At 60.2% G+C, this 56,407-nt stretch carries 55 protein-coding genes, 1 tRNA gene and 1 riboswitch (2 of these 57 running past the window's edge); of the genes, 19 read left to right on the top strand and 37 right to left on the bottom strand.

What is annotated here, in order from left to right:
- Window positions 1–1,020, top strand: the 3' portion of a protein-coding gene (gene uhpB, locus ACM3N8_RS10605) for a signal transduction histidine-protein kinase/phosphatase UhpB (protein WP_290017476.1). It extends 501 nt beyond the left edge of the window; only the last 1,020 of its 1,521 coding nucleotides appear in the window; the start codon falls outside the window, past its left edge; it ends in the stop codon at window positions 1,018–1,020.
- 24 nt (window positions 1,021–1,044) lie between these two features.
- Window positions 1,045–2,388 (top strand): MFS transporter, encoded by a 1,344-nt coding sequence (locus ACM3N8_RS10600; RefSeq protein ID WP_290017478.1) that lies wholly within the window; start codon window positions 1,045–1,047, stop codon window positions 2,386–2,388.
- A gap of 4 nt (window positions 2,389–2,392) precedes the next feature.
- Here the strand turns inward: ACM3N8_RS10600 and ACM3N8_RS10595 are convergent, their stop codons facing one another.
- On the bottom strand, window positions 2,393–3,526 hold the full coding sequence (locus ACM3N8_RS10595) for a sensor domain-containing diguanylate cyclase (protein WP_290017479.1): 1,134 nt from the start codon (window positions 3,524–3,526) through the stop codon (window positions 2,393–2,395).
- A gap of 499 nt (window positions 3,527–4,025) precedes the next feature.
- On the opposite strand from ACM3N8_RS10595, the gene ACM3N8_RS10590 reads away from it, so the two are divergent.
- From ACM3N8_RS10590 to ACM3N8_RS10575, 4 genes are all read left to right on the top strand, one after another.
- Window positions 4,026–4,814 (top strand): transporter substrate-binding domain-containing protein, encoded by a 789-nt coding sequence (locus ACM3N8_RS10590; RefSeq protein WP_042870751.1) that lies wholly within the window; start codon window positions 4,026–4,028, stop codon window positions 4,812–4,814.
- Window positions 4,815–4,908: 94 nt separating this feature from the next.
- Window positions 4,909–5,868 carry an amino acid ABC transporter permease gene (locus ACM3N8_RS10585; RefSeq protein ID WP_290017481.1) on the top strand — a complete coding sequence of 320 codons (960 nt, stop codon included), beginning with the start codon at window positions 4,909–4,911 and terminating at the stop codon, window positions 5,866–5,868.
- Window positions 5,852–5,974, top strand: a complete 123-nt coding sequence (locus ACM3N8_RS10580; protein ID WP_276325069.1) for a hypothetical protein — start codon at window positions 5,852–5,854, stop codon at window positions 5,972–5,974. Before ACM3N8_RS10585 ends, ACM3N8_RS10580 begins: the two co-directional genes overlap by 17 nt.
- Window positions 5,958–6,701 carry an amino acid ABC transporter ATP-binding protein gene (locus tag ACM3N8_RS10575; RefSeq protein ID WP_042870747.1) on the top strand — a complete coding sequence of 248 codons (744 nt, stop codon included), beginning with the start codon at window positions 5,958–5,960 and terminating at the stop codon, window positions 6,699–6,701. Before ACM3N8_RS10580 ends, ACM3N8_RS10575 begins: the two co-directional genes overlap by 17 nt.
- A gap of 76 nt (window positions 6,702–6,777) precedes the next feature.
- On the opposite strand, the gene ACM3N8_RS10570 is transcribed toward ACM3N8_RS10575, so the two are convergent.
- A complete protein-coding gene (locus ACM3N8_RS10570) occupies window positions 6,778–7,239 on the bottom strand; it encodes a DUF2059 domain-containing protein (protein ID WP_290017482.1) in 462 nt (153 codons plus the stop codon).
- 143 nt (window positions 7,240–7,382) lie between these two features.
- Here ACM3N8_RS10570 and ACM3N8_RS10565 point away from each other — a divergent pair, with 143 nt between their 5' ends.
- Window positions 7,383–8,222: a sterol desaturase family protein gene (locus ACM3N8_RS10565; protein ID WP_290017483.1), complete on the top strand. Its 840-nt coding sequence runs from the start codon at window positions 7,383–7,385 to the stop codon at window positions 8,220–8,222.
- Window positions 8,223–8,298: 76 nt separating this feature from the next.
- Here the strand turns inward: ACM3N8_RS10565 and ACM3N8_RS10560 are convergent, their stop codons facing one another.
- From ACM3N8_RS10560 to ACM3N8_RS10510, 11 genes are all read right to left on the bottom strand, one after another.
- The gene (locus ACM3N8_RS10560) at window positions 8,299–9,699 is read right to left on the bottom strand and encodes a basic amino acid/polyamine antiporter (protein ID WP_290017485.1); all 1,401 of its coding nucleotides are present in this window, start codon (window positions 9,697–9,699) and stop codon (window positions 8,299–8,301) included.
- Window positions 9,700–9,708: 9 nt separating this feature from the next.
- Entirely contained in the window at window positions 9,709–10,611 is a 903-nt protein-coding gene (locus ACM3N8_RS10555; protein WP_290017486.1) for a homocysteine S-methyltransferase family protein, read from the bottom strand.
- Window positions 10,612–10,909: 298 nt separating this feature from the next.
- A complete protein-coding gene (locus ACM3N8_RS10550) occupies window positions 10,910–11,449 on the bottom strand; it encodes a hypothetical protein (protein ID WP_043556641.1) in 540 nt (179 codons plus the stop codon).
- Between the two features lie 18 nt (window positions 11,450–11,467).
- A complete protein-coding gene (locus ACM3N8_RS10545) occupies window positions 11,468–12,787 on the bottom strand; it encodes a hemolysin family protein (RefSeq protein ID WP_241326262.1) in 1,320 nt (439 codons plus the stop codon).
- Window positions 12,788–12,979: 192 nt separating this feature from the next.
- Window positions 12,980–13,690, bottom strand: coding sequence for a phosphate signaling complex protein PhoU (gene phoU / locus ACM3N8_RS10540; RefSeq protein ID WP_042036494.1), 711 nt, complete (start codon window positions 13,688–13,690; stop codon window positions 12,980–12,982).
- A gap of 183 nt (window positions 13,691–13,873) precedes the next feature.
- Window positions 13,874–14,692, bottom strand: a complete 819-nt coding sequence (pstB, locus tag ACM3N8_RS10535) for a phosphate ABC transporter ATP-binding protein PstB (protein WP_043137469.1) — start codon at window positions 14,690–14,692, stop codon at window positions 13,874–13,876.
- A gap of 191 nt (window positions 14,693–14,883) precedes the next feature.
- Complete coding sequence (gene pstA, locus ACM3N8_RS10530; protein ID WP_098983526.1) at window positions 14,884–16,533, bottom strand: phosphate ABC transporter permease PstA; 1,650 nt, start codon at window positions 16,531–16,533, stop codon at window positions 14,884–14,886.
- Between the two features lie 50 nt (window positions 16,534–16,583).
- Window positions 16,584–18,821 (bottom strand): ABC transporter permease subunit, encoded by a 2,238-nt coding sequence (locus ACM3N8_RS10525; protein ID WP_043556646.1) that lies wholly within the window; start codon window positions 18,819–18,821, stop codon window positions 16,584–16,586.
- A gap of 203 nt (window positions 18,822–19,024) precedes the next feature.
- Complete coding sequence (gene tadA / locus ACM3N8_RS10520) at window positions 19,025–19,564, bottom strand: tRNA adenosine(34) deaminase TadA (protein WP_290017496.1); 540 nt, start codon at window positions 19,562–19,564, stop codon at window positions 19,025–19,027.
- Window positions 19,561–19,752, bottom strand: coding sequence for a hypothetical protein (locus tag ACM3N8_RS10515; RefSeq protein ID WP_290017972.1), 192 nt, complete (start codon window positions 19,750–19,752; stop codon window positions 19,561–19,563). Before ACM3N8_RS10515 ends, tadA begins: the two co-directional genes overlap by 4 nt.
- Before the next feature lie 150 nt (window positions 19,753–19,902).
- A complete protein-coding gene (locus ACM3N8_RS10510) occupies window positions 19,903–20,142 on the bottom strand; it encodes a hypothetical protein (protein WP_416016064.1) in 240 nt (79 codons plus the stop codon).
- Between the two features lie 273 nt (window positions 20,143–20,415).
- Between ACM3N8_RS10510 and ACM3N8_RS10505 the strand changes: the two genes are divergently transcribed.
- The 4 genes from ACM3N8_RS10505 to aceA all read left to right on the top strand — a co-directional run bounded on the left by ACM3N8_RS10505 (window position 20,416) and on the right by aceA (window position 24,597).
- Window positions 20,416–20,492, top strand: a tRNA-Pro gene (locus tag ACM3N8_RS10505).
- 258 nt (window positions 20,493–20,750) lie between these two features.
- A complete protein-coding gene (locus ACM3N8_RS10500) occupies window positions 20,751–20,885 on the top strand; it encodes a hypothetical protein (protein ID WP_280136099.1) in 135 nt (44 codons plus the stop codon).
- A gap of 715 nt (window positions 20,886–21,600) precedes the next feature.
- Complete coding sequence (gene aceB, locus ACM3N8_RS10495) at window positions 21,601–23,208, top strand: malate synthase A (protein WP_098983521.1); 1,608 nt, start codon at window positions 21,601–21,603, stop codon at window positions 23,206–23,208.
- 75 nt (window positions 23,209–23,283) lie between these two features.
- Window positions 23,284–24,597, top strand: coding sequence for an isocitrate lyase (gene aceA, locus ACM3N8_RS10490; RefSeq protein WP_098983519.1), 1,314 nt, complete (start codon window positions 23,284–23,286; stop codon window positions 24,595–24,597).
- Between the two features lie 107 nt (window positions 24,598–24,704).
- Here aceA and hda read toward each other — a convergent pair whose 3' ends face one another.
- From hda to upp, 3 genes are all read right to left on the bottom strand, one after another.
- Entirely contained in the window at window positions 24,705–25,406 is a 702-nt protein-coding gene (hda, locus tag ACM3N8_RS10485) for a DnaA inactivator Hda (protein WP_416016063.1), read from the bottom strand.
- A gap of 103 nt (window positions 25,407–25,509) precedes the next feature.
- Entirely contained in the window at window positions 25,510–26,529 is a 1,020-nt protein-coding gene (locus ACM3N8_RS10480) for a DUF2066 domain-containing protein (RefSeq protein ID WP_290017499.1), read from the bottom strand.
- 144 nt (window positions 26,530–26,673) lie between these two features.
- Window positions 26,674–27,300 carry a uracil phosphoribosyltransferase gene (upp, locus tag ACM3N8_RS10475; RefSeq protein ID WP_043137488.1) on the bottom strand — a complete coding sequence of 209 codons (627 nt, stop codon included), beginning with the start codon at window positions 27,298–27,300 and terminating at the stop codon, window positions 26,674–26,676.
- 175 nt (window positions 27,301–27,475) lie between these two features.
- On the opposite strand from upp, the gene purM reads away from it, so the two are divergent.
- Window positions 27,476–28,513 (top strand): phosphoribosylformylglycinamidine cyclo-ligase, encoded by a 1,038-nt coding sequence (gene purM / locus ACM3N8_RS10470; protein WP_043137490.1) that lies wholly within the window; start codon window positions 27,476–27,478, stop codon window positions 28,511–28,513.
- A 5-nt stretch (window positions 28,514–28,518) separates the two neighbouring features.
- Complete coding sequence (gene purN / locus ACM3N8_RS10465) at window positions 28,519–29,157, top strand: phosphoribosylglycinamide formyltransferase (protein WP_241279914.1); 639 nt, start codon at window positions 28,519–28,521, stop codon at window positions 29,155–29,157.
- A gap of 85 nt (window positions 29,158–29,242) precedes the next feature.
- Here purN and ACM3N8_RS10460 read toward each other — a convergent pair whose 3' ends face one another.
- The 5 genes from ACM3N8_RS10460 to ACM3N8_RS10440 form a co-directional block, all read right to left on the bottom strand.
- The gene (locus tag ACM3N8_RS10460; protein WP_353851967.1) at window positions 29,243–30,004 is read right to left on the bottom strand and encodes a Nif3-like dinuclear metal center hexameric protein; all 762 of its coding nucleotides are present in this window, start codon (window positions 30,002–30,004) and stop codon (window positions 29,243–29,245) included.
- 187 nt (window positions 30,005–30,191) lie between these two features.
- Entirely contained in the window at window positions 30,192–31,535 is a 1,344-nt protein-coding gene (locus ACM3N8_RS10455; protein ID WP_290017501.1) for a sigma-54-dependent transcriptional regulator, read from the bottom strand.
- A complete protein-coding gene (locus ACM3N8_RS10450) occupies window positions 31,532–32,566 on the bottom strand; it encodes a sensor histidine kinase (protein ID WP_043137499.1) in 1,035 nt (344 codons plus the stop codon). The genes ACM3N8_RS10455 and ACM3N8_RS10450 overlap by 4 nt, the downstream gene beginning before the upstream one ends.
- A 106-nt stretch (window positions 32,567–32,672) precedes the next feature.
- A complete protein-coding gene (locus ACM3N8_RS10445) occupies window positions 32,673–34,094 on the bottom strand; it encodes a sigma-54 dependent transcriptional regulator (protein WP_043137501.1) in 1,422 nt (473 codons plus the stop codon).
- Window positions 34,095–34,362: 268 nt separating this feature from the next.
- Window positions 34,363–35,238, bottom strand: coding sequence for a DUF2726 domain-containing protein (locus ACM3N8_RS10440; protein ID WP_043556654.1), 876 nt, complete (start codon window positions 35,236–35,238; stop codon window positions 34,363–34,365).
- Between the two features lie 192 nt (window positions 35,239–35,430).
- On the opposite strand from ACM3N8_RS10440, the gene ACM3N8_RS10435 reads away from it, so the two are divergent.
- The 3 genes from ACM3N8_RS10435 to ppx all read left to right on the top strand — a co-directional run bounded on the left by ACM3N8_RS10435 (window position 35,431) and on the right by ppx (window position 39,568).
- Complete coding sequence (locus ACM3N8_RS10435) at window positions 35,431–35,943, top strand: glycine cleavage system protein R (RefSeq protein ID WP_043137512.1); 513 nt, start codon at window positions 35,431–35,433, stop codon at window positions 35,941–35,943.
- Between the two features lie 75 nt (window positions 35,944–36,018).
- Window positions 36,019–38,088: a polyphosphate kinase 1 gene (gene ppk1, locus ACM3N8_RS10430; protein WP_043137514.1), complete on the top strand. Its 2,070-nt coding sequence runs from the start codon at window positions 36,019–36,021 to the stop codon at window positions 38,086–38,088.
- Window positions 38,078–39,568 (top strand): exopolyphosphatase, encoded by a 1,491-nt coding sequence (ppx, locus tag ACM3N8_RS10425; protein WP_098983502.1) that lies wholly within the window; start codon window positions 38,078–38,080, stop codon window positions 39,566–39,568. The genes ppk1 and ppx overlap by 11 nt, the downstream gene beginning before the upstream one ends.
- A gap of 83 nt (window positions 39,569–39,651) precedes the next feature.
- Here the strand turns inward: ppx and mgtE are convergent, their stop codons facing one another.
- The 14 genes from mgtE to ACM3N8_RS10355 all read right to left on the bottom strand — a co-directional run bounded on the left by mgtE (window position 39,652) and on the right by ACM3N8_RS10355 (window position 54,136).
- Complete coding sequence (gene mgtE, locus ACM3N8_RS10420; protein ID WP_043137519.1) at window positions 39,652–40,995, bottom strand: magnesium transporter; 1,344 nt, start codon at window positions 40,993–40,995, stop codon at window positions 39,652–39,654.
- Between the two features lie 122 nt (window positions 40,996–41,117).
- Window positions 41,118–41,287, bottom strand: a riboswitch (M-box (ykoK) riboswitch).
- Between the two features lie 222 nt (window positions 41,288–41,509).
- Entirely contained in the window at window positions 41,510–42,718 is a 1,209-nt protein-coding gene (gene flgL, locus ACM3N8_RS10415) for a flagellar hook-associated protein FlgL (protein WP_241326271.1), read from the bottom strand.
- A gap of 4 nt (window positions 42,719–42,722) precedes the next feature.
- Window positions 42,723–44,726, bottom strand: a complete 2,004-nt coding sequence (locus ACM3N8_RS10410; protein WP_043137524.1) for a FlgK family flagellar hook-associated protein — start codon at window positions 44,724–44,726, stop codon at window positions 42,723–42,725.
- A 3-nt stretch (window positions 44,727–44,729) separates the two neighbouring features.
- Window positions 44,730–45,806, bottom strand: coding sequence for a flagellar assembly peptidoglycan hydrolase FlgJ (gene flgJ, locus ACM3N8_RS10405; RefSeq protein WP_290064903.1), 1,077 nt, complete (start codon window positions 45,804–45,806; stop codon window positions 44,730–44,732).
- Window positions 45,807–45,849: 43 nt separating this feature from the next.
- Window positions 45,850–46,947 (bottom strand): flagellar basal body P-ring protein FlgI, encoded by a 1,098-nt coding sequence (locus ACM3N8_RS10400; protein WP_043137528.1) that lies wholly within the window; start codon window positions 46,945–46,947, stop codon window positions 45,850–45,852.
- An 8-nt stretch (window positions 46,948–46,955) separates the two neighbouring features.
- A complete protein-coding gene (gene flgH / locus ACM3N8_RS10395; protein WP_103471198.1) occupies window positions 46,956–47,627 on the bottom strand; it encodes a flagellar basal body L-ring protein FlgH in 672 nt (223 codons plus the stop codon).
- A 60-nt stretch (window positions 47,628–47,687) separates the two neighbouring features.
- Complete coding sequence (flgG, locus tag ACM3N8_RS10390) at window positions 47,688–48,476, bottom strand: flagellar basal-body rod protein FlgG (RefSeq protein ID WP_043137532.1); 789 nt, start codon at window positions 48,474–48,476, stop codon at window positions 47,688–47,690.
- A 14-nt stretch (window positions 48,477–48,490) separates the two neighbouring features.
- Complete coding sequence (gene flgF, locus ACM3N8_RS10385; RefSeq protein ID WP_042870552.1) at window positions 48,491–49,237, bottom strand: flagellar basal-body rod protein FlgF; 747 nt, start codon at window positions 49,235–49,237, stop codon at window positions 48,491–48,493.
- A 145-nt stretch (window positions 49,238–49,382) separates the two neighbouring features.
- Complete coding sequence (flgE, locus tag ACM3N8_RS10380) at window positions 49,383–50,744, bottom strand: flagellar hook protein FlgE (RefSeq protein WP_290017514.1); 1,362 nt, start codon at window positions 50,742–50,744, stop codon at window positions 49,383–49,385.
- Between the two features lie 10 nt (window positions 50,745–50,754).
- Entirely contained in the window at window positions 50,755–51,486 is a 732-nt protein-coding gene (locus ACM3N8_RS10375) for a flagellar hook assembly protein FlgD (RefSeq protein ID WP_290017515.1), read from the bottom strand.
- 15 nt (window positions 51,487–51,501) lie between these two features.
- Window positions 51,502–51,921, bottom strand: coding sequence for a flagellar basal body rod protein FlgC (flgC, locus tag ACM3N8_RS10370; protein ID WP_042870559.1), 420 nt, complete (start codon window positions 51,919–51,921; stop codon window positions 51,502–51,504).
- A complete protein-coding gene (gene flgB, locus ACM3N8_RS10365) occupies window positions 51,921–52,319 on the bottom strand; it encodes a flagellar basal body rod protein FlgB (RefSeq protein WP_042870562.1) in 399 nt (132 codons plus the stop codon). Before flgB ends, flgC begins: the two co-directional genes overlap by 1 nt.
- A gap of 62 nt (window positions 52,320–52,381) precedes the next feature.
- A complete protein-coding gene (locus ACM3N8_RS10360) occupies window positions 52,382–53,206 on the bottom strand; it encodes a CheR family methyltransferase (RefSeq protein WP_043137538.1) in 825 nt (274 codons plus the stop codon).
- Between the two features lie 18 nt (window positions 53,207–53,224).
- Complete coding sequence (locus ACM3N8_RS10355; RefSeq protein ID WP_043137541.1) at window positions 53,225–54,136, bottom strand: chemotaxis protein CheV; 912 nt, start codon at window positions 54,134–54,136, stop codon at window positions 53,225–53,227.
- A 222-nt stretch (window positions 54,137–54,358) separates the two neighbouring features.
- Between ACM3N8_RS10355 and flgA the strand changes: the two genes are divergently transcribed.
- The 3 genes from flgA to ACM3N8_RS10340 all read left to right on the top strand — a co-directional run bounded on the left by flgA (window position 54,359) and on the right by ACM3N8_RS10340 (window position 55,785).
- Window positions 54,359–54,964 (top strand): flagellar basal body P-ring formation chaperone FlgA, encoded by a 606-nt coding sequence (gene flgA / locus ACM3N8_RS10350; protein ID WP_290017956.1) that lies wholly within the window; start codon window positions 54,359–54,361, stop codon window positions 54,962–54,964.
- A gap of 87 nt (window positions 54,965–55,051) precedes the next feature.
- A complete protein-coding gene (flgM, locus tag ACM3N8_RS10345; protein WP_042870570.1) occupies window positions 55,052–55,372 on the top strand; it encodes a flagellar biosynthesis anti-sigma factor FlgM in 321 nt (106 codons plus the stop codon).
- Window positions 55,369–55,785, top strand: a complete 417-nt coding sequence (locus ACM3N8_RS10340; RefSeq protein WP_043137544.1) for a flagella synthesis protein FlgN — start codon at window positions 55,369–55,371, stop codon at window positions 55,783–55,785. Before flgM ends, ACM3N8_RS10340 begins: the two co-directional genes overlap by 4 nt.
- Window positions 55,786–55,850: 65 nt before the next feature.
- Here ACM3N8_RS10340 and yfcE read toward each other — a convergent pair whose 3' ends face one another.
- Entirely contained in the window at window positions 55,851–56,393 is a 543-nt protein-coding gene (gene yfcE, locus ACM3N8_RS10335; RefSeq protein WP_290017517.1) for a phosphodiesterase, read from the bottom strand.
- Between the two features lie 10 nt (window positions 56,394–56,403).
- Window positions 56,404–56,407, bottom strand: partial view of a peptide ABC transporter substrate-binding protein gene (locus ACM3N8_RS10330; protein WP_290017519.1) — the 3' portion only. The gene runs 1,634 nt beyond the window's last position; only the last 4 of its 1,638 coding nucleotides appear in the window; the start codon falls outside the window, past its right edge — the gene reads right to left on this strand; the stop codon is at window positions 56,404–56,406.

The raw sequence follows: 56,407 nt of genomic DNA, 5'->3' as shown, positions 1-56,407 counted from the left end.
TGGGTGCCGCTCGGGCCGGCGCTGGTGGATCAACCGGTGGACTGGCGCTTTCGTCATCTGGTCTGGTATCTGCTGCTGTTCGTGCTGAGCCTCTGGCTGCAGCTCGGCCTGCCGGACTCGCTGGTGCGCTTCACCCCGTTTTGCCTCGCCATTCCCATCATGGCCATGGCCTGGCGCTACGGCTGGCAGGGGGCCCTGCTCGCCACCCTGATGAACACGGTCGCCCTGATGGCGGGCCAGGCCTGGCACGAACACCCGCTGGATCTGCTGCTCTCCCTGCTGGCCCAGAGCCTGACTGGCCTGCTGCTGGGGGCCGGCATCCAGCGCCAGCGCGAGCTCAATCAGGCGCTGACCCGCCAGCTCGCCCACAACCGCCAGCTCACAGAGCGGCTGCTGGAAACCGAGGAGAGCATCCGCAAGGAGGTGGCCCGCGAGCTGCACGACGACATTGGCCAGACCATCACCGCCATCCGCACCCAGGCCGGCATAGTACGGCGTCTCGCGCCGGACAACGCCGGGGTCGGCCAGAGCAGCGCCCTCATCGAAACCCTGTCGCTCGGTATCTACGATGCGGTACGCGGCCTGCTCGGTCGCCTGCGTCCCCGCCAGCTCGACGACATGAGTCTGGAGCAGGCGGTGCGCGGCCTGCTGCGGGAGCTGGAGCTGGAGCGCCGCGGTATCGTCACCCGGCTCGAGTGGCAGCTGGCGGACGAGGGGCTCTCCGACGCCCAGCGGGTCACCCTGTTTAGGGTCTGTCAGGAGGGGCTCAACAACGTGGTCAAACACGCCAACGCCAGCTCGGTCACCATTCGCGCCCATCGCCAGGCAGAGCGCCTGCTGCTGTTGCTGGAGGATGACGGCTGCGGCCTGCCGGAGCACCGCACGCCACAGGGGTATGGCCTGCTCGGCATTCGCGAGCGGGTGCAGGCCCTCGGCGGCAGCCTGCAACTCTCCTGCATCCACGGCACCCAGCTGACCGTGGCCCTGCCCAATCGCAAACGGGAGGAGCCTCATGGCTGACCCCCTTATCCAGCGAGGCCCTGCATGCTGAGCTTCATGAGAAGCGCGCCGCCCCAGCCGCTCATCCGCGATCAGGCCGAGATCGATGCCAGCTACCGTCACTGGCGCCTCCACATTCTGCTGACCATGTACCTGGGCTATGCGGTCTTCTACTTCACCCGCAAGAGCTTCAACTTCGCCATGCCGGACATGCTGGCGGACGGCATGCTGGACAAGTCCGACATCGGCATGCTGTGGACCCTGTTCTACATCACCTACGGCTGCTCCAAGTTCTTCTCAGGCATCATCAGCGACCGCGCCAACCCCCGCTACTTCATGGGGCTGGGGCTGATGGCCACCGGCGTCATCAACATCTTGTTCGGCCTATCCTCGTCGCTGTGGCTGTTTGCGGCACTCTGGGTCGCCAACGCCTTCTTCCAGGGCTGGGGCTGGCCACCCTGCTCCAAGCTGCTCACCAGCTGGTATTCGCGCACCGAGCGCGGCTTCTGGTGGTCGGCCTGGAACACGGCCCACAACGTGGGCGGGGCCCTGATCCCGCTCATCGTCAGCACCCTAGCCCTGCAACACGGCTGGCGCTACGGCATGATAGTGCCCGGCATCATCGCCATTCTGACCGGCTTGTTCCTCTGCTGGCGGCTGCGGGACACCCCGAGTGCCATGGGGCTGCCCACGGTCGGCGAGTGGCGCCAGGATGCGCTGGAGATCGCCCAGCAGACCCAGGATGCGGGCCTCTCTCCTCGCCAGATACTGCGCAAATACGTGCTCGGCAACCCCTATATCTGGCTGCTGGCCTGCTGCTACGTGCTGGTCTACGTGGTGCGCACCGCCATCAACGACTGGGGCAATCTCTACATGACGGAGCAGCGCGGCTTCAACCTGATGAGCGCCAACTCGGCCATTTCGATGTTCGAGGTGGGGGGCTTTATCGGCGCCCTGGTGGCGGGCTGGGGATCGGACAAGCTGTTCAACGGCAACCGGGGGCCCATGAACCTCATCTTCGCGGTGGGGATACTGCTGGCGGTGGGGTCGCTCTGGCTGATGCCCTTCTTCAGCTATGTGATGCAGGCGGCCTGCTTCTTCACCATCGGCTTCTTCGTGTTCGGCCCCCAGATGCTGATCGGCATGGCGGCGGCCGAGTGCTCCCACAAAAACTCGGCGGGGGCCGCCACCGGCTTCGTCGGCCTGTTCGCCTACATGGGGGCGGCGCTGTCGGGTTATCCGCTGGCCAAGGTGATGGAGATCTGGCACTGGAACGGCTTCTTCGTGGTGATCTCGGTGGCGGCCGGGGTCTCGGCCCTGTTGCTGCTCCCCTTCCTCAAGGCCCAGGCGCCGCGCACCCAGTCCCCGGAAGCTGAGTTGGCGCCTTGAGGCGTCAGGCCAGGCGGCAGATCCGGTTCTTGCCCTCCCGCTTGGCCTGATAGAGGGCGCCGTCAGCCTGGCTGAACAGGGTGTCGAAATGCCAGCCGTGCTGGCAGCGCGCCAGCCCCATGCTGACCGTGATGCCGATGCCGTCCAGCTCCAGCGCCGCCAGATCCTGCAATATCTGCTCGCAGCGCGCCTGCTGGGCTTGCTCATCCTCCTGCGGCAGCAGCACAACAAACTCCTCGCCGCCAAAGCGGCTGGCCACCAGCTCGGGCCGTCCGCCCAGGTAGGCACCGACGGCCGCCAGCACCCTGTCCCCCGCCTCGTGGCCGTGGCGATCGTTGATCTGCTTGAAGTCATCCAGATCCAGCACCGCCAGGGCGCCAAACTCGCTCACCCGCCGCGCCGCCATCCGCTCCATAAAACCGCGCCGGTTCAGCAGACCGGTCAGGGAGTCGTGGCTGGCCTGCTGGCGCAGCGCCAGCGCCCGGTACTGGGTACAGAGCAGCAGCACCCCGAAGGTGGAGAGGTAACTGCCCATCAGCATGGAGAGAAAGGGCAGCACATTGACGCCGCTCTGATCCATCAGCACCCGGGCATCCCCCTGCAGCAGAAACCCCATCCGCATCAGGTTGAAGCCGTATAGCAGGATATTGACCACGGTGAACACCAGCACGGCGGGCAGGTAGGCGGGATAGCCGTGCCGCCAGATGAGCAGCACTATCACGGCCCCCAGCACCATGTAGCTCAGGCAGGCCAGCAATACCCGGGGCGCCATCTGTTCGTTGAACAAGATGCTCCAGCTCAGGATCAGCACATAGATCAGCATGAACAGGGCGGTGGCACGCCAGCTGAGGGGCGTACCGAAGAAGCGCTGCAGCGCCAGCGGCATCAGGGCGAGGCAGACGGTGATCAGCAGGTTGGCCAGCCAGATCCCCGCCAGATTGGGCATGAAGGCCTGCAGAGTGAACAGACTCTGGGCCGCCAGGGCGCACAGACTCGACCACCACCAGAGTCCGAGTCCGGGGATCTCCCTGTGGGTCGACCATATGATGGAGAGGGTGATAAAACCGAGGCTGTAGCCACCCAGGGCCATGATCATCAGGGTGAATACATCCAGCTTGAGCAGTATTGAGGCGTCCATACCCGTGCCACTAAACGAAGGTAACTGAGTATATTTGAAGCGCAAAACAAGACCCAGTGGCGTCTGAGTAAATCCTCAATAAAAGTTCACCTGTTGCATAAAATTCCGCTAAAAATGCCCCATAAGAATCCCTATCCTGCGACCCACCGCAAGGTGAGTAACGTTTGGCACTGCTGATGAGAGGGCTCGGTGTAACAAAGTGTCCCGCGGGCATTTTGGACTTGAACCCGCTCCATTAGATAGATATGTTGTTTTCGTGTGATTTTATGAGTGCAGTCACGGGGAAAAAGCGCCACTAACCTATTGAGTCATCTGGCACAATCGGAATTTGGTACATTTTTCACTCAGCACACAGAAAATGGAATCTCATATGGGGCTTTTGCCTCAACCAAGACAATAATCCTGTCTTGCCTGTTGCCGGATGCAGCAGTCTCTTGTGCCACGGAGTCGCACGGGAGCAGGTTCAAGGCTGAACACAACATCGACAGAGACGTCACTTATGATCAAAAAACTCATTCTATCTACCTTGCTGTTTTGCGGGCTGGCCAGTGCCGCGCCTAGTTCCACTCTGGACGCCGTGCTGGAGCGCGGTGTGCTGCGGGTCGGCTTCGACGCCGGCTATCAACCCTTCGAAATGACCAACAAACAGGGCCAGTACATAGGTTTCGATGTGGATCTTGCCAAGATGGTCGCCAAGGAGATGGGCGTGAAGGTCGAGTTCGTCAACACAGCCTGGGATGGCATTATTCCGGCGCTGCTGACCGACAAGTTCGACGTCATCATGGGCGGCATGACAGTCACCCCTCAGCGCAACCTGCGCGTCAACTTTGCCGATCCCTACATAGTCGTGGGCCAGACCATAGTGCTGCGCAAGGAGAAGGTTGGCGAGATCAAGTCCTTCAGCGATCTCAACGATCCCAAGTACAAGATCGCGGTCAAGCTCGGCACCACGGGCGAGCAGGCGGTCAAGCGTCTGATCCCCAAAGCCACCCTGCTGCAGTTTGAAACCCAGGATGACGCCAAGCTGGAAGTGATCAATGGCAAGGTCGATGCCTTCGTCTATGACCTGCCCTACAACGCCATCTTCGCCTCCCAGAACACAGGCGCCGTGGTGCACCTGGACAAGCCGTTCACCTTCGAACCCCTGGCCTGGGCCATCCGCAAGGGCGACCAGGACACCCTCAACTGGTTCAACAACTACCTGCGCCAGATCAAGGGTGATGGCAGCTACGACCGCCTCTACAAGAAGTGGTTCGAATCCAACGCCTGGCTGAATCAGCTCAAGTAACCTCGCAAGGGGCGGCCTGCCGCCCCTTCACGCAGATCCCCACACAATAAATAACTACAACGAGGTTGCGACAGTGCACAACCCAACAAGACAGATGGAAAAACAACCCAATAAGCTGCTCTGGCACGGCGTCTTCCTGCTGATGCTGCTGGCTGCCGTATTCGGCATCTATAAAGCGGTTCAGTCCGTGGATTACACCTGGCGCTGGGAGCGGATCCCCCAATACATCGCCTATCAGGCGGAGCAGAACAACCTGGCCGAATTTGACGGCACAGTGGTCGCCGGTACCACCAGCGCCGAACAGGGCAAGCTGTTCCTGCAAAACGATCTCGACCCCAATCAACGCCAGGCCATCGCCAGCACAGGGGTGAAGGTCGCCGAAGGGGACACCATCTTCCGGGGCGATACCCTGGATACCGAACTCACCTGGACCGCGGGCCCCATCGCCTGGGGCGTCTGGGTCACGATCAAGCTCTCTCTGGTGGCGGGCGTGTTCGCCATCCTGCTCGGCACCCTGGCAGGCCTGGCCCGCCTCTCCCCCAACCCGGCCCTGCGCAATCTGGCTGTCACCTATGTGGAGCTCATTCGCGGCACGCCGCTGCTGGTGCAGATCTTCATCGTCTACTTCTTCATCGGCACAGTGCTGAACCTGGACAGGTTCACCGCCGGGGTCGCGGCGCTGGCCGTCTTTACCGGCGCCTATGTGGCCGAAATCGTGCGCGCCGGCATCAGCTCCATTCACAAGGGGCAGATGGAGGCCGGTCGCAGCCTGGGGCTCACCTCGGCCCAGACCATGCGTTACGTCATACTGCCCCAGGCGTTCAAGCGGGTGCTGCCGCCGCTGGCGGGCCAGTTCATCAACCTCATCAAGGACTCCTCCCTGGTGTCTGTCATCTCCATCACGGACCTCACCAAGGCGGGGCGCGAGGTGGTCAGCTCCACCTTCAGCCCGTTCGAGGTGTGGTTCACCGTAGCCCTGCTCTATCTGGTGTTGACCGGCACCCTCTCTTTCCTGGTACGTCGTCTGGAGGTGAAATATGCGCGCAGCAACTGATCCCATTATCAAGGCTCAACAGGAGTCGAGAAGTGCTGCCATCACAGGCACGCCCCGCGCCTTCCCGGTACGTCGTCTGGAGGTGAAACATGCGCGCAGCAACTGATCCCATCATCAAGGCGACAGGTGTCGAGAAATTCTATGGCACCGAGGTGCACGCCCTGAAAAACGTCAGCACCCAGGTGGCCGAAGGGGAAGTGGTAGTGATAGTGGGCCCGAGCGGCTCGGGCAAATCCACCTTCCTGCGCACCCTCAACCAGCTGGAGACCATCAACGACGGCAACATAGTGGTCGATGGCATCAGCCTGACCGAACCGGGGGACGTCAACAAACTGCGGGAAGAGGTAGGCATGGTGTTCCAGTCCTTCAACCTCTTCCCCCACCTGAACGTGCTGGACAACATCTGCCTGGCCCCGCAGAAAGTACGCGGGCTGTCGCGCAACGATGCACGGGACAGGGCCAAGGCCCTGCTGCTGAAAGTGGGATTGTCGAACAAGGCCGAGAGCTATCCCTCCCAGCTCTCCGGCGGCCAGCAACAGCGGGTGGCCATCGCCCGGGCACTCGCCATGCAGCCGCGCATCATGCTGTTCGATGAGCCCACCAGTGCGCTCGACCCCGAGATGGTGGGCGAGGTGCTGGACGTGATGAAGGGGCTGGCCCGCGAGGGCATGACCATGGTGGTGGTGACCCACGAGATGGGTTTCGCCCGCGAGGTGGCGGATCGGGTGCTCTTCATGGAAAACGGTGAGCTGCTGGTGGATGAGAAGCCGACCGACTTCTTTGACAATCCCCCCTCCCCGCGCCTGCGCCAGTTCCTGAGTCAGGTGCTCTGACGCTGACAGCCGTAGAAAACAGAAGAGGGAGCCCATGGCTCCCTCTTCACGCTGATACAGACTCAACCCGCCGCGTCTATTTTGCCGCTTGACGTTTTGCTTCATCCAGCATGGTTTGCAGTGCCGGCATGTTGCGCTCGGCCAGGGATTTGCCCACCAGCGAGCTCTCCTGAAAGATGGCCGGCATGGTATCCAGGGATTTTTTCCCGACCGGACTCTGATAGAAGGCAATCAGCTCCTTGAGCTCGGTGTCGGTGAAATGCTTGCGATAGATGGCGGCCACCTCGGTACTCATGGCCGGCCAGGAGAGATAACGGCCAAACCAGGCCTCCAGTACATCGCGGTGCTTGGCCAATTCCGGTGCATGTTCGCCCGCCCCCCGAATGATCAGCGGTATCATCTGTGCCTGCATCTGGGCCTGCAACTGCTCCACTTGCTGCTCGCTGTTGATCAGGCTGACCAGATCCTGAGCAGGATCGGCCCACACACAGCCACTCCACAACAAGGCGATGACAACCCCCCTTTTCACCAATTGCATAACCACCTCAGTAACCATATAAAAACAACAGGTTACATTGAATTTAAATTCAGGCCAGTCACCAGATGGCGGTGCAATATGTTAATGAAATTTTAAATCCATTCGGTATGCTGGAACCCAACTGGTCAAACCGGATGCCCGACATGGATGTGCAACTGCTGCTGCTTTATCTCTCCCCTATCTTTCTGGCCTTTATCGGCTGGGAGATGCTCTACCTGCGCAAGCACGGGGCGGCCTTTCCCACCGCCACCTACCAGTGGCGAGACTTGTTCGCCAACGCCACCCTGGCCCTGATGCATCAGGGGGGCGATGCACTGACGGCCATCGCCATCGCCTACCTGTATGACGCCCTCTGGGGCTGGCGCCTGTTCGACATAGAGCTCAATCTCTGGAGCATCTTGCTGCTCTTTTTGTTGCAGGATCTCTGTTACTGGCTGTTCCACTTCGCCAGCCACCATGTGCGCTGGCTGTGGGCCTCCCACGTGGTGCATCACAGCTCGGAGCGGCTCAACCTCTCCACCGCCTTTCGCCAGAGTCTGATGTACCCTGTCTCGGGCATGTGGCTGTTCTGGATCCCCATGATCCTCATCGGCTTCCCGCCCCAGGCCGTGGTGGCGACCGTGCTGCTCAGCCTGGGTTTTCAGTTCTTCGTTCACACCCAGGTGGTGGGCAAGCTGGGCTGGCTTGAGTGGGTCTTCAATACCCCCTCCCACCACAGGGTGCACCACGCCAGCAATGCCAAATACATAGACCGCAACTTCGCCGGCGTGCTCATTATCTGGGATCGGCTGTTTGGCACCTTCGTGGAAGAGGATCCCGCCGAGCCCTGCCGTTTCGGCATCACCAAGCCCATCCGCAGCTTCAATCCGCTCACCCTCACCTTCCACGAGTGGCGCGACATGCTGCGCGAGGCCCGTGGCCTCCCCTGGCAGCAGAAACTCGGCGTGCTGTTTGGCAAACCGGCTGGCCCCGGCAGCGTCTGAATCAGAATCTTTCCGCAGAGTAAAAAAAGAGAGCGCCACCAGGTCGCTCTCTTTCATTGCCAGTCACAGACCCGGATCAGACATGGGCAAATGACCAGAGTGCGGGAAGCAGGCTCACCAGGGTTATCCCGGCTAGCAGTCGCTCGCGGCCACTGAGTCGTTCGGCGCCAGCCAGCTGACGGCGGCTGTAGAGAAACAGCAGCAGGCCCGGCCCGTACAGCAGCAAGGAGAGCAGCAGGTATTCCACCCCGGCGGCATAGAGCAGCCAGAGGCCGTAGCCGCTCGACACCAGCGCTACAGTCCGCATCAGGCCGTTGCCCTCACCACTCAAAGAGAGTTTGAGCAGGAAGAGGCCGATCAGCAGGTAGGGCACCAGGATCATGGAGGTGGAGATGAGCAGCAGGCTGGTATACCCCTTGCCGAGCAGCCACACCAGCAGCAGGCAGCCCTGCACCGTCAGGCTGGTGAGCCACAGCGACGCTATGGGAGTGCCGTTGCGATTCTGGCGCCGGAAGATGGCCGGAAAGGCGCCGTGGCGCGCCGCACTGAAGGGCACCTCGGCCGAGAACAGGGTCCAGCTCACGTAAGAGGCGAGCACAGAGACGATGAGGCCGACGCTTATCAGCAGCTTGCCCCAGGAACCTGTCATCTGGGCCATCAGCCCCGCCATGGAGGGGTTGGGCAGGGCCGCGAGCTCAGGGCGGCTCAATATCCCCAGCGCCAGCACAGAGATGAGCACATAGAGCAGCAGCGCCAGCAGCACCCCCAGCACTGTGGCCGTGCCCACATCTCGCTTGTTTCTCGCACGGGCCGACAGGACGGCCGCCCCTTCGATGCCGGTGAAGACCCAGAGGGTGATGAGCATGGTGTTGCGCACCTGCTCGGGGACCGGCACAGCCAGCGTGCTGCCCCCCTGATCCGCCGCGAAGGTCACAGGGTCGAACCAGTAGCAGGCGAACAGGATGAACAGCAGCAGCGGCAGGCTCTTGGCCAGGGTTGCCACCAGATTGAACAGGGCGGCCTGCTGCACGCCACGGGCCACCAGCAGGTGCACGGCCCAGAGGATGCAGGATTCGCCGATGAAGGCCGCCAGGGTGTTGCCCTCGCCAAACCAGATTTCGGTTGGCGTATCGACGAAGCTGCCAAGGGCGGCGAAGGCGATCACCAGATAGCCCACCACGCCTATGGTGGCGCACAGCCAGTAACCCCAGGCGGAGAAGAAGCCCACCAGATCGCCAAAGCCGGCGCGGGCATAGCTATAGATGCCACCATCGAGATCCGGTCTGAGCCGCGACAGATAGAGGAAACTCGCGGCCAGCGCCAAGATGCCCACCCCGGTCACACCCCAGCCGATCAACACGGCGCGGGCACCGGCCACCTCGGCCATGTTCTGGGGCAGGCTGAAGATGCCCGCCCCCACCATGGAGCTGAACACCAGGGCGGTGAGGGACCAGAGGCCTATTTTGCTCTCTTTCATGTGATCTCCTTAGCGCAGCCGGCTGGCCAGTGCCTGAATATGCTCTGGGCCTATGCCGCAGCATCCCCCGATGAGAGAGGCCCCGACGGTGCGCCAGCGCTCGGCCCAGCCGAGGTAATCCAGCGGCCCCAGATCGGCGCGGATCTCGTCCAGCCCGTCGTTGGCGGTCGCCTCTTTTGGCTGGGGCGGGAAGGCATTGGCGTAAGCGCCGAGGCGAATATCCCCTCGACCCAGCGCCTGCAACCTGTCACCGGCCACCGTCAGCGCGGCCTCAATCACCTCGGGCTGGCAACAGTTGAACAGGATGGCATCCACCCCGACCGTGACCAGCGCCGTGACGGCATCGACCACCCGCTCGCCGGAGCGCAGGGTCGGCTCGCAGCCCGGCGCCTCGTCCTCCAGGGTGAAGGAGACCCAGAACGGCTTGCCATCCGCCGGCAACAGCGCCTTGAGCGCCAGCGGCTCGGCAATCAGGCTCATGGTTTCGGCCAGCCAGATGTCTACATGAGGCGTCAGCGCCCGGATAAGCGGCGTCGCCAGCTCGCCCACTCTGTCCGCCTCGAACAAGTCGGCGCGGTAGGAGCCAAACAGCGGCGGCAAGGATCCCGCCACCTGCACGGCACCGCCCTGTTCATCGGCCACCTCGCGGGCCAGCTGGCCAGCCAGCGCCGCCAGCGCTTCCCCCTCGGCGGCAAAACGCTCGGCACCGATATGAAACGGCACCAGCGCATAGCTGTTGGTGGTGATGACACGGGCACCGCTCGCCACATAGGCCTGATGCACTTCGCGCACCGTCTTTGGCGCCTCCATCAGCGCCAGCGCCGACCACTCGGGCTGGCGAAATGGCGCGCCCCGCCGTGCCAGCTCACGCCCCATGCCACCGTCCAGTACCCACAATGCCTGTGTTTCCATCTGTCCTGTCTCTTTGTTGTTGTGTTTGTCTGCATGTTTCATCTGTGGCTGTTCTCCTGGCTGGCGTGGCTGTGCGTCGCCTTGCCCATTCAGGGTGAACCGCCAAAGCGGCCATAAAAACATATAGATGTTTAGACGGCCAAAACAAGATAGAACAAAGCCGAGCCGACGGCAATCGGTATCACAGGGCATCAGCAGACAGCAGAGACGGGAAAACAGCGAAAGCGGCAGAAGGCAGAAGGCAGAAAAGCGTGAGGCCACCCTAGGGTGGCCTCATGGCAACAGGATGACTGGTGGCTTAACGCCCTGCCAGCACCCGTTTTATCTGCTTGGTCCAGTCGGAAACCCGACCCTGCTGGGGCAGACCACGCCAGATCTGCTCCCACTGAGCCGGGCTCAGTGGACGACCCAGTCGACGCTGCACCCCGGCATAAAGGTAGTCATGGGCCGTGGTGGCAGCATGGGCGGAGGTGAGGAACTTGGAGACAGGATCGGTCAGCCGCACATCCCGCATGCCGAGCAGCGGATAGTCATTGTGCACCGCCGCCAGCATGGTCTCGCGCATGGCCGACTCTATGTAGCCGCGGGCAAACAGGGCGGTCACCGACTCGAGGGACCCCTGATCCGGGCCGTGATACTCTTCATCGAACACAGGGCTCGGCTCTGCCACGCCACTTTGCACCACGGCATCGGGATCCGGCTGCGGCACCACCACCGCCTTGGGAGCGGCAGGCTTGGCAACGGCAGTGGCCTTGCGGGGTGTGCTCTGGCTGCAAGCGCCCAGCGCGAGGGCGAGCGCCACACAGGCCAGCGCACGGGAATGAGACTGCATCTTCATGACTCCTTGATAGCTCCTTTACGATTCCTGAGCAGGCTTCTCGGCCACCACGGGTTCGACCCGGGTGACCAGCAGCTGGTCGATCTTGTAGCTGTCGATGTCGACCACTTCGAACTTGTAACCCGCGTATTTCACCGAGTCGGTGCGCTTGGGGATCTTGCGCAGCATGAACATGATGAAACCGGCTATGGTCTCGTAGTTCTGGCTATCCGGAAACTCTTCGATGTCGAAGGCCCGCATCACGTCCGAGATGGGGGTCACTCCATCCACCAGCCAGGAGTTTTCGTCCCGCTGCACTATCTGCTCTTCCACCACGTGGGTGGCCCACTCGCCCATGACGGTACTCATCAGGTCGTTCATGGTGACTATCCCCACCACCAGGGCGTATTCATTCATCACCACGGCGAAATCGCCCCTGTGGTTCTTGAAGTACTCCATCGCCTCGTAGAGGTTGAGAGTGTCGGGAATGATGATGACGTTCTGCACCAGGGAGCCGCTGTTGAGGTCTATGCTCTGGCCGCTGATGACACGGATCAACAGCTCTTTCGCATCGACGAAGCCCTTGATGCTGTCGAGGTTGTGGTCGCACACCAGAAACTTGTTGTGCGGGTGTTCGGCGATCTTGGCCTTGATGCTCTCCTCGCCCTCTTGCAGGGTGAAGTAGATGAGGCTCTCGCGGGCCGTCATGGCGGAGGTGACACCGAGGGACTGCAACTCGAACACGTTCTCGATGAGCTGATGCTCTTCACGCTGGATGACGCCGGCCTCGGCGCCTGCATCCATCACCGCATAGATGTCGTCAGAGGTGATCTCGTCGTTGCGTATCATGGAGACCCGCAGCAGACGGAACAACGCATTCGCCATGCCATTGAAGAACCACACCAGCGGCATCAGCAGGGTCACGCACAGCAGCATGGGGCGTACCACCACCACGGCGATCCGCTCCGGCATGGTCATGGCCAGGCGCTTGGGCATCAGGTCGGCGATCAGGATGAACATGCCGGTGACGAACACGAAGGAGGCGGCGGAACTTATCTGGCTGAGCCAGGGGCCTTGATAGAAGCCGGAGATGAACACCTTGATGGCAGGATTCAGGGCAGACTCACCCAGGATACCGCCCAGGATGGCGACGGTATTGAGGCCAATTTGCACCACGGTAAAGAAATTACCCGGCTGGGCCTGCAGCGCCAGCACCTTGGCGGCATGGCGGTTTCCCTCATCGGCCATCACCTGCAACTTGATCTTGCGGGAGGCGGCAAGGGATATCTCGGAAAGAGAGAAGAACACGCTGCCGGCAACCAGCAACATCAGAAAAAATAAACTATCGGCAAAACTCATGATTAACCTATTGCTACACCCGTCTTAGCACAAGACGGCAAACTGGGCCTGGGAGACCAGACCGTGAGTCCATCCGAGACTCACACAGGGGGCATATTCTAGCAGAAAAGCGCCTGTTGGGTGGCGATATCTTACTCTGGCACCCAGTGCAACAAAAAAGGCGCCCAAAGCGCCTTTTTATTCATTTTTCGGTCAGTGCTTGCCGAGCAGCTCATTGAGCTCGTCCGCCTTGGTGTGGCGCACGTCCTTGCCTTTGACGTAATAGACGATGTACTCGCAGATGTGCTGGCAACGATCGCCGACCCGCTCTATGGCCCGCGCCGCCCACAGCACGTTCAACACCTGGGGTATGGTGCGCGGATCTTCCATCATGTAGGTCATCAGCTCGCGAATGATGGACTCGTACTCCCTGTCCACCTTGTCATCTTCCTTGTAGACGGCGATGGCCGCCTCCAGATCCATGCGGGCAAAGGCGTCTAGCACGTCGTGCAGCATCTTGATGGTACGCCGGCCCATGTTCTCGAGCGATACCAGCGGCGGTTGCGGCTTGTTGGCGTTGTCGGTCAGCATGCGGGCAATCTTGTCCGCCACGTCGCCGATGCGCTCCAAGTCCGTGATGGTCTTGATGATGGCCATCACCAGCCGCAGGTCGGACGCGGTGGGCTGACGCTTGGCGATGATGCGGGTGCACTCCTCATCGATCGCCACTTCCATGGCGTTGACCTTGTGATCGTTCGCCACTATCTTGCGCGCCGCATCCAGATCCTGATCGTGGATGGCCGCGATGGCGTCGGTCAGTTGCTGCTCCACCAGGCCGCCCATCACCAGCACCTGATTGCGCACGCTCTCAAGTTCGGCATTGAACTGACCGGAGATGTGTTTATTGAGGTTCATATTGTCCATACAAATAATCCTTATGCTCCGAGTATGCCCTAGCCGTTGAACTGACCGGTAATCTGTTTCTTGATGCTCATCTTGCTCATACCAATAACCCTTATTGCACCAAGCATGCCCTAGCCGTTGAACTGACCGGTAATCTGTTTCTTGCTGTTCATATCTATCACCCCTGCTCTGCCACTCACACTATTAGCCGTAACGACCGGTGATGTAGTCCTCGGTCTTCTTCTTGGCCGGGGTGGTGAAGATGGTGTTGGTGTTCGAGTACTCGATGAGCTCGCCCATGTACATGAAAGCGGTCTGATCCGAGACCCGCGCCGCCTGCTGCATGTTGTGGGTGACGATGACCACGGTGAACTGGCTCTTGAGCTCGTTGATCAGCTCCTCGATGGTGAGGGTCGAAATCGGGTCGAGCGCCGAGGTCGGTTCATCCAGCAGCAGCACTTCCGGCTCGATGGCGATGGCCCGGGCGATCACCAGACGCTGCTGCTGACCACCGGAGAGGCCGAACGCATTGTCGTGCAGGCGATCCTTCACCTCGTCCCACAGCGCCGCGCCGCGCAGTGAGCGCTCGGCCGCCTCATCCAGGGTGCGCCTGTCGTTGATCCCCTGCAGGCGCAGGCCGTAGACCACGTTCTCATAGATGGACTTGGGGAAGGGGTTGGGGCGCTGGAACACCATGCCCACCTGGCGACGCAGGGCGGAGACATCCACCCCCTTGTCGTAGATGTTGTGGCCGTGCAGCTGGATCTCCCCCTCGATGCGGCAGATCTCCACCAGATCGTTCATCCGGTTGATGCAGCGCAGCAGGGTCGATTTACCGCAACCAGACGGGCCGATAAAGGCCGTCACCTGCCCCTTGGGGATCTTCATGTTGACGTTGAACAGCGCCTGCTTGTTGCCGTAGTACAGGTTGAGATCCTTGACCTCCAGCGCGGTCTGCTCCGGGCTCAGGTTGAGCAGATCCAGCGCAGTGTGCTGGGTGGAAGCTGTCGTTACGTTGATCATCTGTTACCTCAAATCAGTCGATGGCGGCGGGCATCTTGATGTGCCAGCGGCCGGAACACTTGACTGGCAAGGGGGGCAGCCGCCCGTCCCTTGCCTCAATATCAGTCTGGGGTGGCTGGATTAATGTTCCAGCGACCGGAATTTTTCACGCAGGTGGTTACGAATGCCTGTGATGCCCGTCAGGTTCATCATCAATGCTCCAAAGAACGGAACTTCTCGCGTAAATGGTTACGAATGCCGATGGCCGTCAGGTTGAGACCGACGATCACCGTCACCAGCAGGAAGGAGGTGGCATACACCAGTGGCCGCGCCGCCTCGACGTTGGGGCTCTGGAAGCCCACATCGTATATGTGGAAGCCCAGGTGCATGAACTTGCGCTCCACGTGCAGGTACGGGAAGTTGCCATCCATCGGCAGGGTCGGCGCCAGCTTCACCACCCCCACCAGCATCAGCGGCGCCACTTCACCGGCGGCGCGGGCGATCGCCAGGATAAGACCTGTCATGATGGCCGGGCTCGCCATGGGCAGCACGATGCGCCACAGGGTCTCTGCCTGGGTGGCGCCGAGCGCCAGCGAACCCTGGCGAATGGTGCTCGGGATCCGGGCCAGCCCCTCTTCGGTGGAGACGATCACCACAGGCAGGGTCAGGATGGCCAGGGTCAGCGCCGACCAGATGACGCCGGGGGAGCCAAAGGTCGGGCTCGGCAGCGCTTCCGGGTAGAACAGCTGATCCAGCGAGCCGCCGAGGGTGTAGACGAAGAAGCCCAGACCGAACACGCCGTACACGATGGAGGGCACACCCGCCAGGTTGATCACGGCGATGCGGATGATCTTGGTCAGGCTGTTCTTGCCCGCGTACTCGTGCAGGTAGACAGCCGCCACCACGCCGAGCGGCGTGACTATGATAGCCATCAGGAACACCATGAAGACGGTGCCGAAGATGGCCGGGAATACGCCGCCCTCGGTGTTGGCCTCGCGGGGATCGTCGGAGACGAACTTGCCGATCTGGTGGAACCAGTAGCCCACCTTGGCCAGCAGGCTCATGTCGTTGGGCCACACCACGTCCAGCACCTTGGACATGGGCATGACCACCAGCTCGCCACGCATGTCCTTGACCGTGATGGAGTCTCTGTCCGCCTGGGCACGCAGGGAGAAGAGCTGCTTCTCCAGCACCTGATAGTTGTCATTGAGGGCCTGACGCTGCTCGGCCAGCTGGGTTTTAAGCTGATCGGTCAGCTTGTCGTCCAGCTCGGCCTTGCGCTCTTTCAGGCGCAGCCGTTCCAGCTGATAGTTGATGCTGCCTATGTCCCCTTTTTGCAGATCGTCAGCCTGTTCGGAGAGATCGTTGGCACGGGCCAGCACCCGTTGCAGCGCGGGATGCAGATCCTGGCTCAGCTCGCGGCCGTCCTCCTTGACCCCGACTATGTAGCCGTAGAAGTTGCCGTTGGTGGCACGCTCCACCATGGCCAACTCGGTCGGCAGGCTCTGGGACTTGATGTCGGTCTCCAGCACCCAGCGAAAATCGAGGTCGACGAACTCGCGGTTGCCGGTCTTGACCAGGTAGCGGGTCAGCAGCTCGCGCTCCTCCCCCTCCAGCGGCAAGCCTGCGGCGCGCAGCCGCTCCACCGGCACCAGTTCACGGTCGTTGATTTCGCCGATCAGCACGCTCTTGTTGCCGTTTGCATCTTCGAGCTGCCACTCATAGATGGGGTGAGGCCAGAAGTAGACCAGACCGCGCCAGCCGATCAGCAGCAGCAGACCCAGTACCGCGACCAGACTCAGGCTGACGGCACCGCCGGTCATCCAGATCCAGGGGGCCCCTGATTTAAACCACTTACCCATTATCGATTCCTTGTTCATATACAGAACGCCGCTTTTGATGGAACGGCTCATTACAGAGAGCTGTATTTTTCACGCAACCGCTGACGAATGAACTCGGCCAGGGTGTTGAACATAAAGGTGAACACAAACAGGACGAAGGCCGCGAGGAACAACACCCGATAGTGAGAGCTGCCCACTTCCGATTCCGGCATCTCCACCGCGATATTGGCGGCCAGGGTGCGCAATCCCTGGAACATGGAGAAGTCCATGATGGGGGTGTTGCCGGTGGCCATCAGCACTATCATGGTCTCGCCAACGGCGCGGCCAAGGCCCATCATCACCGCCGAGAAGATGCCCGGGCTGGCGGTGAGGATCACCACCCGGCTCAGGGTCTGCCAGGGGGTCGCCCCCAGCGCCAGCGAGCCCTGGGTGAGATGCTTGGGCACGGAGAAGACAGCGTCCTCGGCGATAGAGAAGATGGTGGGGATGACGGCGAAGCCCATGGCGATACCGACCACCAGGGAGTTGCGCTGGTCAAACTTGATACCCATCTCGTGGGTCAGCCAGATGCGCGAGTCGCCGTGCATGAAGGCGTTCTCGATGAGCGGGCTCACCGCGAAGGCGCCCCAGCCGATCAGCAGCAGCACGGGAATCAGCAGGATGGCGTGCCAGCCCTCAGGCAACCACGACCGGCCACGTTCCGGCAGGTAGTTCCACACCAGCGCGGTCAGCAGCATCCCCATCGGCAGCAGGATCAGCAGCAGGATCACCCCGGGCAGCGCCCCCTCTATGATGGGAGCGAGCCAGAGACCCGCCAGGAAGCCCAGGATAACGGTCGGCAGTGCCGCCATGATCTCGACCGTCGGCTTGACGTATTTGCGCAGCCCGGCCGACATGAAGTAGGCGGTGTAGATGGCGCCGGCAACGCCGAGCGGCACCGCAAACATCATGGCGTAGAAGGAGGCTTTCAGGGTGCCGAACACCAGCGGCACCAGGCTCAGCTTGGCTTCGAAGTCATTGCTGGCGGAGGTGGATTGCCACACATACTGGGGCTCAGGGTAGCCTTCGTACCACACCTCCTGCCACAGGGCAGACCAGGTCACCTCGGGGTGCTCATTCTCCACCGCGAACAGTTTGAAGCCATCCCCCTGCTGCATCAGCAGCACGTTGTGGCGTGGCGAGATGGCCAGGGCCGACAGGGCGCCGCCCTCGACCTTCTCGCTCAGCAGCTTGGTCTCGCCGGTGGCGTGGAAGAAGCTGACGGTGCCATCCTTGCCTGCGCTGATGAAGCCCTTGCGAAAGTGCTCCGGGGTCAGCAAGTCGACCGGGCCATCGCCCTTGAAGTCACGAATGGGGGTGAACTGGCGTTTGCCGTCCTTGGCCACTTCGAACCACTGGGAGATGACGCCGTTGTCATTGCCCACCAGCAGGGAGGAAGCACCGGAGAGCAGCTCGACCCGGGTCACGTTGGCGTTGGGGGCATTGATCTCCATGACGTTGCGCAGGGAGATGTCATTGAGGTTGTGAATGTCGTAGACGGAGAGACGGTTGCCCTCACGCACGAACAGGATGCGCAGATTGGGGGTCAGCAACAGCTGATCCACATGGCGCGGCAGGGAAGGGATGCTGTAGTTCTGGGCGCTCCACTCCACCTCGCCGGAGAGGAAGTTCTCCTCGCCGCTCATGACCGTCATCACGCCGCGGCCATCCTCGGTCACGGCGGCGGTGGCCATCTTCTCCTTGGTCGCCTCGAACACCATCAGCTGCAACGCTTTCCCTTGCGGATCTATCACCACGGGCGCTTCGCCGAAGGGATATTGCAGGCTGGGTTCTATGACCCGCACATCGTTGGGATAGGAGACCTTGAAGTAGGGCTGCATCACCAGCGCCTTGCCATCGGCAAAACCGTAGGCGATGAGCTTCTGACCCGGTGCCGGCGGCGCGACCGTGGTGATGTCACCCGCGACCTGGGCCTGACCCAGCGCCTGACCCACCTTGACCTTGCCATCCCCCTGGACGGCGAAGAAGTTGACCAGCCCCTTGTCGCTGAAGCGGTAGCCAATCTCGTTCTGCTCCTCCATCCCGAGCCAGGCGGTCTTGCCCGCAACGGGCAGCGTGAACGACGCGGTCGGCTCCATCGTGGCGCCATTGAAGATGGGTTTCACCACATAGAGCAGGTAGAAGAAAATGAGCAACAGGGCCACCAGCACCAGGGCACCACCCGTGGTGACCCCGTACTTGGCCAACTTATCCTTGATACGGCGCTTTCTACTGCCCGCCATACCCAAGTTTATCGATTCCGATGACATGCAAGACCTCAATGTGAGCTAGGCTTGGCGGCATTATATGGCGGTTGCATGACAGTTTTGTTACATCGAGGCCCTCGGTGAAGAGGTTATTTTGGGAGGCATTCAGGCAGGACGTTGTCGGCAAGCAGCAGAGCCAACCATCTGTTTTATATGAAGATATATGAAGGCATCAAACGAGGGGGCTAGGCGGCCCCCCCTTGGTGTCAGACGGCGGAGCCGCCGCTTTGTTGCAGCGCCTGTCTGGCTGCCTTTTTCTCGGCGCGGCGACGCTTGAAGAAGGCCGACAGCTGGGCCGAGCAGGCTTCCGCCAGCACACCGCCGGTCAACTCGACCCTGTGGTTATGGCGCGGGTCCTGCAATATCTCGAACACGGACCCCGCCGCCCCTGTCTTGAGATCCTGCGCCCCGTACACCACCCGCTTGACCCGGCTGTGGATCAGGGCGCCGGCGCACATGCAGCAGGGCTCCAGCGTCACATAGAGGGTGGTGTCGAGCAGCCGGTAGTTTTCCAGCCGGACACCGGCGGCGCGGATCGCCATGATTTCCGCATGGGCACAGGCGTCATGGGCGCTGATGGAGCGATTCCACCCCTCACCGATCACCTCGTCCCCCAGCACCAGCACGGCACCGACCGGGATCTCGCCTATCCCCTCGGCCCTGGCGGCCAGTGCCATGGCATGGCGCATCCAGCGCTCGTCTTGCTGCGCTTGCTCAAAGGAGTCAGCATTCTCTGATGGCGTCACGCCCTTACCTCTTTATATTGCCTTTGTGCCTTGAACATTGGCGCCGTACCGACCGGGATCTCACCCGTTTCCCCCTCGGCCCTGGCAGCCAGTGCCATGGCGTGGCGCATCCAGCGCTCGTCTTGCTGCGCTTGCTCAAAGGAGTCAGCATTCTCTGATGGCGTCACGCCCTTACCTCTATTTGTCATTATATTGCCTGCGCGCCTTGAACATTGGCGCCGTGCCGACCGGGATCTCACCCGTTTCCCCCTCAGCCCTGGCGGCCAGTGCCATGGCATGGTGCATCCAGCGTTCATCCTGCTGCGCTTGCTCAAAGGAGTCAGCATTCTCTGATGGCGTCACGCCCTTACCTCTTTATATTGCCTTTGTGCCTTGAACATTGGCGCCGTGCCGACCGGGATCTCACCCGTTTCCCCCTCGGCCCTGGCAGCCAGTACCATGGCGTGGCGCATCCAGCGCTCGTCTTGCTCGCCATGCCCCAAGCACGGTGCTATTTCTGATGGTTCCAGGCCCTTGTCCTCTCTCGACAGCTTGTTCATGACGATTTGTCCTGCTTCCCGGCCTGACTGATCGCTCATCCGTCTCTTCTTTACCTGGATGCGCTTATCCCGAACCGGCCCCTGCCCGCCGGCTGATGACGACATACGCGATCACCCGGCAAGGCTGCTCGCCTGGCAGTGGATGCACGCACCGCAACACGGGGCGGCGATTATGCCAAATCTCACCTGCAGGCCCAAGCTACATCTTGGTTGCGCAATAAAGAAGCAGTCGGCATCTCCCTGATAAAAAAGGAGTTGCACCAAACGATCCATATCATTAGACTCCTTTCCGTCAGCTCAGACTGACCTCGTCGGTGTGTAGCGCAGCCAGGTAGCGCATCTGCATGGGGTGTAGAGGGTCGGAGGTTCGAATCCTCTCACACCGACCATTTTCCCCGAAAATAGCCCAGTCTCGCGACTGGGCTATTTTTTTGCCTCGTTGCCCGCTTCCCATCTTTATTCTCCTGCCAAACGCCTTGCCCACAGAGCCATCACTATCGACGGCATGTTTTTTATACAGAACCACTTGAAACCTCTGGCGAGTATCGCTAGGATACGCCACTTTTCCGCCGGCAATGGATACAGGGAGGTGGAAATCCGGGTGATGGAGTCACCAACCGGCTTGCAATCCAACGAGGCAAGCACCCATGACGCAAGCAGTTGACGCACAACCCGACCAGGCCCCCCTGCCACTACCGAACGTCGAGCTCGGTGATAACGAATACGGCACCATAGTGCGTCTTGACGTGGTCGATCTGGCGGCGCCGGACGACGATTACTGATCCCGCCCCTCAAGGGATCCCCCGCACGCAACAGGAGAGTGTGGCCGCTGAGCCGTGAATTTCGCCACCCTTTCATCCTCCCGAGGGGCCAGGAAGGCTCGCTGATACAAATAACAATAAAATGCTGAAAAACTGAACATAACCAGTTGCATTCACTACTCATCACCCTCCCCTCCCTCTGCTAGTTGTCAGGCCAAGGTGATACAAACCTACGTTATTGCTCGTCACTTTCCCCTCGCTGGTGGGGTAAATCCCATTCGGCCCCCATTCGCCATCCAAGTTTTAAACAAACGTTCACTAGCCAATGTTGGCAGGAGCTGGATATTCACTGGGATCGCCGATCTCATTTCATACAGCTGTTTTTTGAAAGCTTGGAGTTAGGTCGGGATTTGTTTTTGCATTTGTAATTTTATTACGTAATAAGTTACATCCCAAGCCGTATTCCCTCCACTGGATCACACCACCATCAGGGGTCGGAAAACAAGCGCATAACCATCTGCATAGAGCTTTTGCGCTAATCACATAAGTTCATTAAAAACATCATCTTAACCACCAGTCAAAAACAGGCGTTTTAAAAAAGTGGTTGACGAACAGGGCAATATTTCGCACCTTATGAATCGTGTTATCCCGTTGTTACGGGAAGTTTGAAAGAACAGGGATCGACTTTAGTCGTAGTTAGTAAGTTCAAAATGTAGTTCTCAAAGGAGTGAACCTTATGTCGGCACCGGCTCAGACCCACTGCAGCGCCCGCCTTCGCATCCAGGGCGAGATGCTGCCCGAATACGCGCAAATTCTGACGCCGGACGCGGTGGCTCTGGTCTCCGAACTGGTGGAACGCTTCGCGCCCCAAAGAGGGGAATTGCTGAAACAACGTGTGGCACGCCAAGCCCGCATCGATGGCGGCGAGCTGCCGGACTTCCTGCCGGAAACCGCCCACATCCGTGCCGGTGACTGGACCATTCGCGGCATCCCCGCCGATCTGCAGGACCGCCGTGTGGAGATCACCGGTCCGGTCGAGCGCAAGATGGTGATCAACGCCCTCAATGCCAACGTCAAGGTATTCATGGCGGACTTCGAGGATTCGCTGGCTCCCGCCTGGAACAAGGTGATCGAGGGGCAGATCAACCTGCGCGATGCGGTCAATGGCACCGTCTCCTACACCAGCCCCGAGGGCAAGGCCTATACCCTGAACCCGGATCCGGCCGTGCTCATCTGCCGGGTGCGTGGCCTGCATCTGCCTGAAAAACATGTGACCTTCGATGGCGCCCCCATCCCAGGCGGTCTGTTCGACTTCGCCCTCTATTTCCTGCACAACCATCAGGCGCTGCTGGCCAAGGGCTCGGGCCCCTACTTCTATGTGCCCAAGCTGCAGAGCCATCTGGAAGGGCGCTGGTGGAGCGAAGTGTTCGCCTGGACCGAAGACAAGTTCGGCCTGCCCCGCGGCACCATCAAGGCCACAGTACTGATCGAAACCCTGCCTGCGGTGTTCGAGATGGATGAGCTGCTCTATCAGATGCAGGATCACATAGTCGCACTCAACTGCGGCCGCTGGGACTACATCTTCAGCTACATCAAGACCTTGAAGAACCACCCTGATCGGGTCCTGCCGGACCGTCAGGTAGTCACCATGGACAAACCTTTCCTCTCCGCCTATTCGCGGCTGCTGATCAAGACCTGCCACAAGCGCGGCGCGCTGGCCATGGGTGGTATGGCGGCCTTCATCCCGGCCAAGGATGCGGCCGTCAACGAGCAGGTGTTTGCCAAGGTCAAGGCGGACAAGGAACGCGAAGCCCACAACGGCCACGACGGCACCTGGGTGGCCCACCCCGGCCTCGCCGACACCGCCATGGCGGTGTTCAACGCCACCATTCCCGTTGGCGCCAAGAACCAGATCGGCGTGCTGCGCGAGCAGGATGCCCCCATCACGGCCGCCGAGCTGCTGGCCCCCTGCGAGGGTGAGCGCACCGAGGCGGGCATGCGCACCAACATCCGGGTCGCCCTGCAATACCTGGAAGCCTGGATCAACGGCAACGGCTGCGTGCCCATCTATGGCCTGATGGAAGATGCGGCTACCGCCGAGATCTCCCGCACCTCCATCTGGCAGTGGATCCGCCACGGCAAGAGCCTGTCGAACGGCCAGGTGGTGACCAAGGCGCTGTTCCGCCAGATGCTGGCCGAGGAGCAGCAGGTGGTCAAACACGAACTGGGCGACGCCCGCTGGCAAGCGGGGCGCTTTGCCGAGGCGAGCGAGCTGATGGAACAGATCACCTGCGCCGACACCCTGATCGATTTTCTGACGCTGCCCGGTTACGAGCGGCTCTGAACTCCGGGCCTCCCCAGCGGAGCCCGCCAATAACAAGTCAATGGAAACGTGAAATCAATGAAAGAGGGAACTGATATGGCACTGACCCGTGAGCAACAGATCCAGGCTATCGAGAAAGACTGGGCAGAAAACCCCCGCTGGAAAGGGATCAAGCGCGGCTACAGCGCCGAAGACGTGGTGAACCTGCGCGGCAGCTTGCAGCCGGCGCACACCCTGGCTCAGCGCGGCGCCGACAAACTGTGGGAACTGATCCACGGCAGCGCCAAGAAAGGCTACGTCAACTGTCTCGGCGCCCTGACCGGCGGCCAGGCGGTGCAGCAGGCCAAGGCGGGTATAGAGGCGATCTACCTCTCCGGCTGGCAAGTGGCGGCGGACAACAACTTGTCCTCCACCATGTACCCGGATCAGTCCCTCTACCCGGCCAACTCTGTCCCGTCCGTGGTGGAGCGCATCAACAACTCGTTTGCCCGTGCCGACCAGATCCAGTGGGCCAACAAGGTGGGTCCGCAGGATGCCGGTTTCATCGACTACTTCCTGCCTATCGTGGCGGATGCCGAAGCCGGTTTCGGCGGCGTGCTGAACGCCTTCGAACTGATGAAGGGGATGATTGAAGCGGGCGCCGCCGGCGTACACTTCGAAGATCAGCTGGCCTCGGTGAAGAAATGCGGCCACATGGGCGGCAAGGTGCTGGTCCCCACCCAGGAAGCGGTACAAAAGCTGGTCGCCGCCCGTCTGGCAGCCGACGTCTGCGGCACCACTACCCTGGTGATTGCCCGTACCGACGCCAACGCGGCCGACCTGCTGACCACGGATGCAGACCCTTACGATGCCGGTTTCCTGACCGGTGAGCGCACCGCAGAAGGCTTCTACAAGGTGCAGGCGGGGATCGAGCAGGCCATCTCCCGTGGTCTGGCCTATGCCCCTTACGCCGACATGGTGTGGTGCGAAACCGCCAAGCCGGATCTGGACGAGGCGCGCAAGTTTGCCGAAGCCATCAAGGCGCAGTACCCGGACACCATACTGGCCTACAACTGCTCCCCCAGCTTCAACTGGAAGAAGAACCTGGACGATGTCACCATCGCCCGCTTCCAGCAGGAGCTGTCCGACATGGGTTACAAGTACCAGTTCATCACCCTCGCGGGCATCCACAACATGTGGTTCCACATGTACGAACTGGCCTACCAGTACGCCCGTGGCGAGGGGATGAAGCACTACGTCGAGATGGTGCAGGAGCCGGAATTTGCCGCCGCCAGCCGTGGTTACACCTTCGTGGCACACCAGCAGGAAGTGGGCACGGGTTACTTCGACAAGGTGACCACCGTCATCCAGGGTGGCCAATCGTCAGTGACAGCGCTGACAGGTTCCACCGAAGAAGATCAGTTCCACTGATAACTGCATGCGAGCCACCGAGCTCGAACAAAAACCCCGGCCAGGTGCCGGGGTTTCTTTTTACTCGCAGCTCAAGGATGCAGCGCAGACAGGCGGTCACCGTCGGCTCAGAGTTCGAGGATCTCTTTGACGAAGGGGATGGTGAGCTTGCGCTTGGCGCGAAATGAGGCGTTATCGAGCTGATTGAGGGTGGTAAGCAGGGTGCGCATGTCGCGGGAGAGTCGGTTGAGCAGGAAGCGGCCCACATCGATGGGCAATTTGAAGCCCCGCAGCTCGGCACGCAGCTGCAGGGCACTGAGCTTGCCTTCATCATCCAGCTCGTCGAGATGGAAACTCACCCCCCAGTCGAGGCGGGAGGCGAGATCCGGCAACTGCAGCCCCAGCTTGCGCGGTGCGCTGCAACCCGTGACCACCAGGGTCCCCTCACCCTTCTCCTGCCAGCGATTGTAAAAATTGAACAGGGCCCGCTCCCACAGCGCATTGCCGGCGATGGCTTCCAGACTGTCCAGACAGACCAGCGGCAGGCTTTCGAGGGCATCGAGCATACTGGGATCCAGCTGTTCGAACTGATCGAGGGAGAGATAGGCCGCCGCCGCATCGCGGGCATTGACCTCGGCGCAGGTGGCGTGCAGCAGGTGGGAGCGTCCCGATCCCTTGGCGCCCCAGAAATAGAGGAAAGGTGATCCCTGACCGATGGCCGCATTCTTGAGGGCGGTGATCAGATGAGCATTGTTGCCGGGATAAAAACTGACGAAGGTTTCATCATCCGGTAATTGTACGGCTAAAGACAGTTGGGCCGGTTGCTTCACTCGTTGGGCTTTGACTGTGACATTTGTGGCTGAGTGTATCATCGCAAAGGCAGATAGAGAACCGCCCGGACTTGGCCGGGCGGTTGGTACAAGGCAGAAATGATCAGGGCTGCGACCATTGGTAGCGCAAACCGCTGTCATTATCATCAATCTGGCGCAGCCGGCTCTCCAGTTGCAAGCCACGGATGAGCTCGGCCTTGTCCCCCTGCAATGCGAGGTTGAAGGTGACCTTGTCCCCCTCCAGCTTGCCTATCTCCACCTTGGTGACGCTAGCCATGCCCTGCAGCATCTTCTGCACCGTGATCATGCCGTCTATGCCGGACAAGCCTTCCACCACCAGGGTCTGGCTGGAGGCGACACCCGAGATGCGCGCGCCATAGTTTTGTACCAGCCAAGCCGCCAGCCCATCGGCAAACCCCTGTGCCACCTCGGCCTGGGTGCCGCTGCCACTGCCGCGGGTCAGCTCGGCCAGCTCGCCACCGGCCTTGGGTCCATAGAGGCCCCAGTCTATGCTCCACTTCTCCCCTTCCGGGGTCAGCTTGCCCAGCACCACCATCTCGGCGCCATAACGCTGGCTCGCCTTGAGGATGGGATCGGCGAAGCGGCCCCAGACATCGGTGGCATTGACCGCCATGTTGTCATCGAGATCCATCAAGGGAATGCTGACCGGCAGGCCCATGGCCTGGCTCTGGGTTCGCAGCGCGGAGGCCCAGCCATCGCTGGACTGATCCGGCAGGACGCGGCGCTCTCCCTCATTGATCACCAGCCAGATGGCCACCTGAGGCCGGGCCGGCCCAAGCAGGGCAAATTTGCTCTGGGAGATCAGGGCGTTGACCTTGGCGACGTCAAAGTCGGCCTTGAGAAACTTGACCGGCCCCACGTCCTGATAGCCGTAGTGCTGCACATAGTCGCCAGGGGCGGCCAGCGCCTTGACCACGGCCGGCTGGGTGAGGATATCCCGCTTGCCGGTCACCTTGACCAGCACATCCCCCAATGCCTGGGACTGGGCCGCCACCATGTCGCCGCTGGTGGGCGCCTTGCCCTGATAGAGATCGGTCACCTGAGCGGCCGAGACCATGAATGACAAGCTGCAGCAGAGGGCTGTCACAACACGTTTGAACATGAGAAGAGTCTCGAAATGGGAGATGGTGCTTATGGTAGCGGCAAGGCGCGTATTGCAGCAAGCTGGAGGGGGATAAACAGCGGAGCCGGCGAGGCGCCGGCTCCGATCACCCCTTCCACGTGGGAAGCGGGTCAATGCATCAACTTACTTGGTACCGAAGATCTTGTCGCCGGCATCGCCCAGACCCGGGACTATGTAGCCCTTTTCGTTCAGGCCTTTGTCGACGGAGGCGCAGTAGAGCTCTACATCGGGGTGAGCGGCTTCCAGCGCCTTGATCCCTTCCGGCGCAGCAACCAGCACCAGCACCTTGATGGACTGGCAGCCTTTCTTTTTCAGCAGGTCTATGGTGGCGATCATGGAGCCGCCGGTGGCCAGCATGGGGTCGATGACCAGTGCCAGACGCTCTTCGATGTTGCTGACGATTTTCTCGAAGTAGGGAACCGGTTGCAGGGTCTCTTCATCGCGGTAGATACCGACCACACTGACGCGGGCGCTCGGCATGTGCTCCAGCACGCCATCCATCATGCCCAGACCGGCACGCAGGATAGGCACGACTGTGACCTTCTTGCCCTTGATCTGGTCAACTTCCACTGGCCCGTTCCAGCCATCGATGGTAACCTTCTCGGTTTCGAAGTCAGAGGTCGCTTCGTAGGTCAACAAACTGCCCACTTCTTTGGCCAGTTCACGGAAACGCTTGGTGCTGATATCACCTTCACGCATCAGCCCGATCTTGTGTTTGACCAGGGGGTGTTTGACTTCAACGACTTTCATTATTATCTCCTCTAACTGCCGCAAAAAAATCGCGGAATCATACAACAAAAGCCGCCGCTTGTAGAGCTTTTCCACGCAAAAACGCGCAAACGATTTCCTTTCTGCTTTTACCCGGCCACTGTTAGAATACGCCCCGAATTTTACCCTCCACTTCTTTATATGACGGGGAATACGCGTGACTGACAAAACCTCACTGAGCTACAAGGATGCCGGCGTAGATATCGATGCCGGCAATGCACTGGTTGAACGTATCAAGGGCGTGTCAAAGCGCACTCGTCGTCCTGAAGTCCTTGGTGGTCTTGGCGGCTTTGGGGCCCTGTGTCAAATCCCTGCGGGCTACAAGGAGCCGGTACTGGTCTCCGGCACCGACGGTGTGGGCACCAAGCTGCGTCTCGCCATCGATCTGAAAAAGCACGATACCGTCGGCATCGACCTGGTGGCCATGTGCGTCAATGACCTGATAGTGCAAGGCGCCGAGCCGCTGTTCTTCCTCGACTACTACGCCACCGGCAAGCTGGATGTAGACACGGCCGCGGCCGTGGTCACCGGCATAGGTGCGGGCTGCGAGCAGTCCGGCTGTGCCCTGGTGGGCGGCGAAACCGCCGAGATGCCGGGCATGTATGAAGGGGAAGACTACGACATCGCCGGTTTCTGCGTCGGCGTGGTGGAGAAGAGCGAGATCATCGACGGCAGCAAGGTCGGTGACGGCGATGCCCTGATCGCCCTGGCTGCCAGCGGCCCCCACTCCAACGGTTTCTCCCTGGTGCGCAAGATCCTGGAAGTCTCCAAGGCAGACGTGCATCAGCCACTCGGTGACACCACTTTGGCCAACGCCCTGCTGGAGCCGACCCGCATCTATGTGAAACCCGTGCTCAAGCTCATCAAGGAGTGCGAGATCCACGCCCTGTCCCACATCACGGGCGGCGGCTTCTGGGAGAACATCCCACGCGTGCTGCCCGCCAACACCCAGGCGGTGATCGACGAGCAGAGCTGGCAGTGGCCGGCGGTGTTCAGCTGGTTGCAGCAGGCCGGCAACGTCACCCGCCACGAGATGTACCGTACCTTCAACTGCGGCGTCGGCATGATCATCGCCCTGCCTGCCTCCCAGCTGGAGAAGGCCCTGACCCTGCTCAAGGCGGAAGGCGAGAACGCCTGGCACATCGGCCATATCGCCAAGGCTGCCGATGGCGAGGAGCAGGTCATCATCCGATGAGCCCGATGACACGCATCCTGGTGCTGATCTCCGGCAGCGGCAGCAACCTGCAGGCCATTCTCGACAGTTGCGCCAGCGGCAAGATTGCCGGCGAAGTGGTTGGCGTCATCAGCAACAAGGCCGATGCCTATGGTCTGATTCGCGCCAAAGAGGCCGGAGTGGCGACCTCCATTCTGGCCCAGCAGCAATTTGCCAGCCGGGATGACTACGACCTCGCCCTGCAGGCGTTGATGGCGGACTATAAGCCGGACCTGGTGGTATTGGCCGGCTTTATGCGGATCCTGAGCGCCCCCTTGGTGCGCCACTTCGCGGGGAGGATGATCAACATCCACCCCTCGTTGCTGCCGAAATACCAGGGTTTGCACACTCACCAGCGCGCCATCGACGCCGGTGACAGTGAGCACGGTGCCAGCGTCCACTTCGTCACCGAAGAGCTGGATGGCGGCCCGGTGATCCTGCAGGCCCGCGTCCCCATCTTCGAAGGGGACGACGCGGACGAGGTGGCTGCCCGGGTGCAAGTGCAGGAGCACAGCATCTACCCGCTGGTGGTGCAGTGGTTCTGCGAGGGAAGGCTGAGAATGCAAGGTGATGCCGTCCTGCTGGACGGTGCCGCACTTGGCCCGGCGGGTTATGCCAGCGAGTAGCGGAAACACCGAGATGTGAAAAGGGAGGCCTGCGGCCTCCCTTTTTTGTCTTTTGCAGTACAGCGGCCATCGGCCGGCGCAGGACTTAAACCGGATTATCGATGTCGATAAAGGTCACCTCCAGCCCGTGCACGGTCGCCAGCCACTCTCCCAGCGCCTTGACGCCATAGCGTTCGGTGGCGTGGTGGCCGGCGGCGTAGAAGTGCATGCCCATCTCGCGGGCTGTGTGGATGGTCTGCTCGGAGGCTTCGCCCGAGATGAAGGCATCGATCCCCTGCTCCGCTGCCAGATTGATATAACTCTGGCCACCGCCGGTGCACCAGGCCACGGAGCGGATAAGCTCGGGGCCGCTGTCACCGCAATGCAGCGGCTCACGACCGAGCCGCTCTGCGATGAGCTTCGCAAAGTCGCGGCCGCTCATGGGTTCTTCCAGCTTGCCCACCATGGCGACGCTCTTGCTGTTCCAGGGCTCCAGGCCGCGGCGCACCTTGATGTCCAGCAGCTTGGCGAGCTGGGCATTGTTACCCACCTCGGGATGCACATCCAGCGGCAGATGGTAGGCAAACAGGTTGATGTCGTGGGTCAGCAGGGTCTTGAGACGGCGTTGTTTCATGCCGGTGATCTGGGCCGGTTCGCCGCTCCAGAAGTAGCCGTGGTGCACCAGGATGGCATCCGCATCGGCGGCCACGGCCGCGTCGATCAGGGCCTGGCTGGCGGTGACCCCGGTCACCACCTTGCGAATGCGCTCGCGCCCCTCCACCTGCAGGCCATTGGGGCAATAGTCTTTGATGGCGTGGGGTTCGAGCAGATGGTTCAGTAGGGTTTCGAGTTTCCGATGAGAGATCATAAGGGTCCCTTGTTGAGGCCAGGTTCCCCTGCTCTACCAATAAAAACAGGGTCCAGGCACAAAGCGCCGAGGACCCCATGATAATCGAGCCAGACCGCCAAGACCATGACAGTTCCCTGGCAGGACACGCCAGCCGCGCGGATAAAGGCACCGGGTCGCCAGGCCCCAGGCGATGCCCGCCCCGCACTCAGGCGGGCAGATCTATCCCCGCCTCCCGCATCTGGGCCAGCTTGTAGCGCAGGGTGCGCGGGCTGATGCCGAGCCGGTCGGCTACCGCCTTGCGGCTGCCGTTGCAGTCTTGCAGGGTATCGAGGATGATCTGGTGCTCCTGCTGCTTGAGCTCGCTGCCCAGATGCTCGCTGCCACTGCTGCGCTCGCTGCCGGTGAAGCGGATCTCCTCCTCGTCCACCTCTTCCAGGATGAGGTGCTCGCAGCCGATGAGCCCATCCGGGCTCAGGATCAGGGCACGCTGCACCACGTTGTCCAGCTCCCGTACGTTGCCGGGCCAGGGATGGGCCAGCAGGCGTTCGCGCGCTGCGTCTGCCAGCTGCGGCGTCGGCAACCCCTGCTGGCTGGCATGCAGCGCCAGCAGGTGCTCCGCCAGCGGCAGTATGTCGCCGGGCCGCTCCCAGAGCGAGGTCCAGCGCAGCGGGAAGACGTTGAGACGGTAGTAGAGATCCTCGCGGAACAGGCCATCCTGCACCGCCTTCTTGAGATCCCGGTTGCTGGTGGCGATGACCCGCACATCCAGCGGGATCAGCTTGCGGCTGCCGAGCCGCTCCACCTCTTTCTCCTGCAAGACCCGCAGCAGCTTGGCCTGCAACCCCAGATCCATCTCGGTGATCTCGTCGAGCAGCAAGGTGCCGCCCTGGGCCTGTTCGAACTTGCCTGGGCACCCCTGCACGGCGCCGGTGAAGGCCCCCTTCTCGTAGCCAAACAGGGTCGCCTCCAGCATGTTTTCCGGGATGGCGGCGCAGTTGATGGCGACGAAGGTCTGCTCGGCACGGCTGGAGTTGTCGTGAATGTAGCGGGCCAGCACCTCTTTCCCCGTCCCGCTCGGGCCTGTCACCATGACGGTAGCCTCGCTTCGGGCCACCCGGGTCGCCAGCTGGAACAGCTCGGCGGTCTTGGGATCCCCGTAGACCACGGCGCGCTTCTCCACCTTCTGGGCCGGTACATAACGGCTGACCTGGTTAAGCAGCACTTCGGGCGAAAACGGCTTGGCGAGGTAGTCGATGGCCCCTTCGCGCATGGCGCGCACGGCCCCGTCTATGTTGGCGTAGGCGGTCATCAAGAGCACAGGCACCTGGGGATATTGCTGGCGAATGTTGGCCAGCAGGGTCAGGCCATCCATGCCCCCCATCTGGATATCCGAGATCACCATGTCAAAGCTCTGGCGCGACAACGTCAGCAGGGCGCGCTCGCCGCTGTCCGCTTCTCGGCACTCGTAGCCGCCGAGCAACAGGGTATCCACCAGCGCCTCGCGCAGGCCATTGTCATCTTCCACGACCAGAATACGGGCCTGAGTCATGCGACACCTCCAAGCTGCACCGCTTGCTGATGCAGGGGGAACGACAGGGTAAAGCAGGTGCCTTCAGCGGGCACTGAGGCCACGCTGACCTCCCCCTGATGGGCACGTACCACGGATTGCACCACAGCCAGACCCAGGCCTGTGCCCTGGGAGCGGGTGGTGAAGAAGGGTTCGAAAATCTGGTTGAGCAGGTGAGCGGGCATCCCCTTGCCATTGTCGAGGATGCGCATCTCCACCCGGGCGCCGCTGCGCACCGCACTCACCAGCAGTGAGGTAGCCCCCGCCTGCTGGGCGTTGGCAATCAGGTTGTTGATGGCCCCCGCCAGCGCATTGCTGTTGGCGAGCAGGCAGAGATCCGGCTCGGGCGCCTCCATGTGCAGCTCACAGCCCTGCTGGTTGCAAAATGCCTCGGCACCGGCCTGCACCTCCGCCAGCAATCCCTGGACCGAGATGGGCGTCACCACCTGATTGTCACCGTTGCGGGCGAACAGCAGTATGTCGTTGATCTGTTTCTCCAGATCCTTGAGCCGATCCATCAACTTTTGCTGGAACTGGCTGCGCGACTCGGGCTTGAGGGTGCGGTTGGCCAGGTTGGCCGCATAGAGCATGGCGGCGGAGAGCGGTGTGCGGATCTGGTGTGCCAGCGAGGCGGCCATGTTGCCCAGGGCAGACAGCCGCTTCATGTGGTTGACTCTGTCCTGCAGTTTGCGGGTTTCGGTGAGATCCGTGATGAACACCAGCTGACCGGGTTGATCCGGCAGCGGCTGGGTCGAGAGCTGCACCCGACGGCCGTCGCGCAGGGAGATCTCGTGACCGTCATCCTCACGGGGCTGGAAACAGCGAGCGATGATCTGGCGCCAGGCCTGGCCTTCCAGCGGCTCCCCCAGCAGCGCCAGAGCGGCGGGGTTGGCACGGGTGATGCGCCCCTCGCCATCGAGCAGCAATACACCGGTCGGCAGCGCCTGGAAGATGGCGTAGAGCTGGCTCACCTCGTGAGACTGGAGTGGATTGTCTTGCTGCTGGGCTGTCATAAAGCTGACCTCAAACTGGCTATTGGGTCAGGTTATTCAATTTCCATGCCACTAAAATTATCACTAAAAATCAAAGCCTTGAACAAAGGCGTCAAGGCTTTGACCCTTATACTTCCTTGCTCATCCCGTATTTTTTCATCTTCTCCACCAGGGTGGTACGACGCATGCCGAGCAAGTCGGCGGCGCGGGCCACCACCCCGTCCTGGGACTCCAGGGCCTGGCGGATCAGCTCCACCTCGAGGTCGGCCAGCATCTCCTTGAGATTGACCCCCTCCTCCGGCAGCTGCATGGCACGGGAGTGGCTGGCACTGTGCTCCAGCTCGGGAGGATCCTGGAACACGGCGGCCAGCGCGTCGCGCTCGTCCATCTCGGTCAGCCGTTCATCCCTCGGCTCACACGGCAGCAGACGATAGCGGCTCGGCAGGTCGGCCACGTCGACTATCTGCTGCGGGTAGAGGATGAGCAGTCGCTCCAGCAGGTTGGAGAGCTCGCGCACGTTGCCGGGCCAGGGGTACTGCATCAGGGACTCCAGGGCCCGCTGGGTCAGGCGAATGATGCCCTGATGCTGCTCGGCATGGCGGTTGAGCAGCTCCTGCAGCAGCAGGGGAATGTCGTCGATGCGATCCCGCAGCGGCGGCGTCTCAATCGGGAAGACGTTGAGGCGGTAGTAGAGATCTTCACGAAAGCCCTGGGTGCGGATCATGGCCTCCAGATCTCTGTGGGTGGCCGCGATGATGCGCACGTCCGCCTGGATCGGCTTGCCACCCCCCACCCGATCGAACAGCCGCTCCTGCAATACCCGCAACAACTTGACCTGCATCGGCAAGGGCATGTCACCGATCTCGTCGAGGAACAGGGTGCCACCCTGGGCCAACTCGAAGCGGCCCCGGCGGGCGGCGATGGCGCCGGTGAAGGCGCCCTTCTCGTGGCCAAACAGCTCGCTTTCCAGCAATTCGGCCGGGATGGCACCGCAGTTGATGGGCACGAAGGGACCCCCGCTGCGGGGAGAGAGCTCGTGAATGGCGCGGGCCACCACCTCCTTGCCGGTCCCGGATTCCCCCAGGATCAGCACGTTGGCCTCTGTCTCCGCCACCTGGCTGATGAGACGGCGCACCTCCTGGATACCCCGCCCCTTGCCCACCAGCAGACGCAGCAGCGCCTGGCCCTTGTCGTGAGTCTGTTGACGGGGATGCAGGGAGACAAACGCCTGACAAAAGTGCAGATGGCGAGTGAGGGATTCGTAGGTGAAGGGAGCTTCGGCGACGCCGATGAAGTTGCTGTTGGGGAAATCCGCCTCTACCAGAGACAGGAAGGGTACCCGGGGAAAGCTGGTCAGCAGCTCATCCAGCGAGCGGCCGGTCAAGGTTCCCGCCAGCACCCCTTGCAGCGGGCCGGACGACTCGATGGCCACATCCAGCTCGTTCTCGACTATCTCCTGCCACGGGATCCCCATGAACGAGAGCACAGTGCCCAACTGTTGGCGCCGCTGCGCATCGGCATCAACAATCAATACTCCCATCGCCATCATATACATCCCTCTTATAATCGACGTAACTTATTGTTTTATTGTGCTTATGTGGTCTAGCCACGCACTTTATGCAGGAGGCACAAAGTGCCAAAATTCCGACGCATTGTCAAAAATTGTCGCATTTAACCTAAGTTTATCGACGCAACTGCGGAATAAGATAAATTTTGTCGCCTCTTTTTTTGATGAGAGGCGCAAACAAGCGCAAGAGACGGGACGAGCAGCCACCCGTTCCCGGCACCATGACGAGGCCGGGAACGGCGACAGGGGGTCAGTGACGGGCGTTCGTGTGAGGCGCGGCGTAGCGGCACTCGGGGAAGCGGCTGCAGGCCATGAACAGGCGGCCGGCATGAGGCCCTTTTTTGGCCTCCCGCTCGACCAGCGGGGCATCGCAGCGAGGGCAATGAGGCGCCTGGTGCGGGTGATCGTCCTCTTCGTCGTCCACCTCGGCAAACAGGTTGTCCACCAGTTCGCTGTCTGTGGCAGAGACCAGGGCACTCCTGACCGGGGTCGTGACGGTCGACATGGTCGAGGAACTGGAAGGCGAGCGGCCGCCATGACGGGTCTCTTCCGTGTCGACGCCATCCAGCAACAGGGGACTGAAGGTCGGCTCGCGACGCTCGCCCGGCATCAGATCGTCGGCCAGCGGCGCGGTCGTCTTGATCAACAGCGGCAGGATCAGATCCCGCAACTCTTCCACCTGATAGTGGCTGCTTGCCGGGATCTGCAGCAGCGGCAAACCGGCGCTGTCGAAGGCAGCCTTGAGGAAGCTGTCCCTGGCTCTGCGCTTCTGCTGGCGGTGGGAGCTGTCATCGAGTTCGATGGCGCAGATGAAGGAGAGATCGGCCGGGTGGCAGAGCAGGTAATCCAGGTGCTTGGCGCTGATCTTGTTGAACGCCTGCTGCCACTTGCTCTTGCCCATACCCGCCTCAGGGGTGAGCACATCGGCCACCCGCACCTTGGCAAACACCCGGGCCTTGTCACCGACCGCGAGATCCAGCACGCCGAGGAAGGAGCGCTCGGCCGGACTGAACAGGGTCTCCTGCACATCATAGGGCAACGGCTTGCCTTTCTTGCCTCGGGTCCAGAAGACCGCCAGCAGGAGCAGCACCAACAACACCAATCCCGATACGACAAGGGTATTCATGAGCGCACTATCCAGTTCACAAAACAAAAGAGGGGCATCACTCTACCACAGGGGCCCAGTGGCAGGCAGCGCTGAAACATGGCCCTTCCCCTCCCTTCTGCGCTTTTTCACCCTATTTACGCCGGGCGGGGCTTCATATGGCCTGTCACAGCAGGCACAATGCTACAGAAACCCAATTCCAAGGAGAGCAGGATGCAAAAGCAATTGGTCGTGACAGTGATAGGCACAGACAAACCCGGCATAGTCGAGAGTCTGGCGGATGTCATCACTCAGCAGCAGGGCAACTGGCTGGGCAGCTCCATGAGCGAGCTGGCGGGGCAATTTGCCGGCATCCTGCACGTGACAGTACCCGACGAGCACTACCGCAGCCTGTGCGAGGCGCTGGTGATGCTGCCCGGCCTCACCGTCAGTTTTGCCGAAGGCCAGCCCGGCCAGGAGCCGGAGCGTCAGGTGATGCTCAGCGTCACCGGCAACGACAGAGCCGGCATAGTCCACGAAGTGGCCAGCATATTGCGCCAGCTCAACATCAACGTGTCCGACCTCACCACGGGTTGCGAGCCGGCCCCCCACTCCGGCGCCCCGCTCTTCTACGCCCATGCCCTGGTGGCCCTGCCGCCCCAGCTCGAACTCGACGATCTGATCACTGCGCTGGAGTCTCTCTCCGACGATCTGGTGGTCGACATAGACCAGGCGTTCGCCGACTGAGCGGCTGGTCATCACACTGTCATATTTTCACGCCATTACTGCCGCGCAGACGCGACCCGACCACAGAGGCATCACATGAGCACCGACAAGCAGTATGAAGAGAAAGAGCTGAGCTGGCTCTCATTCAATGAACGGGTGTTGCAAGAGGCAATGGACAAGACGGTGCCCCTCATAGAGCGGGTCCGTTTCCTGGGGATCTTCTCCTCCAACCAGGATGAGTTCTTCAAGGTGCGGGTGTCGGACGTCAAGCGCCGCATCCTGATCAACGAGGTGCACGGCGGCGACGACGAGGCCAAGGTGCTGCTGCGCGCCATCCAGCAGAAGGTAATGGCGCTCGGCGAAGCGTTCGACAACACCTACAAGGAGCTGTTGATAGCGCTCGCCCGCCACAACATCTTCCTGGTCAACGAGAGCCAGATCTCCGAGTCGATCCAGCAGTGGCTGCGGGTCTTTTTCAGGGAGAAGGTGCTGCGCCACATCATCCCTATCCTGCTCAACAAGGAGGTCAACCCGGTCAAGTTCCTCAAGGACGAGTACACCTATCTGGCCATAGAGATGAAGAAAAATGGCCAGGTGATCCAGTACGCCCTGGTGGAAGTGCCGACCGACGATCTGCCCCGCTTCTTCCAGCTGCCGCCGGAGGGCACTCGCCGCAAGAAGCAGATCATCATTCTGGACAACGTCATCCGCTTCTGTCTCGACGAGATCTTCAAGGGCTTCTTCGACTATGACGAGATAGCCGCCTACGCGGTCAAGCTGACCCGGGATGCCGAATATGATCTCTCCGACCAGCTGGATCTCAGCCTGGTGGACAAGATGAGTGACGGCTTGAAGCAGCGCCTCACCGCCATGCCGGTGCGCTTCGTCTACGAGCGGGAGATGCCCGCCGCCATGATAAGCTTCCTGAAGCTCAAGCTGCAGATCAGCTCCTACGACGCCATCATGCCGGGTGGGCGCTATCACAACTTCAAGGATTTCATCGGCTTTCCCAACGTGGGCCGGGATTATCTGGAAAACCCCAAGCTGCCGGCCCTCGATTGCCGCGACTTTGACGGCTTCGTCAACGCCTTCGATGCCATCGCCAAGCAGGACATACTGCTCTACTACCCGTACCACAAGTTCCACCACTTCACCGAGCTGGTGCGCCAGGCGGCGTTCGATCCGGCGGTCAGCGCCATTCGCATCAACATCTACCGGGTCGCCAAGAAGTCGCGCATCATCCACTCCCTCATCGATGCCGCCAACAACGGCAAGAAGGTGACTGTAGTGGTGGAGTTGCGCGCCCGTTTCGACGAGGCGGCCAACATCGACTGGGCCAACATTCTCACCGACGCCGGGGTCAAGGTGGTGTTCGGGGTGCCGAGCCTCAAGATCCACTCCAAGCTCTGCCTCATCACTCGCCACGAACATGGCGAGGCGGTGCGCTACGCCCATATCGGCACCGGCAACTTCAACGAGAAGACGGCGAAGATCTACACCGACTTCTCCCTGCTGACCCGACACCCGGACATCACAGCCGAGGTGGAGGGGGTATTCGAATACATCGAGTACCCCTATAAACGTTACAAGTTCAACCACCTGCTGGTCTCCCCCATCAACAGCCGCCGTCAGCTCTATCGACTCATCGACAACGAGCTCTCCAACGCCAAGGCGGGCCAGCCCAGCGGCATCACCCTCAAGATCAACAACCTGGTGGACAGGGACCTCATCAACCGGCTCTATGCCGCCGGCCAGGCCGGGGTGCCGATCCAGATGATCATCCGCGGCATGTGTGCCCTGCGCCCCGGAGTGCCGGGTCTGAGCGACAACATCCAGGTGATCAGCATCATAGACCGCTTCCTCGAGCACCCGCGGGTCATGGTGTTCCACAACAAGGGCAACCCCCAGCTCTATATCTCCAGTGCCGACTGGATGAGCCGCAACATAGATGGCCGGATCGAGGTGGGGACCCCCATCTACGACGAGCGCCTCAAGCAGCGCATCCTGGATATCTTGCAGCTGCAGCTCAGCGACACCTGCAAGGCAAGGGTCATAGATGCAGACCAGCAAAACGCGTATGTGAAACGGGGCAACCGCCGCAAGATCCGTTCTCAGGTCGCGATTTACGACTACCTCAAACGCATAGAGTCAAACAATGGACAATAGCCTGTACGCCGCCGTGGATCTTGGCTCGAACAGTTTTCACATGGTGATCGCCCGCCTCAACGAGGGACGTCTGCAGATCGTCGATCGCATCAAGGAGCGGGTCCGGCTGGCGGAAGGAATGGATGCACAGCGCCGCATGTCGGTGGAAGCCATGGGCCGGGGGCTCGAGTGCCTCGCCCTGTTTGCCGAACGACTGACCAACATCAAGCCGGATCAGATCCGCATTGCCGGCACCTATACCCTGCGCCGCGCCAGCAACGCCCGCGAATTCGTGAGCGAGGCGACCAAGGTGCTGAACCATCCCATCGAGATCATCAGTGGTCAGGAAGAGGCGCGCCTCATCTATCAGGGGGTTGCCCATACCCAGCATATCGAAGGCCAGGTACTGGTGGTGGACATAGGCGGTGGCAGCACAGAGCTCATCATAGGTGAGGGGTTCGATCACAAGGCACTCACCAGCCGCAAGATGGGCTGTGTCAGTTTCACCCAGAGCTTCTTTGCCAACGGCAAGCTGAGCGAGAAGGCCTTCAACAATGCCGTACTGGAGGCCCAGCATCAGCTCGCCCCCATCATCAACCAGTATCGCAAGCTGGGTTGGCAGAGTTGCCTCGGCAGCTCCGGCTCGATCCGCACCGTGCGCGACGTGCTGCAAGGGGAAGGCTGGACCGATGGCGCCATCACGCTGGCGGGGCTGGAGCGGCTCAAGCGGGAGATGCTCGACCACAAGCGGGTCGATCAGTTGAAGCTTGCCGGCCTGACCGAGGAACGCCAGGAGGTGTTTGCCGCCGCAGTGGCCATACTGCTCGGGCTCTTTACCTCCCTGCCGATCGATCGGATGGAGTATTCGGACGGCGCCCTGCGCGAAGGGCTGCTGTACGAATTCGAGGAGCGCTTGCAGCACCACGACATTCGCGAGCGTACCGCACTGGCGCTGTCCACCCACTATCGCATCGACAAGCGTCAGGCCAACCGGGTCGAGCAGAGCGTGTTGACCCTGTTCGATGCGCTGAGCGGTCCCTGGGAGATGCCGGAGGAGCCCTACCGCGCCATCCTCGGCTGGGCGGCGCGACTGCACGAGATTGGTCTGGCCATCAACTACAGCGGCATCCATCGCCACTCCGCTTACATCTTGCAGAACACGGATCTGCCCGGCTTCAACCAGGACGATCAGGCCCTGCTGGCGGCTCTGGTGCGGTTTCAGCGCAAGGGACTCAAGCTCTCCGAGCTCCCTCCCCTGCCCAACCACGACGAGCAGACTGTGCTGCGTTGCATTCGCATCCTGCGCCTCGCCGTGGCGGCGCACCACAGGCGCCAGGACAACCTGTTGCCGGAATGGAAGGTACAGGCCGCCGAAGATCAGCTGGTGGTCACCCTGCCGATCGATTGGTGCGACGAGAACCGCCTGCTGATCCAGAACCTGGAGAAAGAGCACCGTTATTGTCAGGAGCAGGGCTGGCCACTGCTGTTTCAGCTCAGCTGATCCCGCCTGTTCGGCAGGCAGACAAGCAAAAAGGCAGCCCAGGCTGCCTTTTTGCTGTTTGACTCATCCGCGTCAGGTGCGGGTTACTGCAACTCGGGCAGCAACAACTTGGCCATCTCGAAGTAGATGATGAGGCCGGTACCGTCCACCAGGGTGGCGATGAAGGGGGCAGACACCACGGCCGGGTCAATCCGGAAGCGACGCAGCACCATGGGAATAATGGATGCCACAGTGGCGCTCCACAGCACGATGGCGATGATGGTAAAGGTCACAACCATGCCGATCTCGGGACCGACGCCCAGGCTCCAGGCCCGGATCCAGGCTGCCACTGCAATCGCCGCCGAGATGAGCAGACCGGTGGAGAGCTCCTTCTTCAAGACAGTCCCCAGGTTGCGCATGCTCACTTCGCCAACCGCCATGGCGCGCACTATGGTGGTGGTGATCTGGGTACCACTGTTACCGCCGGTACCTATGAGCAACGGGATGAAGAAGGCCAGCGCGATGGCGGCTTCCAGCTGCTCCTCGAACGCCCGCAGCACAGTACCCGTATAGGCTTCGGCCACGAACAGGATCAACAGCCAGCCGATCCGCTTGCGCCACAATTGCCAGGGGGTCGCCTGCAGATAGGGAGTATCGAGCGGCGAGGAACCACCCTGCATCTCGGCATCCTCGGTGGATTCGAGTTCCAGGATGTCGGCGGCATCATCCACATGGAAGATACCCACCAGCTTGCCCTGCTCCTCCACCGGCAAGGTCGAGATGTCGCGGTCGATCAGCAGGCGTGCCGCCAGCTCCTGATCCGCCCGGGCATTGATGCGCACCGCATCCCTGTCCATCAGCTCGCTGACCGGCAGCAGAGGATCCGCTATCAGCAAGGATTTGAGCGCGATGCTGCCGAGCAGGCGATTCTCGGTGTTGACCACATAGAGGTGCTGGAACAACTGGGCGTTGTCCCAGGCATCGTGGATCAGCTGCTTGGCACTGCCCACCGTCTCCTGATCGCCGATGGCCAAAAATTCATGGCGCATGTTGGCACCGACCGATTCGGTCGGCCAGTCGAGCAGGGAGTAGAAGGTGGACTGCACCGGCTCCGGGAAGCGGGAGAGCAGCATGGTGCGATCGCTGCTACCGAGCCGGCGCAGTATGGCCAGCATGTCGCGACGGGGCATGGCCCCTTGCAACAGGCCGACTATGCTGGCGTGCAGCCGCATCAGCAGACGTCCGGCACAATCGGCCGACAACGAGCTGAGCAGCGCCGCACCTTCGGCAATGGGCAGGGTATCGAAGATGCAGTTGAGCTCTTCCGGACGCAGGGTCAGCAGTTGATCGGCACGCTGAACCGGATCCAGATTATTCTCCAGCCAGCCCTGCAGGGCGGCCAGATCGAGCAGTTGATGACGATTGAGTAGAGTCTGTGTTTTCTTCATCACAAATGACCTCATGTGATTTCAGGCTAGGCCTGAGCGCGATCGGATATCCGGTCGCTGTCTGAAAGAAAACAGCAATTTGATTGACGAGTAATAGGCAGGAAATGACGCCGTCCGGCGTGTCATCATCCCCACGTACCAGCTTTAGCACTGTATAACGTATCCGGCATGCCGGAAGCCACTTGGGTTTACACCTTAATCCGATGAAAACTGTCCTGATCTTGGGCGTCTCTGGACGTCGTGAGATCAGTGGCCTTTGTTTATACAGGAGCCTCGCCTAACGAGATGCTGCAACAAAAAATCAGCACAACCCTCTGTTGTGCGGGCTGAATGATTATCGAATGCGCTGTGTGAGTCAACCCGACAGGGAGGGCTAAATGGCCCACTGCAACAGCTTGTTACAATTGGAGAAAAAGAGGATTTAAACGAGGATATATCAGGGCGGGGCAAACCAGATACGGATGGCCCCCCTGTTCATTGCGTCCCGAAATGCGCTGAACAGGGGTGGAAAATATCAGCGAATATAGTCAAACAGGGTCAGTTTGCTTATTTTGCTGAAGGAGAGCTGGGAGGCGCTCAAGGCCGCATCCTCTTTGGACAAGGCGGCGATGACTTCATACAAGTCCGCCTCGGAAACCTTGGCCCTGGCCTGCTGATTGAGGGTACTCAGCCCCTCGTTCGAGCCCAGTACCTGCTCCAGGCTGTTCATTCTGCCGCCAATCTCACCCAGCCCCTGATCGACATTCAGCCGGGCATTTTTCATGTGGGAGGTGGCATCCGCCACCTTCACCTGAAAGGTGTCCGGGGTGATGTTGGGATCCCGCAGCGCCGTAATGAAATCGGACATGCCATCCAGAATGTTGTTGTTCTGGGGTGGATCCAGCACAAAGTTTTGCGCGGCGCCCCCTGCGGGCAGATCCAGGGTCAGCTCCAGACCATTGAAGGGGATCTTGTTGCCTGCCACATAGTCACCGCTTTGCAGCAGGGTGCCGCCGCCATCCCGTACCTCATAGGTATCCGGTGCGCCCGCCGCCGTGGTCACCGTATATTGGTTGCTGGCCAGGGCAGGGTCATAGTTATTGCGATAAAAGCTGTCGAAGTTGCCCTGATCGGCCACTCCGACCTGAATATTGGCGCTGCCCGCACTGCTGGTCCTGCGGGTCGGCACGATTTCAAACAGATTGAAGCCGGAGTCATTGGCCGCGATTTGCACCGTCGGAGAGACCTGGATATTGCGCTGGCCCGTATCCCCCTGGAAGAGGTAATTGCCGCTGGCATCCTTGACGAAGGGCTGGGTCTTGCTCTGGTTGCCACCAAAAATGAATTCGCCCTGGGAGTTCTTGCTGTTCATCAGATCGAACATCTGCTTTTGCAAGCCTTCCAGCTCGCTGGCGATCGCCTTGCGATCATCGAACCCCACCGCCGAGTCGTTCGCCTTCTGGATCAGGGTCTGGGCACTGGTCATGGCGGTATTGAGCGCGGTCAGCACTGTCTCTTCATGGCCCAGGCTGTTCTCAAGCAGGCTGCCATTGACGCCATACTGCTTGAACAGGTCTATCTCCTTGGTCAGCGCCATCTTCTGGCTCATGCCGGAGGGGTCTTCTCCCGACGTCTTGAATTTATCGCCACTCTGCAGCTGTTCATAAGCCGTGCTCAGTCTTTCATTGGCGTTGTTCAGGGAAGAGATATTCCGGTTATAGACCATGTTGGTGGTGATACGCATGAACTTACCTCACTGATGACAACAGGGTGTCGAAGATGGTCTTGGCCGTGCTGACCACCTGGGCCGATGCCGCATAAGACTGCTGGTAGCGGATCAGGTTGGCCGCCTCTTCCTCGAGACTCACCCCGGAGACGCTCTCGAAAATACTGGTGCTCTGGGTCAGCTTGGCCTCGTTGGCCTTGAGCAGCGTCTTGGCCTGGCTGGTGTTGTTGCCCACCCCTGTCACCAGGCCGGAATAGGCCTCGTTGAAGGTCATCTTGTCATTGCTGGTGCCCGTATTGGTGCTCTTGCGCACCAGATCCTTGTTCTGCAGCTCGGCCAGTGCCAAGCCATTGGCGTTATCGGCGAAACCATCCTGATTGTAGCTCAGGGTGAAGCTGTCTTTGGGCTCCACAGTCCCGGTGATACTGAACTCGTAGCCGGGTGTCTGCTGGGGATTGGCGTAGACATTCGCCCCGGCCGGGAAGGGATTCACGATGGCCGACATCAGGTTCTGGCCCTTGCTCGAGGCCGGTGCCACTCCTATCAGAGTGGTGCCATCCGCCGCATAGACTTCGTAGTTGCCGCTGTTGTCGACCTTCACCACCTGGGGAGCCGTCGGATCCAGGGTATTGGTACCAAACCCCGAGCCCGTGCTGGTGTTGAAGATGCCGTTGAGCTTGATCTCGGCAGAGCCGAAGTTGTTCTTGCTCTTGTCCGCCTTGAGGGGCGATGCCAGCGCCAGATCCTCGGGGCGGGTGGCAAGCTGACCCAAGCCGGCGGCCGCCCGCTTGGTCGGCTGCAGCAGGATGCGATCCCCTGCCGCCGGCGTGCCGGACAGGTCAATCTCGATACCATGGCCCGGGAGCTGGAACTTGGCCGGGGGCGTGGTGCCCGTCGCCAGCGAGGTACGATTGCCATCCTTGTCCAGCGAAAACACCTCGTAACCCGTGGCGCTGCTGAACTGTACCTCGTAATCGAAGGTGGTCACTTCACTGCCCTTGCCGGGCACGAAATTGACCTTGGCGGCACCCGTACCTGTGTTCTGGTCATAAGGCAGGCCATCGCTGACGCCGAGGGAAAAGAGATCCCCCCCCAGCTCGTTATCCAGATCCATGCCCAGCCGGTTCTGCTGGTTCATGGCATCGGCCATGGCCGCGGCCAACTGCCCCAGTTCGCGCTTGGCCGGCTCCAGATCGCGGCGGGCGGAGAACAAGCCCCCCACACCGCCACCCATGGTGCTTTCGTTAATACTGGTCTTGTTGGTCCCTGCAATCAGCTGCAGCTCGGACTCGCGGGAATCAGGATTACCCGGCACGACGCTGAACTGGGCCACCCCGCCATTGAGTACCAGGGAGTGACCCGTGCTCATGTTGACCAGCATGCTGCCATTGGCCTGGGGCACAGTGCGGATCTCCATCTTCTCGGAGAGCTGGCGGATGGCTTCATCCCGCTGATCGAACAGCATCAGGTTCTCTTCCGGCGAGCCCTGGGTTCGGATGATGGCCTGATTCAGATCATTGATGCTGTTGATGAGGCCGTTCACCCGCTTGGTCTCGTCACCTATGGTGGTGTTGATGGTGTCGGTCTGCTTGTCCAGCTGGGCCGACAGGGTATGAAAGCGGTTGACCATGCCGCTGAGCTCGCTCAGGGTGGTCTTGCGGCCGGCAATGTCGGCCGGCGCTTCGTTGGCGGTGTGAAACGCCTTGAAATAGGAGGTAATGGCGGCACCGACGCTGTTGCTGGTATCCCCCAGCAGGGTATCGGTATTGGAGAGCTGCTCGTAGTGGGTGGCCGAGGCAAAATAGGCGGAGGTGTCGCGCCGCACTTCGCCCTGGGCATAGGCATTGATGACCCGCTCGGTCAGCATGTCGCCCGTGCCCAGACCGACGGAATTGGTATAGATCAGGGTACGTTCACGCACATAGCCCTGGCTATTAACGTTCACTATGTTGTTACTGGTGGTCTGCAGCAGTCGCTGCTGGGCCATCACACCCGAGGTACCAATTCCAAGCAGATCGCTTGCCATGACTTACAGCTCCATTTCGGTGTACTGGGCAATGGCATCACTGCGCAATACTTGTTTCAGTTTCCTGGCGTACTGGGGATCCGTGGCGTATCCGGCCTGTTGCAGGGCTTCGAAGTAACGATCCGGGTTGTCCACCTTGGCCAGGGCGCCCTTGTAACGGGAGCCCGAGGTCAGGAAATCGACATAGTCGTTGAAGCTCTCCTCGAACGACTCGTAAGAGCGAAACGATGCCTTCTGACGCGAGGCCACCCCTTGCTCATATTCCAGGGTGCTGACCACCGCCTTGGGACCTTCCCAACGCGGATCGGCCTTGATGCCGAACAGGTTGTGAGTCACCTGCCCTTCCCCGTCCTTGATCACCCGCTTGCCCCAGCCGCTTTCCAGCGCCGCCTGGGCCACCAGCACCGCCGGGCTCAACCCCAGCTTGTCCGCCGCCTTCTTGGCAAGCGGCATCAACCGATTGACGAACTCTTCCGGGGTTTCAAACACTTGCGCCGTCTTGTCCAGCGCCTTGGTTCCCTGTGCAGCCTGCCCCCCCTGCGCGGACCCCATGGGGGGAACCGTGCGACGGGGGCGATGCGGCACGGCCAGTGGCTGGGCATCGGCACTCATCTCTTTGTCAGCAAAATCTTTGCCAACTTTTGATGCAGAGATGAGATCGTTAGGGGCAGAGGTAGGCGCCTGGTAGGGTTTATAGACCCGTTCGGTGCGTTGCGGCATCTTGAGCACACGTCCATCATGACGAGTGAAGGTCTCGGGTGAGAGCTGCTTGGCCACCATCTCGGCCAGCCCCATGCCTCCCTTGCTGGTCATGTCAGCGACCCGCTGTTCATCCAGCATGCCCTCGTAGAACTGGGTGTAGCTGCTGTTCATGGGGTTGTCCTGGGTCAGTGCCTGGTTGGCCTGACGCATGCCCTGAAACAGGGTCTGGGTGAAGATGGACTCGAACTGGCGAGAGGCGGCCATGAGCGCATCGGCCTTGCCCTCTTTGCTCTGGCTCAGCTGGCGCAGGCGATCCAGATTCTGGATATCCTGCACCATGCCCATATTCACGCCGCTGTTGGTGTCGAACTCTGCCATTTTGCTTACCTCATTGCCGCCCGTGGCAACCCCTTGCCGCTTGTTACAATATGACCAGCTGACCTTCGATGGCGCCCGCCTGTTGCAACGCCTCCAGGATCGCCATCAGATCGCCGGGTGCCACCCCGACCTGATTCACCGCCCGCACCAGATCATCCAGGGTCGCGCCGGTATCGAGCTTGAACATGCGTCCCTGCTCCTGCTGCACGTTGATGGTGGAGTTGTTGGTGACCGCCGTCTGGCCGCCCGAGAGCGGGTTGGGCTGGGACACCTGCTGATTCTCGGCTATGGTCACCGTCAGCCCGCCGTGGCTGATGGCCGCCGGTTTGAGCCGCACCTGGCTGCCGATGACTATGGTGCCGGTACGGGAGTTGACTATGATCTTGGCGGCCTCACTGGCTGGGTCCACCTCCAGGTTCTCGATGGTAGCGAGGTAGGAGACCCGCTGCCCCGGATCCCGTGGCGCATAGACCTTGACCGAGGTCGCATCGAGTGCCTGCGCCGTGTTGGGGCCCACCAGATCGTTGACCACGTCCGCCAGCCGGCGGGCCGTAGTGAAATCGGGTCGATTGAGGTTGAAGGTGATGGTATCGCCCTGGCTGAAGGAGTTCGGCACCTCCCGCTCCACGGTCGCGCCGTTGGCGATGCGGCCCACGGTCGGCGTATTGACCACCACTTTGGAACCATCGGCCCCTTCGGCGCCCAGACCGCCTACCACCAGGCTGCCCTGCGCCACCGCATAGACACGCCCGTCCAACCCCTTCAGGAAGCTTTGCAGCAGAGTGCCGCCGCGCAGGCTCTTGGACTCGCCGATGGCCGATACCGTCACGTCTATGGTCTGGCCCGGCTTGGAGAAGGGGGGAAGATCGGCATGGATGGCCACAGGCGCCACGTCCTTGATCTTGGGCTTGATGTTGTCCGGCACCTTGATGCCGAAGTTGTTGAGCATGGTGCGAAAGGTCTGCTCGGTGAAGGCGTTGTTTTTCTCGCCGGTACCAGGCAAGCCGACGACCAGACCATAGCCGATCAACTGGTTGTTACGTACCCCTTCCACCGAGCTGATGTCCTTGATACGGGAGGCGTGGGCCACTCCCAAGGGCATCAGGCAGCAGAGCAGGGTCACAAGACGGAGTGACTTCATAACATCTCCTAGAGCGGCCACCAGGGGCCATTGAAAAAGCTGGTAAGCCACCCCTGCTCCTGACTGTTGGCCAGATCGCCGGTACCGCCGTAATGGATGCGGGCATTGGCGACCCGCTGTGACGACACGCTGTTCTCGGACGTCACATCTTCGGGGCGGATCATGCCGGTGATCCGGATATATTCGTTGCCATTGTTGAGCATGATCCACTTCTCGCCACGCACTATCAGGTTGCCGTTGGGCAGCACCTTGGCCACGCTGACCGAGATATTGCCCTGCAGGCTGTTGCTCTGATCCGCCTTGGCCTGCCCCTTGAAGGCGCTGTTCTGGCCCAGCGACGCCGACAGATCATAAGGACCTGCCGTGACCGGCACACCGCCCAGGGAGACCTGATCCAGGCTCAGCTTGTTGTCCTTGCCGCTCTGGGTATTGGCTTTCTTGGAGGCAGAAGTCGACTCAGCCAGCTCTATGGTGATGATGTCGCCCACCTTGTGCGCCTTGATGTCCGAATAGATGCCGTTGACCTGATCCGGTTGAAAAATGGCCCCGGTCGGTCTGACGGAGACAGGCTCAGATTCCCCGTACACAGGGGAGAATTCGGGGTCATCTGGCTTGGCCGTGTTGGGGGTGCTGCTGCAGCCCCCCAGCACCAACAGCCCCAGCATCCATATGGTTTTCATCATGCGCCTCCTACCGATGTGCGCGAGATCAAAAATGAGATCATGGTGTCCATCACCCGCTTAGGTACGCTGGATCAGGAAGGACATCATGCCGTCCACCGCCGAGAGAACTTTGGAGTTCATCTCGTAGACCCGCTGGGCCTGGATCAGGTTCACCAGCTCTTCGGTCACGTTGACGTTGGACGTTTCCAGCATGCCCTGCTTGATGACGCCGAGCCCGTCCGCACCGGCAGTCCCCTGAATGGGGGCACCACTGGACTGGGTTTCGACAAACATGTTTTCACCCATGGGTTGCAGGCCGGAGGCATTGACGAAGTCAGAGGTGTTGATCTGGCCCACCACCTGGGATGCCCCGTCCCCCTTGAGCTGTACGGATACCTGACCATCCTCTCCCACCGTCACACTCTGGGCGTTTTCGGGGATCTGGATTTCCGGTTGCAGCGGATAGCCGTTGCCTGGGGTGACTATAGTCCCTTCATCATTGAGGGTGAACTGACCGTTGCGGGTATAGGCTGCGCTGCCATCGGGCAACTGGATTTCGAAGTAGCCGCGGCCGCTGATCATCAGATCCAGCGAGTTGTCCGTGGTCTGCACGTTGCCCTGGCTGTGGTTCTTCTGGGTGGCAACGACCTTGGCACCGGCACCCAGCATCAAGCCGGACGGGAGCTCGGTATCCGCCGACGAGCGGCCACCGGGCTGGTTGATATTTTGGTAAAGCAGATCCTCGAAGATGGCCCGTGATTTTTTGAAACCCACGGTGCTGGCGTTCGCCAGGTTGTTCGAGGTGACCGCGATGTTGGTCTGCTGTGCATCCAAGCCGGTCTTGCTGATCCAGAGTGCAGGGTTCATTTAAAACTCCTTGATTAGCTGATACGCAGCAGCTGGGTTTGGGCTTCGTCGTTCTCTTCCGCGGTCTTCATTATTTTGACCTGGGTTTCGAACTGACGTTGCAACCGGATAAGGTTGGTCATCTCATCGACCACGTTGACGTTGCTGCCCTCGAGCGAGCCGGCGATGAGGCCGACATTGGCCGAGGCGGCCTCGGTCTGGCCATCCTTGCGACGAAACAAACCGTCCTGCCCCTTCTCCACCGCATCGGCGGCAGGCTTTACCAGTTTGATACGCTGAAAATCCTCGGGCAGGTTGGCCGCGGCGCCTTCGGGACGACCACTGATGGTGCCATCCCGATTGATCTCGATCTTTTCCATCGGCAACGGCAGCACTATGGGTTGGCCGCCGTCGTCCACGACATTGAGGCCGGTAGAGGTCTGCAGGTTGCCGGTCGCGCTCAGCTGCAGGTTGCCCATGCGGGTATAGGCTTCGCCCCCCTTGGGATCCTGCACCGCGATCCAGCCCTGACCGTCAACGGCCACGTCAAGATCCCGACCCGTGGTCATCAGCATGCCATGCTGCAGGTTCTGACCCGGCCGCTCCGTCATGGCGAACACCCGGGATGGCAGCCCTTCGCCGAACGCCTGCATGCTGCGCGCCTGCTCGAAGTCAGACTTGAAGCCTATGGTGTTGGCGTTGGCCAGGTTGTTGCCACGCACAGCCAGGCTGTTCATGTTCTCCTTGGCCCCGGACATGGCGATGTAAAGCAGGTGATCCATGGGATCCTCCGTCAAACTGATGACTCTGGAGAGAGAACTGCAATTTGAGTGCCAATACCGGCTCAGGAATACAAGGGGGGAGATAAAATAGGCGGGAAATGCCGAGAAAAAGGGCGCCGAGGCGCCCTTGTCATCATGTTATGACTTAACGGATCTGCAGTATGGTCTGCTGCAGCGAGCTGTTCACTTCCAGCGAACGGGAGTTGGCCTGGAAGTTGCGCTGCGCCGTGATCAGGTTCACCAGCTGGGAGGTCAGGTCCACGTTGGATTGCTCCAGCGAGGAGGACTTGATGGTACCGAAAGTACCCGAGTTGGGAGTACCCGGCAGGGCATCACCGGAGAGCAAGGACTGGCGCCAGGAGGTATCCCCCACTTGGGTCAACCCTTGCGAGTTGGCGAACTTGGCCATGGCGACCATGGCCACTTTCAGGGTTGTGGCGTTGCTGTAGGTGGCGGAGACGATGCCATCTGGAGTTATCTCAACCTTGGTCAGACGGCCAACTGTGGAACCATCCTGGGTCAGCTTGTACACCTCAAACGGGGAGGAGAACTGGGTCACATTGGTGAGCTTGAGCTCCACCTGCTGGGTACCGTCGGCGCCATTGGTGATGAGACCGGCTCCCGGTGTCCCCAGTGCTACGGTCTTGATGGTGGCCGGTGTAGTCGGCGTGATCATCTTGCCATCGGCATCGAAGGTGACGCGGGCAGCCAGCGGGGGGACTGCTGTAACACTCCCTGACATCGTAGTAGCGACACCACCGGCCACATCAATTGGTTTGTTACCTTCATACATGTACATGCGCCAGGCGGTCGGGCTCGCAGGCTGGGTCACGTTCGCCGGGTCCGCCTCCTTGACGAAATATTGAGTAATGACATGGGGTGAGCCCAACGAGTCATAGATGGTGACCGAGGTCGACGCAGAATAACTCTTGTCATTTTTCGGATCGAAGATGGAGGCATCAGCAGCCGCATTCCCGGCGGCCAGCGGCTTGGCATCTGACGGAAAGTTGAAGCTTGCTTCAATTGTGCTGGTCTTGGTCGGCACACCGGCCTTGTCGGGGATCTGGATAGGCTTGGTGGCGTTGATGCTCACCGCCTTCGGCGTGCCATCCACGTTGACCTCATACCCCTGCAGGTAATGGCCCTGATTGTTGACCATGTAACTGTTTTCGTTGAGTTTGAAGGCCCCAGCCCGGGTATAGGTGCGATCAAGATTGGTCAGGCCGTCAGAGGTCACGAAGAAACCGTTGCCCTGAATGGCAAGGTCCAGCGAGTTGTTGGTGAACTGCAGCGCCCCCTGATGGAACTGCTGCGCAACAGCCCCCGTGGCCACACCATTACCGACTTGCGTCTTGGCATTGACGAAGATCGAGTTCGCATACACATCGGCAAATTCGGCTCGCGACTCCTTGAAGCCGATCGAGTTGACGTTGGCAATGTTGTTGGCGGTGACGTTCAGATCTTTTTGTGCCGCGTTGACACCGCTCAAGGCATTGTTAAATGACATATCCAGCTCCTTAGATCGATGCTGTAGGCTTGGTCGTTGGTGGTGTGGTCTGGTTGGAATTGGTACCGGCAATCTCCAGGATATCCCCCAGAGAAATGGCCCCGAGTCCTTTCAATTTAACCAGGGTGGGAGAGGTGCCATTACCCAGGGTGACGCTTTCTACTCGCCCATAGGTCAAGGCCGAAATGCTCTCTGATTTGCCGGCCACTGTGCCGGTCGCTTTAATCTGGTACTTGCCCTCTTTGACGGGCTTGCCGTCCTTGTCGGTCCCATCCCAGCTGAAGGCCACGTTACCCTGATGTTCTCCCTCAAGGGAGAAGGTCTTGACAACCTGCCCTTTTTCATCTTCCACCGTGATTTTCACGTTCGACATTGTCTTGTCGCCGACGGCAGCCACTCCGGAGATCTTGCCATCTTTTTCCAGATAGCCGGTGTTGGAGGGGATCAGTACGTTCTGACCCACCAGCGCGGAGGCCTGCAGCGCCTGGCTGGAGGTCATCAAGGTATTCAGATTGCCCATCTGGGTCGACAGACTCGTGATCCCTTCCGAGGTCGACATCGATGTCATCTGGGACAGCATCTGGGCGTTGTCCACCGGCTTGAACGGATCCTGATAAGAGAGCTGCATGGTCAGCAGCTTCAGAAACGACGCCTGATCCAGCTCTTTCTTGGGCGTCGTCGTGCCAGTGGTCTGGGATGTGGTACGGCTGATGCCGTTCACATTATTGGTTGTATCTACCATCTGTGCTTACCCCTATCAGGACTTGCCAAGCTGAAGCGTCTGCTGCAGCATCTTCTTGGCAGAATCGGCAACCTGCACATTGGTCTGATAACTGCGTGAGGCGTTGATCATGTCTGCCATCTCCTCCACCATGTTGACGTTGGGCTTGAAAATAAAGCCATCCTTGTCAGCCATGGGGTGGCCCGGGTTGTACTCCTTGAGCAAGGGGGCCTCGCTCTCGACAATCCCCTTCACCTCGACCCCGACGGATGCCTGCTTGTCTGACATGGCCTGATCCAGCTGAGCGGCAAAGATTGGCCGCCTGGCATGGTAAGTATTTTCCACACTGGAACTGACGCTGTCGGCGTTGGCCATGTTGCTGGCCACCGTGTTGAGTCGAACAGACTGTGCACTCATGGCCGAGCCTGCAATGTCAAAGACCTTGAACAAACTCATTACTGTTCTCCTTTCAGCGCCTTCAGCAGGCCACTGATCTTGCTATTCATAAATTCGAGGGAGGTCTGGTACTCAAGGCTGTTGCGCAAGAACTCGCTGCGCTCCTGCTGCACGTCTACCGTGTTGCCATCACCGGTGTCGGGCTGCAGAGGATTGCGGTACTGCGTCAGGCCAGGGGCATCCGACTGCAAGGCAAAGTGCTTCTCACTGGTCGTCGCCAGACCGAACCCCTGCTGATGCTGGGCCTCTTCCAGTGCCTGTGAGAAGTTGATATCCCTGGCTTTGAAACCTGGGGTATCCGCGTTGGCAATGTTGCTGGACAACACCTCTGCACGCTTGGAGCGAACGCTCAGCGCGTATTGATGAATACCAAATGCCTTGTCGAATGAAATTGCCATAGCACACCTCCTGCTTGATAAATTATTAGCAAGAGGTGTGCCAAAGGGGATTTAGGCGGGGATTATTTGACTTTGTAGACGATGCCGGGATTGCAGCGGACCATTTCGAACCTGTCGGTCAGACCGGCCAGTGACTCGGAAGCCCCCAGCATCAGATAACCGCCGGGATTGAGACTGGCTGCGAACTGGTTGAGGATCTTGGACTTCACTTCCGGCGCAAAATAGATGAGTACGTTGCGGCAGAAGATGATATCGAACTTGCCGAGCAGGCTGTAGCTCTCCAGCAGGTTCAGCGGCCGGAAGGTGGTCAATTTTCTGACACGCTCCACCACCCGCATCTTGTTGTCGCCATACGCTTCGAAGAACAGCTTCTTGCGCTCGGGCGACAGGCCGCGGGCCAGCGCCAGACTGTCATACACCCCTTCCTTGCACTGGTTGAGCATGGTGCTGGAAATGTCCGTGCCCACGATCTGCACGCCACCGGGCAAGGTGCCCGGCTTCTTGACCTGCTGCTCCAGCGCCGTCATGGCGATGGAATAGGGTTCCTGGCCGGATGAGGACGCTGCCGACCAGATCTTGATCGGACGACCGCTCTTGCCGAGTTCAGGAAAGATCTTGTCCGTCAGCAACTGGAACGGATAGGTATCCCGAAACCACAGGGTTTCGTTGGTGGTCATGGCATCAACCACTGCCATTTTCAGGTCACGCTCACGCACACTCATCGCTCGCGTAACCAGATCAGACAGACTCTCAATACCAAACTGAGTCATCAAGGGCGAAAGCCGACTCTTGACCAGATACTGTTTGTTGTCACCCAGCACGATCCCGCTCTGTACTGCCAGAAAGTTGCTGAATTGTTTGTATAAGTCGTCCGAAAGTGTCTTCATGCAGTTTGTTCTTCTTGATTAGAGTGCGCCTTGTACGGCCTTGGCCAATTCATCCGGCTGGAATTTGGCAATGAAATTGTTCGCACCGACTTTCTGCACCATGGCCTGATTGAACACCCCACTGAGGGATGTGTGCAGAATAACATGTAAGTCCTTGAGATTGGGATTGTTGCGGATCTCGGCGGTAAAAGTATAACCATCCATTTCCGGCATCTCGATGTCCGAGATCACCAGGGCAATCTGATCCTTGATGGGGCCATTCTTGGCCATCTCCAGCAACATGTTGAGCGCCTCACGCCCATCCTTGGCCAGCACGCACTGCACGCCGATAGCCTCGAGGGCCCGTTGTACCTGCTTGCGAGCCACAGAAGAGTCATCCGCCACAAGCACGGGACGTCCCAGGGTCGGGTGATCCACGCTGGCTTCCACCAGCTCTTTGCTAACCTCGGTCGATACCGGCGAGATCTCGTTGAGGATGCGTTCAACGTCCAGGATCTCCACCAGCTCGCCATCCACCTCGGTGACCGCCGTCATGTAGTTGATGCGACCAGCCCCCTTGGGGGGTGGCAGAATGGATTCCCAGTTCATGTTGATGATGCGCTCGACCGAATGCACCAGGAAGCCCTGGATGGAACGGTTGTACTCGGAGATGATGATGAAGCACTTGGTCAGGTCCTCGATAGGACGCTTGCCCATCGCCATGCTGAGATCGATCACCGAGATGGTCTGGCCGCGGATATGGGCAACCCCGCGAATGCAGGAGTTTAGCTTGGGCATGACGGTCAAGGGGGGACATTGCAACACTTCACGCACTTTGAATACGTTGATGCCAAATCTTTGACGTCCATTGAGACGAAACAACAATAACTCCAACCGGTTTTGTCCCACCAGCTGGGTACGTTGGTTGACCGAGTCCAGAATACTGGCCATAAACACTCCCTAAAAACGCTTGGCACTAATCATGCATGCGTGTTGGCTTGCGTCAGACTATCGATGTCACTACAAACGAATTCTGAAGCAAGCATAGTTAAATATGGTGATATGCGTGAACAACTTATCGGCCTGCGAGCGAAAATGATTAGTAGACTTTTCCTCACCTTACTGCTGTTTTGCGGCATTTCTCACGCCACGGCATCCGAGGTGACCAGCTATCTGCAAGAAATGGCTCAGGAGTTTGTGCTCGGCCAGCTCGATATTCCGCTCGATGCCCAGGCACAGGTACAAGCCGCCTCCATCGAGGAACGCCTGCCCCTGACCCGCTGCGAAGAGCATCTCACCATCAGTTTCCCCGCCAGGATGGAGGTGCGTCGCAACACTACCGTCTACCTCAAATGCGAGGAGGATAAACCCTGGGATCTCTATCTGCCGGTTCGGGTCAGCATACAGAAGCCCTATGTGACCGTTTCGGCGCCGGTGGCCAAGGGCGACATCCTCAGCGAAGGCATGCTGACGCTGGCCTATCAGGATCAGACGCTGATCCGTGGTGACTATCTCAGCGATCCGACCCCCCTCATAGGCGTGCGCAGCAAGCGGGAGCTCAAACCGGGTCAGCCCATACGGCTCACCCAGGTCTGCGTGGTGTGCAAAGGCGATCAGGTCACACTCAGTGCAGAAAATAGCAGCATGCAAATCAAAACCATGGCCCGAGCCTTGCAAGATGGCAGCTTCGGAGACATGATCAGACTCGTCAATATTCGTTCAGGAAAAACGGTGCAGGGAAAAGTCAGCGCAGTCGGCGCCGTGGTGGTCACCTTCTGAATGTTTTAGGTTACTTTTTTCTAAAGTTCTGACGACCGTCACCGATAAACAGGTAAGCGAACAGCAAAGCAGACGAAGGTAAACACTATGGCTATCAACAATATCAACAACCTAGCGAACAATCGGTTGCAAAACACCGGTAGCAGCCAGGGTGCCAATACCAAACCAGCGACCTCGTCCCCCGACAACCGTGCGGCGACCGTCAAGACCGACTCCGTCTCCTTGACCAATGAGGCGCAGCAATTGCAACAGATGCAGAAAAACCTCAACTCAGCCTCTACCGGTAATGAAAGCCGGGTCGAGAGCTTGAAGAAAGCCGTGGCCAATGGTGAATATCAGGTCAACAGCGAGGCTGTGGCCAAGAAGATGTTCAGCTTTGAATCCAATCTGGACAAGCTGCTGGGATGATGGATTTACCTTCGCTGCTGCATACCCAAGACGAATACCTCTCCCAGATGCAAGGTTTGCTGGAGGAGGAATTCAACCTGCTCAGGCAGCACCAGGCACTGGCGCTGCCTGAGCTGGCAGAGCGCAAGCAGAAACTGCTTGCCGATATTGAAGTGCTGGATCAGACCTTGGCCCAGTTGCCCGAGCTGCAACAACAGCTGAACGCCTTTCCCGAGCAGATGCATCTTCTGCGTGAAAAGCTCGATGCCTGCCAGGAACAAAATGATCTCAATGGTCGCCTGCTCGAGCTCAGCATCGTCTCCAACCGCCGCCTGGCAAGCTTCCTCAGCAAGTTGCGCGATCGCAACTCATTGACCTATGACGCCAAGGGCAATACCCGCTCCGGTACCCGCTCATTCGGCATCAAGGCCTGACCTCTCCCTTCCCGTTTTCAGTTTTCCCTCACAGCCATCCCTGATCCGCACCTTCGTCACACACCTTACAAGGTCAGACGCAGCAAGGCCTCGCTATCTGCACAGGCATGGATGCTCAATACCCCGTCTTCATAGCGGCCATAGGTTGCCGCCAGCTCTCCCCGTGGAAAACAGATAGATCCCGGATTCATCAGCACCAGCTCCCCTTCCCGCTGCAACACGGGCATATGGGTATGGCCGCTGATGAACAGGCTGCCTGCTGGCAGCGGCACCGTTTCCGGGCGATAGAGATGACCATGGCTGACAAACCAGCGCCGGCCATCCACCAGCAACTGGTTGTAGGGGGCCATCATGGGAAAATCCAGCAGCATCTGATCCACTTCCGAGTCGCAATTGCCACGCACCGCCATGATCTGCGGCGCCAGCTGATTGAGCCGCTCGGCCACGGCGGCAGGGGCATAACCCGGCGGTACCGGGTTGCGCGGGCCGTGGTTGAGCACGTCGCCAAGCAACAGGTAGTGATCCGGCTGCCAGGCGGCAAGCTGGTCAAGTACCTGCTCCAGGGCACTCAGGCTGCCGTGCAGGTCCGAAATAATGGCAATCTTCATCACACGCTCCTCAC

Origin of the sequence: Aeromonas sp. A04 (assembly GCF_047780465.1) — a bacterium.
Taxonomy (GTDB): domain Bacteria; phylum Pseudomonadota; class Gammaproteobacteria; order Enterobacterales; family Aeromonadaceae; genus Aeromonas; species Aeromonas bestiarum.
Note: the sequence above shows the minus strand (reverse complement) of the source record. Positions and strands in the feature narration are given on the sequence as shown.

Bases quoted from the DNA above. Each gene is read 5' to 3' on its own strand.
- ACM3N8_RS10600 (WP_290017478.1), top strand. From the start codon at position 1,045: ATGCTGAGCTTCATGAGAAGCGCGCCGCCCCAGCCGCTCATCCGCGAT.
- ACM3N8_RS10595 (WP_290017479.1), bottom strand. From the start codon at position 3,526: ATGGACGCCTCAATACTGCTCAAGCTGGATGTATTCACCCTGATGATC.
- ACM3N8_RS10590 (WP_042870751.1), top strand. From the start codon at position 4,026: ATGATCAAAAAACTCATTCTATCTACCTTGCTGTTTTGCGGGCTGGCC.
- ACM3N8_RS10585 (WP_290017481.1), top strand. From the start codon at position 4,909: ATGGAAAAACAACCCAATAAGCTGCTCTGGCACGGCGTCTTCCTGCTG.
- ACM3N8_RS10580 (WP_276325069.1), top strand. From the start codon at position 5,852: ATGCGCGCAGCAACTGATCCCATTATCAAGGCTCAACAGGAGTCGAGA.
- ACM3N8_RS10575 (WP_042870747.1), top strand. From the start codon at position 5,958: ATGCGCGCAGCAACTGATCCCATCATCAAGGCGACAGGTGTCGAGAAA.
- ACM3N8_RS10570 (WP_290017482.1), bottom strand. From the start codon at position 7,239: ATGCAATTGGTGAAAAGGGGGGTTGTCATCGCCTTGTTGTGGAGTGGC.
- ACM3N8_RS10565 (WP_290017483.1), top strand. From the start codon at position 7,383: ATGGATGTGCAACTGCTGCTGCTTTATCTCTCCCCTATCTTTCTGGCC.
- ACM3N8_RS10560 (WP_290017485.1), bottom strand. From the start codon at position 9,699: ATGAAAGAGAGCAAAATAGGCCTCTGGTCCCTCACCGCCCTGGTGTTC.
- ACM3N8_RS10555 (WP_290017486.1), bottom strand. From the start codon at position 10,611: ATGGAAACACAGGCATTGTGGGTACTGGACGGTGGCATGGGGCGTGAG.
- ACM3N8_RS10550 (WP_043556641.1), bottom strand. From the start codon at position 11,449: ATGAAGATGCAGTCTCATTCCCGTGCGCTGGCCTGTGTGGCGCTCGCC.
- ACM3N8_RS10545 (WP_241326262.1), bottom strand. From the start codon at position 12,787: ATGAGTTTTGCCGATAGTTTATTTTTTCTGATGTTGCTGGTTGCCGGC.
- phoU (WP_042036494.1), bottom strand. From the start codon at position 13,690: ATGGACAATATGAACCTCAATAAACACATCTCCGGTCAGTTCAATGCC.
- pstB (WP_043137469.1), bottom strand. From the start codon at position 14,692: ATGATCAACGTAACGACAGCTTCCACCCAGCACACTGCGCTGGATCTG.
- pstA (WP_098983526.1), bottom strand. From the start codon at position 16,533: ATGGGTAAGTGGTTTAAATCAGGGGCCCCCTGGATCTGGATGACCGGC.
- ACM3N8_RS10525 (WP_043556646.1), bottom strand. From the start codon at position 18,821: ATGTCATCGGAATCGATAAACTTGGGTATGGCGGGCAGTAGAAAGCGC.
- ACM3N8_RS10515 (WP_290017972.1), bottom strand. From the start codon at position 19,752: ATGACAAATAGAGGTAAGGGCGTGACGCCATCAGAGAATGCTGACTCC.
- ACM3N8_RS10510 (WP_416016064.1), bottom strand. From the start codon at position 20,142: ATGAGCGATCAGTCAGGCCGGGAAGCAGGACAAATCGTCATGAACAAG.
- ACM3N8_RS10500 (WP_280136099.1), top strand. From the start codon at position 20,751: ATGACGCAAGCAGTTGACGCACAACCCGACCAGGCCCCCCTGCCACTA.
- aceB (WP_098983521.1), top strand. From the start codon at position 21,601: ATGTCGGCACCGGCTCAGACCCACTGCAGCGCCCGCCTTCGCATCCAG.
- aceA (WP_098983519.1), top strand. From the start codon at position 23,284: ATGGCACTGACCCGTGAGCAACAGATCCAGGCTATCGAGAAAGACTGG.
- ACM3N8_RS10480 (WP_290017499.1), bottom strand. From the start codon at position 26,529: ATGTTCAAACGTGTTGTGACAGCCCTCTGCTGCAGCTTGTCATTCATG.
- upp (WP_043137488.1), bottom strand. From the start codon at position 27,300: ATGAAAGTCGTTGAAGTCAAACACCCCCTGGTCAAACACAAGATCGGG.
- purN (WP_241279914.1), top strand. From the start codon at position 28,519: ATGACACGCATCCTGGTGCTGATCTCCGGCAGCGGCAGCAACCTGCAG.
- ACM3N8_RS10460 (WP_353851967.1), bottom strand. From the start codon at position 30,004: ATGATCTCTCATCGGAAACTCGAAACCCTACTGAACCATCTGCTCGAA.
- ACM3N8_RS10455 (WP_290017501.1), bottom strand. From the start codon at position 31,535: ATGACTCAGGCCCGTATTCTGGTCGTGGAAGATGACAATGGCCTGCGC.
- ACM3N8_RS10450 (WP_043137499.1), bottom strand. From the start codon at position 32,566: ATGACAGCCCAGCAGCAAGACAATCCACTCCAGTCTCACGAGGTGAGC.
- ACM3N8_RS10445 (WP_043137501.1), bottom strand. From the start codon at position 34,094: ATGATGGCGATGGGAGTATTGATTGTTGATGCCGATGCGCAGCGGCGC.
- ACM3N8_RS10440 (WP_043556654.1), bottom strand. From the start codon at position 35,238: ATGAATACCCTTGTCGTATCGGGATTGGTGTTGTTGGTGCTGCTCCTG.
- ACM3N8_RS10435 (WP_043137512.1), top strand. From the start codon at position 35,431: ATGCAAAAGCAATTGGTCGTGACAGTGATAGGCACAGACAAACCCGGC.
- ppk1 (WP_043137514.1), top strand. From the start codon at position 36,019: ATGAGCACCGACAAGCAGTATGAAGAGAAAGAGCTGAGCTGGCTCTCA.
- ppx (WP_098983502.1), top strand. From the start codon at position 38,078: ATGGACAATAGCCTGTACGCCGCCGTGGATCTTGGCTCGAACAGTTTT.
- mgtE (WP_043137519.1), bottom strand. From the start codon at position 40,995: ATGAAGAAAACACAGACTCTACTCAATCGTCATCAACTGCTCGATCTG.
- flgL (WP_241326271.1), bottom strand. From the start codon at position 42,718: ATGCGTATCACCACCAACATGGTCTATAACCGGAATATCTCTTCCCTG.
- ACM3N8_RS10410 (WP_043137524.1), bottom strand. From the start codon at position 44,726: ATGGCAAGCGATCTGCTTGGAATTGGTACCTCGGGTGTGATGGCCCAG.
- flgJ (WP_290064903.1), bottom strand. From the start codon at position 45,806: ATGGCAGAGTTCGACACCAACAGCGGCGTGAATATGGGCATGGTGCAG.
- ACM3N8_RS10400 (WP_043137528.1), bottom strand. From the start codon at position 46,947: ATGAAGTCACTCCGTCTTGTGACCCTGCTCTGCTGCCTGATGCCCTTG.
- flgH (WP_103471198.1), bottom strand. From the start codon at position 47,627: ATGAAAACCATATGGATGCTGGGGCTGTTGGTGCTGGGGGGCTGCAGC.
- flgG (WP_043137532.1), bottom strand. From the start codon at position 48,476: ATGAACCCTGCACTCTGGATCAGCAAGACCGGCTTGGATGCACAGCAG.
- flgF (WP_042870552.1), bottom strand. From the start codon at position 49,237: ATGGATCACCTGCTTTACATCGCCATGTCCGGGGCCAAGGAGAACATG.
- flgE (WP_290017514.1), bottom strand. From the start codon at position 50,744: ATGTCATTTAACAATGCCTTGAGCGGTGTCAACGCGGCACAAAAAGAT.
- ACM3N8_RS10375 (WP_290017515.1), bottom strand. From the start codon at position 51,486: ATGGTAGATACAACCAATAATGTGAACGGCATCAGCCGTACCACATCC.
- flgC (WP_042870559.1), bottom strand. From the start codon at position 51,921: ATGAGTTTGTTCAAGGTCTTTGACATTGCAGGCTCGGCCATGAGTGCA.
- flgB (WP_042870562.1), bottom strand. From the start codon at position 52,319: ATGGCAATTTCATTCGACAAGGCATTTGGTATTCATCAATACGCGCTG.
- ACM3N8_RS10360 (WP_043137538.1), bottom strand. From the start codon at position 53,206: ATGAAGACACTTTCGGACGACTTATACAAACAATTCAGCAACTTTCTG.
- ACM3N8_RS10355 (WP_043137541.1), bottom strand. From the start codon at position 54,136: ATGGCCAGTATTCTGGACTCGGTCAACCAACGTACCCAGCTGGTGGGA.
- flgM (WP_042870570.1), top strand. From the start codon at position 55,052: ATGGCTATCAACAATATCAACAACCTAGCGAACAATCGGTTGCAAAAC.
- ACM3N8_RS10340 (WP_043137544.1), top strand. From the start codon at position 55,369: ATGATGGATTTACCTTCGCTGCTGCATACCCAAGACGAATACCTCTCC.
- yfcE (WP_290017517.1), bottom strand. From the start codon at position 56,393: ATGAAGATTGCCATTATTTCGGACCTGCACGGCAGCCTGAGTGCCCTG.